The organism is Virgibacillus sp. MSJ-26 (assembly GCF_018918075.1).
Lineage (GTDB): Bacteria > Bacillota > Bacilli > Bacillales > Amphibacillaceae > MSJ-26.
In genome coordinates this window covers 173,015-230,005 of sequence record NZ_JAHLPW010000004.1, presented here as the reverse complement: position 1 = coordinate 230,005, position 56,991 = coordinate 173,015, and the positions used below count along the sequence as shown (strand labels likewise).

The 56,991-nt window shown below is 36.1% G+C and carries 68 protein-coding genes and 1 pseudogene (2 of these 69 only partly in view); 57 read left to right on the top strand and 12 right to left on the bottom strand.

Annotation, left to right across the window (positions count from 1 at the left end; translation table 11 throughout):
- A protein-coding gene (locus tag KQI49_RS05060) for a hypothetical protein (RefSeq protein ID WP_216487270.1) crosses the window boundary here: on the bottom strand, positions 1-328 show its 5' portion. 410 nt of this gene lie to the left of the window's left edge; the window shows 328 of its 738 coding nt (coding positions 1-328); the start codon lies at positions 326-328; its stop codon lies beyond the left edge, outside the window.
- Positions 329-967: 639 nt separating this feature from the next.
- Between KQI49_RS05060 and KQI49_RS05055 the strand changes: the two genes are divergently transcribed.
- The 10 genes from KQI49_RS05055 (at position 968) to KQI49_RS05010 (ending at position 8,501) form a co-directional block, all read left to right on the top strand.
- Complete coding sequence (locus KQI49_RS05055; protein WP_216487269.1) at positions 968-1,108, top strand: hypothetical protein; 141 nt, start codon at positions 968-970, stop codon at positions 1,106-1,108.
- Between the two features lie 139 nt (positions 1,109-1,247).
- Positions 1,248-1,688 (top strand): helix-turn-helix domain-containing protein, encoded by a 441-nt coding sequence (locus tag KQI49_RS05050; RefSeq protein WP_216487268.1) that lies wholly within the window; start codon positions 1,248-1,250, stop codon positions 1,686-1,688.
- On the top strand, positions 1,685-2,866 hold the full coding sequence (locus KQI49_RS05045) for a macrolide family glycosyltransferase (protein WP_216487267.1): 1,182 nt from the start codon (positions 1,685-1,687) through the stop codon (positions 2,864-2,866). Before KQI49_RS05050 ends, KQI49_RS05045 begins: the two co-directional genes overlap by 4 nt.
- A gap of 154 nt (positions 2,867-3,020) precedes the next feature.
- Positions 3,021-3,884, top strand: coding sequence for an aminoglycoside phosphotransferase family protein (locus KQI49_RS05040; RefSeq protein WP_216487266.1), 864 nt, complete (start codon positions 3,021-3,023; stop codon positions 3,882-3,884).
- A 483-nt stretch (positions 3,885-4,367) separates the two neighbouring features.
- A complete protein-coding gene (locus tag KQI49_RS05035) occupies positions 4,368-4,463 on the top strand; it encodes a putative holin-like toxin (RefSeq protein ID WP_216487265.1) in 96 nt (31 codons plus the stop codon).
- Positions 4,464-4,923: 460 nt separating this feature from the next.
- Positions 4,924-5,358: a MarR family winged helix-turn-helix transcriptional regulator gene (locus tag KQI49_RS05030; protein WP_216487264.1), complete on the top strand. Its 435-nt coding sequence runs from the start codon at positions 4,924-4,926 to the stop codon at positions 5,356-5,358.
- Between the two features lie 59 nt (positions 5,359-5,417).
- On the top strand, positions 5,418-6,362 hold the full coding sequence (locus tag KQI49_RS05025; protein ID WP_216487263.1) for a ring-cleaving dioxygenase: 945 nt from the start codon (positions 5,418-5,420) through the stop codon (positions 6,360-6,362).
- Positions 6,363-6,364: 2 nt separating this feature from the next.
- Positions 6,365-7,423: an LLM class flavin-dependent oxidoreductase gene (locus KQI49_RS05020; protein WP_216487262.1), complete on the top strand. Its 1,059-nt coding sequence runs from the start codon at positions 6,365-6,367 to the stop codon at positions 7,421-7,423.
- A gap of 14 nt (positions 7,424-7,437) precedes the next feature.
- Positions 7,438-8,004 carry an NADPH-dependent FMN reductase gene (locus KQI49_RS05015; protein WP_216487261.1) on the top strand — a complete coding sequence of 189 codons (567 nt, stop codon included), beginning with the start codon at positions 7,438-7,440 and terminating at the stop codon, positions 8,002-8,004.
- A 152-nt stretch (positions 8,005-8,156) separates the two neighbouring features.
- Positions 8,157-8,501: a DoxX family protein gene (locus KQI49_RS05010; protein WP_216487260.1), complete on the top strand. Its 345-nt coding sequence runs from the start codon at positions 8,157-8,159 to the stop codon at positions 8,499-8,501.
- A gap of 64 nt (positions 8,502-8,565) precedes the next feature.
- Here the strand turns inward: KQI49_RS05010 and pstB are convergent, their stop codons facing one another.
- Genes pstB through KQI49_RS04990 form a run of 4 tightly spaced genes read right to left on the bottom strand, consistent with a single transcriptional unit; the run spans position 8,566 to position 12,270 of the window.
- A complete protein-coding gene (gene pstB / locus KQI49_RS05005; protein WP_216487259.1) occupies positions 8,566-9,402 on the bottom strand; it encodes a phosphate ABC transporter ATP-binding protein PstB in 837 nt (278 codons plus the stop codon).
- An 11-nt stretch (positions 9,403-9,413) separates the two neighbouring features.
- Positions 9,414-10,298, bottom strand: coding sequence for a phosphate ABC transporter permease PstA (pstA, locus tag KQI49_RS05000; RefSeq protein ID WP_216487258.1), 885 nt, complete (start codon positions 10,296-10,298; stop codon positions 9,414-9,416).
- A 1-nt stretch (position 10,299) separates the two neighbouring features.
- Positions 10,300-11,256 carry a phosphate ABC transporter permease subunit PstC gene (gene pstC, locus KQI49_RS04995; protein WP_216487257.1) on the bottom strand — a complete coding sequence of 319 codons (957 nt, stop codon included), beginning with the start codon at positions 11,254-11,256 and terminating at the stop codon, positions 10,300-10,302.
- 39 nt (positions 11,257-11,295) lie between these two features.
- Complete coding sequence (locus KQI49_RS04990; RefSeq protein ID WP_216487256.1) at positions 11,296-12,270, bottom strand: PstS family phosphate ABC transporter substrate-binding protein; 975 nt, start codon at positions 12,268-12,270, stop codon at positions 11,296-11,298.
- Positions 12,271-12,476: 206 nt separating this feature from the next.
- Between KQI49_RS04990 and KQI49_RS04985 the strand changes: the two genes are divergently transcribed.
- The 12 genes and pseudogenes from KQI49_RS04985 (at position 12,477) to KQI49_RS04935 (ending at position 22,600) form a co-directional block, all read left to right on the top strand.
- The gene (locus KQI49_RS04985; protein ID WP_216487255.1) at positions 12,477-13,175 is read left to right on the top strand and encodes a response regulator transcription factor; all 699 of its coding nucleotides are present in this window, start codon (positions 12,477-12,479) and stop codon (positions 13,173-13,175) included.
- Positions 13,176-13,283: 108 nt separating this feature from the next.
- Complete coding sequence (locus KQI49_RS04980) at positions 13,284-13,793, top strand: GNAT family N-acetyltransferase (RefSeq protein ID WP_216487254.1); 510 nt, start codon at positions 13,284-13,286, stop codon at positions 13,791-13,793.
- 230 nt (positions 13,794-14,023) lie between these two features.
- A pseudogene (locus KQI49_RS18975) lies at positions 14,024-14,260 on the top strand (DUF6429 family protein).
- Between the two features lie 71 nt (positions 14,261-14,331).
- Positions 14,332-15,114, top strand: a complete 783-nt coding sequence (locus KQI49_RS04975) for an MBL fold metallo-hydrolase (protein ID WP_216487253.1) — start codon at positions 14,332-14,334, stop codon at positions 15,112-15,114.
- Between the two features lie 54 nt (positions 15,115-15,168).
- Positions 15,169-15,645 (top strand): YbaK/EbsC family protein, encoded by a 477-nt coding sequence (locus KQI49_RS04970; RefSeq protein ID WP_216487252.1) that lies wholly within the window; start codon positions 15,169-15,171, stop codon positions 15,643-15,645.
- Between the two features lie 132 nt (positions 15,646-15,777).
- Positions 15,778-16,695, top strand: a complete 918-nt coding sequence (locus KQI49_RS04965; protein WP_216487251.1) for a GNAT family N-acetyltransferase — start codon at positions 15,778-15,780, stop codon at positions 16,693-16,695.
- A 22-nt stretch (positions 16,696-16,717) separates the two neighbouring features.
- The gene (locus tag KQI49_RS04960; RefSeq protein ID WP_216487250.1) at positions 16,718-17,593 is read left to right on the top strand and encodes a GNAT family N-acetyltransferase; all 876 of its coding nucleotides are present in this window, start codon (positions 16,718-16,720) and stop codon (positions 17,591-17,593) included.
- A gap of 3 nt (positions 17,594-17,596) precedes the next feature.
- Positions 17,597-17,944, top strand: coding sequence for a DUF4260 domain-containing protein (locus KQI49_RS04955; protein ID WP_216487249.1), 348 nt, complete (start codon positions 17,597-17,599; stop codon positions 17,942-17,944).
- 639 nt (positions 17,945-18,583) lie between these two features.
- A complete protein-coding gene (locus KQI49_RS04950) occupies positions 18,584-19,378 on the top strand; it encodes a formate/nitrite transporter family protein (RefSeq protein WP_216487248.1) in 795 nt (264 codons plus the stop codon).
- Between the two features lie 127 nt (positions 19,379-19,505).
- Positions 19,506-20,114, top strand: a complete 609-nt coding sequence (locus KQI49_RS04945) for an NADPH-dependent FMN reductase (RefSeq protein ID WP_216487247.1) — start codon at positions 19,506-19,508, stop codon at positions 20,112-20,114.
- 19 nt (positions 20,115-20,133) lie between these two features.
- Positions 20,134-21,321: an NAD(P)H-dependent oxidoreductase gene (locus tag KQI49_RS04940; RefSeq protein WP_216487246.1), complete on the top strand. Its 1,188-nt coding sequence runs from the start codon at positions 20,134-20,136 to the stop codon at positions 21,319-21,321.
- 328 nt (positions 21,322-21,649) lie between these two features.
- On the top strand, positions 21,650-22,600 hold the full coding sequence (locus KQI49_RS04935) for an FAD:protein FMN transferase (protein ID WP_216487245.1): 951 nt from the start codon (positions 21,650-21,652) through the stop codon (positions 22,598-22,600).
- Positions 22,601-22,670: 70 nt separating this feature from the next.
- Here the strand turns inward: KQI49_RS04935 and KQI49_RS04930 are convergent, their stop codons facing one another.
- On the bottom strand, positions 22,671-24,710 hold the full coding sequence (locus KQI49_RS04930; protein ID WP_216487244.1) for a S9 family peptidase: 2,040 nt from the start codon (positions 24,708-24,710) through the stop codon (positions 22,671-22,673).
- A gap of 189 nt (positions 24,711-24,899) precedes the next feature.
- Here KQI49_RS04930 and KQI49_RS04925 point away from each other — a divergent pair, with 189 nt between their 5' ends.
- The 10 genes from KQI49_RS04925 (at position 24,900) to KQI49_RS04885 (ending at position 30,690) form a co-directional block, all read left to right on the top strand.
- Complete coding sequence (locus tag KQI49_RS04925; RefSeq protein WP_216487243.1) at positions 24,900-25,238, top strand: DnaJ family domain-containing protein; 339 nt, start codon at positions 24,900-24,902, stop codon at positions 25,236-25,238.
- Positions 25,239-25,369: 131 nt separating this feature from the next.
- Positions 25,370-25,588, top strand: coding sequence for a DUF3923 family protein (locus tag KQI49_RS04920; protein ID WP_216487242.1), 219 nt, complete (start codon positions 25,370-25,372; stop codon positions 25,586-25,588).
- Between the two features lie 86 nt (positions 25,589-25,674).
- Positions 25,675-26,187 carry an RDD family protein gene (locus KQI49_RS04915; protein ID WP_216487241.1) on the top strand — a complete coding sequence of 171 codons (513 nt, stop codon included), beginning with the start codon at positions 25,675-25,677 and terminating at the stop codon, positions 26,185-26,187.
- Positions 26,188-26,260: 73 nt separating this feature from the next.
- Positions 26,261-27,511 (top strand): MFS transporter, encoded by a 1,251-nt coding sequence (locus KQI49_RS04910; RefSeq protein WP_216487240.1) that lies wholly within the window; start codon positions 26,261-26,263, stop codon positions 27,509-27,511.
- A gap of 17 nt (positions 27,512-27,528) precedes the next feature.
- Positions 27,529-28,539 (top strand): C45 family autoproteolytic acyltransferase/hydrolase, encoded by a 1,011-nt coding sequence (locus KQI49_RS04905; protein WP_371817520.1) that lies wholly within the window; start codon positions 27,529-27,531, stop codon positions 28,537-28,539.
- A 92-nt stretch (positions 28,540-28,631) separates the two neighbouring features.
- Positions 28,632-29,390, top strand: a complete 759-nt coding sequence (locus KQI49_RS04900; protein WP_216487239.1) for a class I SAM-dependent methyltransferase — start codon at positions 28,632-28,634, stop codon at positions 29,388-29,390.
- Positions 29,391-29,410: 20 nt separating this feature from the next.
- Positions 29,411-29,767 (top strand): cupin domain-containing protein, encoded by a 357-nt coding sequence (locus KQI49_RS04895; RefSeq protein WP_216487238.1) that lies wholly within the window; start codon positions 29,411-29,413, stop codon positions 29,765-29,767.
- Between the two features lie 159 nt (positions 29,768-29,926).
- Positions 29,927-30,010 (top strand): putative holin-like toxin, encoded by an 84-nt coding sequence (locus KQI49_RS18880; RefSeq protein WP_371817522.1) that lies wholly within the window; start codon positions 29,927-29,929, stop codon positions 30,008-30,010.
- Positions 30,011-30,213: 203 nt separating this feature from the next.
- A complete protein-coding gene (locus KQI49_RS04890) occupies positions 30,214-30,474 on the top strand; it encodes a peptidoglycan-binding domain-containing protein (RefSeq protein ID WP_216487237.1) in 261 nt (86 codons plus the stop codon).
- 24 nt (positions 30,475-30,498) lie between these two features.
- Entirely contained in the window at positions 30,499-30,690 is a 192-nt protein-coding gene (locus KQI49_RS04885) for a hypothetical protein (RefSeq protein WP_216487236.1), read from the top strand.
- Positions 30,691-30,764: 74 nt separating this feature from the next.
- Here the strand turns inward: KQI49_RS04885 and KQI49_RS18510 are convergent, their stop codons facing one another.
- A complete protein-coding gene (locus tag KQI49_RS18510; RefSeq protein WP_253286673.1) occupies positions 30,765-31,058 on the bottom strand; it encodes a sigma factor-like helix-turn-helix DNA-binding protein in 294 nt (97 codons plus the stop codon).
- A gap of 69 nt (positions 31,059-31,127) precedes the next feature.
- Here KQI49_RS18510 and KQI49_RS04875 point away from each other — a divergent pair, with 69 nt between their 5' ends.
- Positions 31,128-31,661 carry a GrpB family protein gene (locus KQI49_RS04875; protein WP_216487235.1) on the top strand — a complete coding sequence of 178 codons (534 nt, stop codon included), beginning with the start codon at positions 31,128-31,130 and terminating at the stop codon, positions 31,659-31,661.
- A 422-nt stretch (positions 31,662-32,083) separates the two neighbouring features.
- Here the strand turns inward: KQI49_RS04875 and KQI49_RS04870 are convergent, their stop codons facing one another.
- Positions 32,084-32,767 (bottom strand): ABC transporter ATP-binding protein, encoded by a 684-nt coding sequence (locus KQI49_RS04870; RefSeq protein WP_216487234.1) that lies wholly within the window; start codon positions 32,765-32,767, stop codon positions 32,084-32,086.
- 1 nt (position 32,768) lies between these two features.
- On the bottom strand, positions 32,769-33,800 hold the full coding sequence (locus KQI49_RS04865) for an ABC transporter permease (RefSeq protein WP_216487233.1): 1,032 nt from the start codon (positions 33,798-33,800) through the stop codon (positions 32,769-32,771).
- Positions 33,801-34,028: 228 nt separating this feature from the next.
- On the opposite strand from KQI49_RS04865, the gene KQI49_RS04860 reads away from it, so the two are divergent.
- Both KQI49_RS04860 and KQI49_RS04855 read left to right on the top strand, forming a co-directional pair.
- On the top strand, positions 34,029-34,790 hold the full coding sequence (locus KQI49_RS04860) for an amidohydrolase family protein (RefSeq protein WP_216487232.1): 762 nt from the start codon (positions 34,029-34,031) through the stop codon (positions 34,788-34,790).
- Between the two features lie 68 nt (positions 34,791-34,858).
- Entirely contained in the window at positions 34,859-35,476 is a 618-nt protein-coding gene (locus tag KQI49_RS04855; protein WP_216487231.1) for an NUDIX hydrolase, read from the top strand.
- Between the two features lie 215 nt (positions 35,477-35,691).
- Here the strand turns inward: KQI49_RS04855 and KQI49_RS04850 are convergent, their stop codons facing one another.
- Complete coding sequence (locus KQI49_RS04850; protein WP_216487230.1) at positions 35,692-39,168, bottom strand: S8 family serine peptidase; 3,477 nt, start codon at positions 39,166-39,168, stop codon at positions 35,692-35,694.
- Positions 39,169-39,633: 465 nt separating this feature from the next.
- Between KQI49_RS04850 and KQI49_RS04845 the strand changes: the two genes are divergently transcribed.
- The 14 genes from KQI49_RS04845 to KQI49_RS04780 all read left to right on the top strand — a co-directional run bounded on the left by KQI49_RS04845 (position 39,634) and on the right by KQI49_RS04780 (position 48,778).
- Positions 39,634-40,317, top strand: coding sequence for a TasA family protein (locus KQI49_RS04845; protein ID WP_216487229.1), 684 nt, complete (start codon positions 39,634-39,636; stop codon positions 40,315-40,317).
- A gap of 400 nt (positions 40,318-40,717) precedes the next feature.
- Positions 40,718-41,110, top strand: coding sequence for a nucleoside 2-deoxyribosyltransferase (locus KQI49_RS04840; protein WP_216487228.1), 393 nt, complete (start codon positions 40,718-40,720; stop codon positions 41,108-41,110).
- Between the two features lie 87 nt (positions 41,111-41,197).
- Complete coding sequence (locus KQI49_RS04835) at positions 41,198-41,737, top strand: GNAT family N-acetyltransferase (RefSeq protein WP_216487227.1); 540 nt, start codon at positions 41,198-41,200, stop codon at positions 41,735-41,737.
- A gap of 25 nt (positions 41,738-41,762) precedes the next feature.
- Positions 41,763-42,542: an alpha/beta fold hydrolase gene (locus tag KQI49_RS04830; RefSeq protein ID WP_216487226.1), complete on the top strand. Its 780-nt coding sequence runs from the start codon at positions 41,763-41,765 to the stop codon at positions 42,540-42,542.
- Between the two features lie 47 nt (positions 42,543-42,589).
- Positions 42,590-43,216, top strand: coding sequence for a class I SAM-dependent methyltransferase (locus KQI49_RS04825; RefSeq protein ID WP_216487225.1), 627 nt, complete (start codon positions 42,590-42,592; stop codon positions 43,214-43,216).
- A gap of 59 nt (positions 43,217-43,275) precedes the next feature.
- Complete coding sequence (locus KQI49_RS04820) at positions 43,276-44,049, top strand: alpha/beta hydrolase (protein ID WP_253286688.1); 774 nt, start codon at positions 43,276-43,278, stop codon at positions 44,047-44,049.
- 130 nt (positions 44,050-44,179) lie between these two features.
- The gene (locus KQI49_RS04815) at positions 44,180-44,578 is read left to right on the top strand and encodes an NUDIX hydrolase (protein WP_216487223.1); all 399 of its coding nucleotides are present in this window, start codon (positions 44,180-44,182) and stop codon (positions 44,576-44,578) included.
- 50 nt (positions 44,579-44,628) lie between these two features.
- A complete protein-coding gene (locus KQI49_RS04810) occupies positions 44,629-45,027 on the top strand; it encodes an HIT family protein (protein WP_216487222.1) in 399 nt (132 codons plus the stop codon).
- A gap of 60 nt (positions 45,028-45,087) precedes the next feature.
- Complete coding sequence (locus KQI49_RS04805) at positions 45,088-45,675, top strand: GNAT family N-acetyltransferase (RefSeq protein ID WP_216487221.1); 588 nt, start codon at positions 45,088-45,090, stop codon at positions 45,673-45,675.
- A gap of 28 nt (positions 45,676-45,703) precedes the next feature.
- On the top strand, positions 45,704-46,162 hold the full coding sequence (locus KQI49_RS04800; protein WP_216487220.1) for an ASCH domain-containing protein: 459 nt from the start codon (positions 45,704-45,706) through the stop codon (positions 46,160-46,162).
- Between the two features lie 68 nt (positions 46,163-46,230).
- Entirely contained in the window at positions 46,231-46,629 is a 399-nt protein-coding gene (locus KQI49_RS04795) for a VOC family protein (protein WP_216487219.1), read from the top strand.
- A 72-nt stretch (positions 46,630-46,701) separates the two neighbouring features.
- On the top strand, positions 46,702-47,205 hold the full coding sequence (locus KQI49_RS04790; RefSeq protein WP_216487218.1) for a GNAT family N-acetyltransferase: 504 nt from the start codon (positions 46,702-46,704) through the stop codon (positions 47,203-47,205).
- Between the two features lie 44 nt (positions 47,206-47,249).
- Complete coding sequence (locus KQI49_RS04785; RefSeq protein WP_216487217.1) at positions 47,250-47,825, top strand: nucleotidyltransferase family protein; 576 nt, start codon at positions 47,250-47,252, stop codon at positions 47,823-47,825.
- A gap of 50 nt (positions 47,826-47,875) precedes the next feature.
- On the top strand, positions 47,876-48,778 hold the full coding sequence (locus KQI49_RS04780) for a nuclease-related domain-containing protein (protein WP_216487216.1): 903 nt from the start codon (positions 47,876-47,878) through the stop codon (positions 48,776-48,778).
- Between the two features lie 319 nt (positions 48,779-49,097).
- Here KQI49_RS04780 and KQI49_RS04775 read toward each other — a convergent pair whose 3' ends face one another.
- Both KQI49_RS04775 and KQI49_RS04770 read right to left on the bottom strand, forming a co-directional pair.
- Positions 49,098-49,358, bottom strand: a complete 261-nt coding sequence (locus KQI49_RS04775) for a hypothetical protein (RefSeq protein WP_216487215.1) — start codon at positions 49,356-49,358, stop codon at positions 49,098-49,100.
- Positions 49,359-49,440: 82 nt separating this feature from the next.
- Entirely contained in the window at positions 49,441-50,325 is an 885-nt protein-coding gene (locus KQI49_RS04770) for a fructose bisphosphate aldolase (protein WP_216487214.1), read from the bottom strand.
- A 390-nt stretch (positions 50,326-50,715) separates the two neighbouring features.
- Between KQI49_RS04770 and KQI49_RS04765 the strand changes: the two genes are divergently transcribed.
- The 8 genes from KQI49_RS04765 to KQI49_RS04730 form a co-directional block, all read left to right on the top strand.
- Entirely contained in the window at positions 50,716-51,168 is a 453-nt protein-coding gene (locus KQI49_RS04765) for a hypothetical protein (protein WP_216487213.1), read from the top strand.
- Positions 51,169-51,255: 87 nt separating this feature from the next.
- Entirely contained in the window at positions 51,256-51,528 is a 273-nt protein-coding gene (locus KQI49_RS04760; protein WP_216487212.1) for a DUF4190 domain-containing protein, read from the top strand.
- Positions 51,529-51,667: 139 nt separating this feature from the next.
- Positions 51,668-52,564, top strand: a complete 897-nt coding sequence (locus KQI49_RS04755; protein WP_216487211.1) for a hypothetical protein — start codon at positions 51,668-51,670, stop codon at positions 52,562-52,564.
- On the top strand, positions 52,545-53,225 hold the full coding sequence (locus KQI49_RS04750; protein ID WP_216487210.1) for a DUF4129 domain-containing protein: 681 nt from the start codon (positions 52,545-52,547) through the stop codon (positions 53,223-53,225). Before KQI49_RS04755 ends, KQI49_RS04750 begins: the two co-directional genes overlap by 20 nt.
- Positions 53,226-53,243: 18 nt before the next feature.
- Positions 53,244-54,380 (top strand): DUF4350 domain-containing protein, encoded by a 1,137-nt coding sequence (locus tag KQI49_RS04745; protein WP_216487209.1) that lies wholly within the window; start codon positions 53,244-53,246, stop codon positions 54,378-54,380.
- Positions 54,377-55,306: an AAA family ATPase gene (locus tag KQI49_RS04740; protein WP_216487208.1), complete on the top strand. Its 930-nt coding sequence runs from the start codon at positions 54,377-54,379 to the stop codon at positions 55,304-55,306. The genes KQI49_RS04745 and KQI49_RS04740 overlap by 4 nt, the downstream gene beginning before the upstream one ends.
- Positions 55,257-56,615, top strand: coding sequence for a DUF58 domain-containing protein (locus KQI49_RS04735; protein WP_253286672.1), 1,359 nt, complete (start codon positions 55,257-55,259; stop codon positions 56,613-56,615). The genes KQI49_RS04740 and KQI49_RS04735 overlap by 50 nt, the downstream gene beginning before the upstream one ends.
- 27 nt (positions 56,616-56,642) lie before the next feature.
- A protein-coding gene (locus KQI49_RS04730; RefSeq protein ID WP_216487207.1) for a stage II sporulation protein M crosses the window boundary here: on the top strand, positions 56,643-56,991 show its 5' portion. The gene runs 623 nt beyond the window's last position; 349 of the gene's 972 nt are visible here — the first part of the coding sequence; its start codon is at positions 56,643-56,645; the stop codon falls past the right edge of the window.

Genomic DNA, 56,991 nt, shown 5'->3' with positions numbered 1-56,991 from the left:
TTAAGTTAAAGGGTTCATTATTTTCACTATTTCGTACATAATTGATTTCTTTAACTAAACGTAAAACAGATATAATGCCACTGATAACAAGTGTTATTATTAGAATTGAAAATGACAAATTGGAATATGTTTTATATTCCTTACTTATGTGGTTTTCAAAATACATTGATATGAAGGCAAGTATAATAATAGAAACAGCGATGAACAAAATCTTCTTAATACCATTCCAACGAATAGAATTAATTCTTTTGTTTATTCCACTTTTTAACTGAACACGAGAAAATAATTTAGTGAAATAGTAGTCTTCTCCAGTACAATAAAATTTCATTTAATCATACCTCCTTTTGATAGCATGTTGTCTATGTAATTGGTAGCATCCATTTTATAATTATTCAATAGACTATTTAACTGTTAAAGGATGTTTAGGATGAAATTAAGATTTTACTGTATGCTATTATATATTTAAATTTTTAGTATGCTTTTTGTCATCAACCTCAAGTAGGCGTAATAATACAACTTTGCTTTTGTGCTTGTATCTATTTATATTCTATACCGTACAATAAATCTCCTGCATTGCCCAGATAATAATTATTTAAGAGAGGGTATGTGAAGCATTATTTTTAAATGAAAGTGTTAAAAGCACCATCGTGCCATTCCTTTTTTGATCAATTGAATATGATTGCTGAAACCTCCCTACTGATTGAAGTTTGTTTTATAAAAAACAGGTTGTGTTTATGTATTTAATTATACATTAGTCTTGAATCTCCAGTAACGTCATCTTTTATAATCAAATCCAGTTGTTCGATCAAAAGTAACAACAATAAGATTACGCTATTGGGGGTTAATTTTGTGAAAAAAGAAAGTTTGTTAAACAGGATATTGGCAAGTTTAATGCACTTTTTCTCGTTATTTCTTACTTTTATTTTGCCTATATTGTGTACTTAGGGGCAAAGGGGGGAAAGGGCATTTGGATTTAATTGTGGAAAAACTACCATCTTCAGAATCCTTTTCATTCCCTATTCCTTTCATGGAATATGAAGAAGAGTTTTTAAAAGAGGCTATGGAGATCTATCGGAGAGATAATTCTGGATTCAAGAAAAGGGAGTAAATTGTTCTGGATATAAGAGCCAAGTATAACTATTGATGTACTTCGTGTTGCCACAATCCTTAACATAAAGTGTTACGAATTGTTGGTAGAATTTGCTCTAGATCTTCTATATATTTAACTATATAAGGAGATGAACGATATGATTGGTATGAATATACGTGTATTACGCAAGAAGAATAAACTAAGTCAAGAGCAATTAGCGGAAAAGGTCGAAGTGTCACGGCAAACGATAGCAAAGTGGGAAAATGGAGAAGCGTTACCTGACATTTATAAATGCAAGCTGCTCGGAGATATTTTTCAAGTAACATTGGATCAATTGTCTCGTAATATGAGTGAAGAAGAGGTTCATCATCTCGCTCCCAAAGGGAAACAGTTTTTTGGTGTTGTCAAGGTTGGAGAACGTGGCCAGGTTGTGATTCCAAAACAGGCACGAGAAATGTATCGAATTCATGCAGGTGATAAGCTAGTTGTTTTAGGAGAAGATGAGACAAAAGGGATAGCTGTTTTAAAAAGTGAACACTTTTTAGAAATGGCAGATTTAATCCGAGAAACAGAAGTAGCGGAAGATGATGTTGAATGAGTAAAATCGCATTTTTTTCGATACCTGCTCATGGTCATACCAATCCAACCATTCCAGTGGTAGAGGAATTAGTAAAGAGAGGTCATCAGGTTTGGTATTATTCTTTCCTGGAATTCCAAGAAAAAATAAAAGCAGCTGGTGCTAGATTTATTGCTTGTGATGAATATTTGCCTCAAATATCACAAAAAGAATTGGACCGTAAGGCTGGTAAAGATTTTGCTGCATTAATTGAAATGGTCGCTGATACAACCATTGCTTTGGATAAAAAGGTGTGTAAGGAACTAAGGGAAATTAAGCCAGATTGTATTGTATCTGACTCTTTATGTTTTTGGGGAAAATTATTTGCCGAGAAATTAGAAATCCCATATATTTGTTCAACAACAACTTTTGCTTTTAATCAACATACGGCGAAACTGATGAAGCGGAGTGTGAAGGAAATATGGAAAATGATTGTAGGTATGCCTCGAATCAATAAAAGGATTAAAATGCTAAGGAATTATGGCTATGAGATAAAAAATTTCGTATCAATTGTTCAAAATGATAATGAAACGGACACCATTGTTTATACATCAAAAAAGTTCCAGCCAATGGCGGATACATTTTCTGAGCGATATGCTTTTGTTGGACCATCCATCAGAAAGCCCGCTTCCGCTCAAACTGATAAGAATGATAGAAACACAGTCTATATTTCCCTTGGTACTGTACTAAATCAAAACCGTCATTTCTACCAATACTGTATTAAAGCATTTGAAAATACAGATTATGATGTTCTGATGGCAGTTGGTAAAAAAACTGATATTCCCTACCTTGGAAACGTACCAGAAAATTTTACAGTGAAAAAGTTCGTGGACCAGATATCAGTATTACAGGCAGCAGATGTATTTATTACTCATAGTGGCATGAACAGTGTAAGTGAAAGCCTTTATTTTGGTGTTCCAATGGTTTTATTTCCACAACATAGTGAACAAAGAATGGTCGCTAATCGGGTTGACGAACTGGGTGCAGGATTAAAACTGAAAGGGAGTAAGCCAAAATATTTAAGAGTAGCAGTAGCGGAAGTGCTAAAGAATCGAACCTATAAGAAAAACGCACAGAAATTATCAAAAACCCTTCAGAATGCTGGTGGGGCGGTAAAAGCAGCTAATGTGATTTTAGCTAAAGTTGAAGGGAAAACTTAATGGGTTTATTATATGTTTTATCTTCCAATAAAAGAGCAGAATACTTAGGAATGGAATTAGAATACACTAAGAAATATTTGGTGGAATTGAAACATTAATTTTTATAAGAAAATCCAGGCAACAGAACAAACTTTTAAAAGAACGGAGGCTATTTATGTTAAGTCGTATCCTTCACCAATTTAAATTGAGTGTATTATCCATTAATGAAGTGGAAGATTCTCACAGTTCCACAGTCTATAAATGTGCTTTATCGAACGGTGAAAAAATATATTTAAAAATCCCATACACAAAATTGAAATATCAGCGAGAATTAGAGGCTTATGAAATTTTAGAGGGAAGAGTTTCTATACCGAGAATGTTGGATTATTGGTCTGGTGATGAGGACTGTCCTGGTGCCTTTTTATTATCTGAATTAAAAGGAACGCCACTAACACCTAAAGCTTCACCAAAGATTGCATTTCAAGTTGGTGTTCTCCATGCTTCAATGCATCAAATTCAGCCATCTGCTATGACAGAATTAACGGGGATAAAGAACGAGTTTCCGAATTGGTTTAAATTCATTGAACGCCAATTTTATAGTTTTGCTGAAGACGCTAGGGAAGTTTTGGATGAACGATTATACAAATTAGCCATTGAAAAATTTGAAATGATGAAACGACAGCTTCCACCTCCAGATGGTTCAAGTTTTGTCCATATGGATTTTCGTCCAGCAAATATTATTGTTGATGATAATGAAGTTGCAGGTGTGATTGACTTTGAAAGTGTACGATTCGGTTCAACAGATATAGATTTCACCAAATTGTATCGTGACTTTTTAAGATTTGATTTTAACTTGTATCATTCCTATCAAGAAGGATACAAAGGTATAAGACCATTGATTGACTTGGAAGTTGTATTGCCTTTTTATCTATTCACAGATGCTTTTAATAGTATTGGATGGTGCAAGCGTCGTGGGGTTGAAAAGCATGCTTTGTTTCTCGAAGAAAATATAATTAGGCTAAAAAACATATTGCTATAACACCCACTATCGACTGCTTTAAATCTTAAATATATCTCAAACTAAACACTTTACAAAATTGACAGCAAATTAAACAGTAATATACTTATAATAAGAAAAGGTACTAAGTAGCGCTAACTACTCAGTACCTGCAACAACAGACCGCATAAAGAGCAGATGACCAATTTGATGTTTTTTTGTGAAGTAACCGTAATCCCCATTAGTCCATGGGCGGTTACCTTTTCTTATTCAGAAAAACGACAACAGATACAATTAGAGAAAGTTTTTGTATAAAGAGCCTCACCAACAAAATAAAATGAACTTATTTTAGATACAAAAAACAAGAAAAAACTTATCAATGTACTAGAGTCTAGGTTTGAATAGTGAACAAAACCACTCCATTGATAGTGTTTTTTTAGTATTCAAAATTATATGCTATAATGTCAGATACAGCGTACAAGCGGGTGGCGGTTGAATCCCCTGTGGAGATTGGGGGGGTTGCCGATGACTGATTTTCAAATAGCACTATCAACTGGTATATTCATCTTAGCTTTTATCAACCTCGTGATCGTACTAATCGAAAAAATCAGTAAAAAATAAAAATCCACCCGTCTAACTTTGTGTCGAAGTAGAGGTGGATTTTCATTTGCCTTTTACTCCACAGAGACCGCTATACTTGCGGAAACGCAGTGTATGTTGAGAGTCGAATGTGTTGGTAGCACTTCGGCTCTTTTTATTATATGCCTTTTCATGTATATTATAACTTACACCATTAATAATGTAAATTATAACATAGCTATTACTAATATACCCCGTATCGTTAATTACTACACCACAAATCCATTTAATTCTGAACAATGCTAGAAGCCATTGAAAAACATGCTTTGTTTTTTGAAGAAAATTTAATAAGGCTGAAAGACATATTGCTATAGCCCCCACTTGATCATTACTCATATCGACTTCTTTAAATCTTAAATATATCTCTAATTCGAAATATATTTCTTGCATTTCCGTCATTTGAGTGGTAAAGTGATAATAACGAAATGAGGTGATAAACAATATGAAAAATAATACTCGCGGATCATTAATTTGGTTGAGAATCACCCGCTTTACACATCAAAGTAACTTGCTATCTAATGAATTTTTAAAACAATATGATTTAACAACTGCACAATTTGACGTTTTAATGCAAATTTCGAATTTCGAACCATTGACTCAAGGAGAACTTGCAAAAAAAGTCACCGTTACCCAAGGTGGCATTTCAAGAATGCTTGCTCGATTGGAGAAAGAAGGGCTAATTAAGCGCCAACAGGAATGGAAAACAAAAACCATTTCTTTAACGAATAAAGGGAGACAAAAGTTAGACAATGCATTTGATGCACAACTTGCATTTCAATCGTCTTTTTTTGAGGATTGTTTATCCAAGGAGGAACAAAAAACATTATTATCACTTATGTCACGAGTACAAAAACATAGTGAAAAGAAACATTTGTGAGATGATTATTTTTTTGCCTAGTCACTTGACTAGTAAAATGATTAAAAGGAGGATGAAAGATGTATACTATTTCAGGACATCATCATATTTCAATGATTACTAAAAATGCCAATCATAATAATTTCTTTTATCGTTCCATTCTAGGTTTACGTCGAGTTAAAATGACCGTAAATCAAGATGATCCATCGATGTATCATTTGTTTTATGGGGATCTGACTGGCAGTCCAGGAACTGAATTATCATTTTTTGAAATGCCAGCAGTTGGTCGAACACACCATGGCACCAATGCAATTACCCAGATTGGTTTACTTGTACCATCTGAAGAAAGTTTAAGGTATTGGAAAAATAGATTTGAACACTATGAAGTTAAACATGGAGAAGTCACGACATATGCCAATCGTCCAGCTTTACACTTTGAAGATGAAGACGGACTACGTATGGTACTTCTTGTTTCACATGGTGAAAAGGTAACTCATTGGGAATCTTGGGACCAGTCGCCAGTTCCAGTTGAACATCAAATACAAGGAATGGGCTCTGTAGAAATAACCGTGCGCCGTTTAGACAAGCTCTCACGCACATTAACAGAGATGTTTGGCTATAAAGAAGTGTCACGGACAGACAAAGAAGCTATTTTTCAATCAATAAAAGGGGAAGTGTTTGGTGAAATTATTGTGAAATCACAGGATGGTTCTAGAGAGAGACCTGGCCGTGGGAGCATTCATCACTTGGCTATTCGAGCGAAAGATGCAGATGAGCTAGCCTATTGGGATGAACAAGTACGTCAAAGAGGTTTTCGTTCTTCAGGTATAATAGATCGCTTTTATTTCAAAAGTTTATATTTCCGTGAATCCAATGGTATTTTATTTGAAATTGCGACAGATGGCCCGGGATTCACAATCGATGGCGATATAGAAACTCTTGGAGAAGAGTTGAATTTACCACCATTTCTAGAAGAACGTCGTGAAGAAATTAAAGCAAATTTACAACCTATAGAGGAGGTTTAATTATGGAACAATATCGTATCAATCCAGCAGAAGGAATGGAATTTGGTCTGTATTCTTTAGGGGACCATATCATGAATCCATTAACAGGAAAACGTATTTCAGCACAAGAAAGAATCGGAGAGTTTATTGAAATGAGTAAGCTAGCTGAACAAGCTGGTATTGATGTTTTCAGTGTTGGTGAAAGTCATCAAACATATTTTACGTCACAAGCCCACTCTGTTATTCTCGGAGCCATTGCTCAAGCGACAAAGAAAATAAAAATTTCAAGTTCAGCGACAGTACTAAGTGTTTTAGACCCTGTACGTGTTTATGAAGATTTTGCCACCATTGATTTAATTTCAAATGGACGTGCAGAAATAGTTGCTGGTCGTGGTTCACGTGTTGGAGCTCATCAATTATTTGGTGTTGATCTACAGGACTACGAAGAAATTTATGAAGAAAAATTAGAGCTGCTTAAACAGATTAATGAAAATGACCGTGTTACATGGCAAGGTAACTTCCGTGCCCCATTAGAAAATGCAGAAATTTTACCACGACCCCTAAATGGCTCGCTTCCAATATGGCGTGCTGTTGGAGGGCCACCTGCAAGTGCAATTAAAGCTGGAGCTATGGGAATTCCAATGATGCTAACTACATTAGGTGGCCCTGCTATGAACTTCAAACCTTCTGTACTTGCATATCGTAGAATGGCAGAACAAAATGGATTCGATCCAAACAGTTTACCGATTGCAACAACAAGTTTGTTTTATGTAGCCGATACAGAAAAAGAAGCATTAAAAGGCATGTATCCCCATATCAATACTGGATTTCAAGCAATTCGCGGGGGAGGATATCCAAAACAACAATTTGCACAAGCAACAGATTATCGTGACGCACTTATGGTAGGCGATAAAGAACAAATTATTGAAAAGATATTATATCAACATGAACTTTTTGGAATGCAACGATTTATCGCGCAGATTGATTTTGGTGGCGTTCCTTTTGATAAAATTATGAAAAACATTGAAATAATTGGGAACGATATTATACCAGCTGTCAAAAAACATACAGCTGTGAAGTAGGAGGAAAGGCTAATATGAAAATCGTAGCATTATCTGGTTCTATCGTTGGTTCAAAGACAAAAACAGCAATGCTTAAAACGGTAGAAATTTTTTCACAGAAATATCCGCAACATGAAGTGACATTATTAGACTTAGCTGATTATACATTGGAATTCAGTGACGGTCGCAACTACTTTGAATATGAAGGGGATACGAAATATGTTACAGAGACCATAATGGCTGCAGATGCTATTATTATTGGAACCCCAACATTTCAAGCATCGATTCCGGCAACCTTGAAAAATATATTTGACTTACTGCCAGTCAATGCTTTTCGTGATAAAGTTGTTAGTACTGTGGCAACTGCAGGTACTTCGAAGCATTATTTAATGGTGGAACAACAATTAAACCCAATTTTGGCGTATATGAAAGCACACATCGTTCCAACATATGTATTTATTGAAGAAAAAGACTTCTTACGTCAGGAAATTGTGAATGATGATATTCTATTTCGCTTGGAACGCTTAGCAGAAGATACAGTATTAACCGTTGAGGCTTTTGAAGCTATTCGTCAGAAGCGAGATGAGGCATATGATTTTTAAAAAGAAAAAATTGTAGATGTTAAAGTTCCTATGTAGGTTAATGGTTAAAACTGGATAAATATCTCGAGCTCGAAATATTTATCTAGATTTTTGGATTAATATCTCTAATTAGAGAATTACTATTTAATTATATGTGAAGGAGAGTAAGATTAATGATATTATCAATTATTTTACAGGTTATCTTGGGTTTAGGGTTTCTGATGTTCGGTTATCAAAAGTTCACATCAGAAGATATGAAAAAAGGGTTTGAATACTTTGGTTATGGTGATGGTTTCCGTTTGTTTACGGGTTCTGTTGAAATACTTTCAGCAATCATCATTATTATAGGGATTTGGATTCAGCCCTTAGCAATAATCGGTAGTATCATGATCGTTGTAACAATGCTTGGTGCTATTATGACACATGTGAAAATTAAAGATGAATTTAAGAATATGTTAATGCCAATTATTTTATTAATACTGGCAGCAATTGTTTTAGTAATAAGATTGTCTATGTAATTTGACTATTAAGTAAGGGAGCGCCTTTCCGGAAGTGGGATGGCGCTCTTTTTGTTGTGTAGACTTATCCGAAGTCACCATTAATATAGTCACTCGTTCGTTTATCCACTGGGTTGGAAAAAATTAAGTTAGTTTGATCATATTCGATAACTTCGCCGTGTAAGAAAAAGGCTGTTTTATCGGAAATTCGTGCAGCCTGCTGCATATTGTGTGTCACGATAACAATCGAATACTCTTTCTTAAGGTCTTTAATTAATTCTTCAATTTGCAAGGTGGAATTTGGATCAAGGGCTGAAGTTGGTTCATCCATTAATATGACATCTGGATTTATAGCTAAACAGCGGGCAATACATAAACGTTGTTGCTGGCCACCAGAAAGATCGTAGGCATTCTGTTTAAGACGATCTTTTACGTCATCCCATAAATAAGCACGTCGTAAACTATGTTCGACAATCTCATTTAATATTTTCTTGTTACGAATCCCGTGGATTTTTGGCCCATAGGCAATGTTTTCATAAATTGATTTTGGAAATGGGTTAGGTTTCTGGAAAACCATTCCTACCTGCGTTCTTAATTCCTCAACACTAAATGACTTACTTAATATATTCTTTCCACTGTAGGTGATGTCTCCTGTTATGCGAACACCTGGGACAAGTTCAACCATGCGATTTAGTGTCTTCAAAAAACTTGATTTACCACAACCTGACGGACCAATAATAGCTGTTACTTCTTGGTGTCCTATTGAAAGATTAATGTTTTTTAAGGCATGCACGTCATCATACCAAAGATTTAAATTGTTCGTTTGATAGACAATCTTTTGTTTTGGTTTAAATTTGGCTAAAGTAAGTTTTTGATGGTGGTTGCTTACATTCTTATCTTTATTCATTATGACAGTACTCATGACATTCACTCCTAATATTTTTTTTGAAACTTATTTCGAATAAAGATCGCTGTTGCGTTCAGAAAAAATAGAAAGAATAATAATGTGATAATTGTTGCCGCAGCTAGATTCGCATATTCAGCGGTGAGCGATGAATCTAGTGTCCAATAATAAATTTGCATGGGCAGGACAGTGAATTTATCTAAAATACCTCCCGGAAAGGGTAGGAGTAAAGCAGGAATACCAAGGACGACAAGTGGTGCTGTTTCTCCAATAGCTCGAGATAATGCTAAAATAGCACCTGTTAAAATTCCGGGGAGAGCAGCAGGTAGAATAACGTTACGAATCGTTTGCCACTTGGTTGCGCCTAGTCCATAAGATGCCTCGCTTAAATGAGTTGGCACTGCACGTATTGCTTCTTGACTTGCAATGACGACAATGGGTAAGACGAGGAGAGACATTGTCAAGCCACCAGCCAACACAACATTTCCTAATTGAAGTAACCGAACAAAAATCGTTAAACCTAAAATGCCATATACAATTGAGGGCACTCCAGCTAAGTTGGAGATATTTGTTTGAATAATAGATTTAAACTTTCCTTTTTTCATATAAAGCTCTATATATATAGCAGTACAGACACCAATAAACATTGTAATTGGGGCAACCACAACCATTAGCCAAAATGTGCCGAGAACTGCTCCGAATATACCTGCCTTATCGACTTGAGTTGATAACTTCCCGGTGAGGAAATCCATGTTAATCCAACCAATTCCCTGACTTATTATCCGAGCAATCAAAATTAATAAAACAACTAAACCGAATGAAGTGGCTAGGAAAAACAGACCCCTGGCAAAGCCATTCATCCATCGGCGAGTGTTTATTTTTTTCATAATGATTGATTTGTCAATATAGTCCATTTTAATATTCCTCCCTAAAACGTTTAGAGATGTATCTTGCAAATAGATTCATGAGTAGGGTGAATATAAATAGCGTCATCGCTACAGCATATAAGCTATAATAGATTGTTGATCCGGCCGCTGCATCTCCACTAGTAACTTCGACAATATAAGCGGTCATTGTTTGCATTGACTGTGTGATATCAAAAGTTAATTGTTTCGAACTTCCACTTGCAATCGTTACTATCATGGTTTCACCAATGGCACGAGAAATAGCTAAAACGAAAGAAGAAATAATACCGGACAAAGCAGCTGGAATAACAACACGTAATGTAACTTCCAATTTGGTTGCACCTAGCGCTAATGCCCCTTCACGGATAGAATTCGGTACGGAATGCATGGCATCTTCAGATAAGGATGCGATCATAGGAATAATCATAATACCCATTACGATGCCAGGGCTAAGAATGTTTGTTGTCTCTAGTCCTGGGACAAACATTTTTAATAACGGTGTAACGAATGTAAAGGCAAAAAATCCATATACAATCGTTGGAATTCCTGCGAGTATTTCCAGCAATGGTTTCATTATTTTTCTTAAGTTATCAGATGCGTACTCACTTAGAAATATTGCTGACATTAAACCGATTGGAGCTGCTACAATCATTGCTATGAGACTAGAATACAAGGTGCCAATGACTAACGGTAAGATTCCAAATTCAGGATTTTGACTTAATGGTTTTAATTTCGTTCCCGAAAAGAAATCTAGTAGAGGCACTTGTTTGAAAAACGATACTGTTTCAGTTAGCAAGGTAAAGACGATAAAGCATGTAGTTAAAATTGAAATGGCTGTAACTATTTTTAGAAAGTGGGGAACCATCTTTTCTATATACTGTGATATAGTTTTTGACTTTTTTCGTTCATTGATTAAATCGCGAACATTAAGGGTTTTATCCTTTTTTATGTTGTTATTTAACTCCATGACAGCACACTCCTTTGAATGAGTTTTGAATAATTAAGTCTAATTTTCTTGTTTCAACTCATCCAAAAATTGTACATACTCAGTAATCTCATCTTCCGGTAATGGCGCAAATCCTGTTTCGCTGGCAAAATTGTTGATGTTATTTACGACAAATTTTGCATAGTCCAATACTTGTGGCTTTTCTTTTGCATGTTGAATATTTAAATAAGTAAATACTGGTCTTGTAAATGGTGCATAATCTCCATCTTCTGCAATCGTATCAAGTGATGGTTCAACTGGCCCATCACCAAAATCAACATTGACAGCTTTTAACGTATCTTGGTTACTTGCGTAATATCCGTAACCGAAAAAGGCTATACCATTAATATCTTCTGAAATGAGATTAACGAGTGTAGAATACTCTTGTTGCAAATTCGTCGTGCTTACTAAATCCTTTTCTTCAAGAATGTTTTCCCAAAAGAATTCATAGGTTCCATGGTTTTCATTTGGACCATAGGGTTGGATTTTTTCATCTGGAAAATCTGGATCAAGATCTGACCATTTTGATATATCGCTGTCCGCTTTAAAAATGCTAATAATTTGATCCTTGGTTAATTCAGTGGCCCAATCATTATCTGGGTGAATAACAAATGTTAAACCATCTAATGCAACTTTGAATTCTTTTGTTTCAATATTAAGTGTATCTGCATTCTCGATTTCTTCTTCTTTGATTTCACGTGAAGCATTATTAAAATCAGATCCGTTTTCTGTTAAGAATTTTTTAAATCCAGCACTTGTTCCCGCTCTACTCACTTCAATTGATACATTTTCTTGTTCGGTTAACATGTATTCTTCAGCTAATTGAGCCATTAAGGGATAAACTGTTCCAGATCCATCAATCACAATACTTCCGTCTAATTCAGCTGCTTGACTACTATCACTTTTGCTCGCCTCTTCTGAATTCGAGTTACACGCAACACTTACAACCACAGTTAGAATTAACATAAAGAAAGCTAGATACTTTTTGGTGTTCATTAATTTTCCCCCTTAAAATAATTTGCCTTTCAATTCCTATAATAAATAGAAGTTGTTACTCCAATGTGAAAACGATGTAAAATAGTTGTAAATTCTCAGTTTACTTTGTAAATTTTCGTTTACAATCGGCTAATGGCATTCACATATACATACTATTGCGGTAGAATTATGGTAAAAAGGAATCGTCAATTAAAGGAGATGGAAATATGAGTACGAAAATACTTATCGTTGAAGATGAAAAGTCCATTGTCACTTTATTAGCGTATAATTTGAAGCAAGCAGGCTTTATGACAGATGTGGCCTATGATGGAATTGAAGCCATACAAAAGGCCGAGGGAAATGACTATGATTTAATTCTTTTAGATATAATGATTCCTGAAATTGACGGTTTAGAAGTTTGTAAGCACCTGCGCAGTAACAAAATTGATACACCAATATTGATATTGACTGCAAGAGATGATGAAACTGATAAAGTTTTAGGTCTAGAATTGGGTGCAGATGATTATATAACAAAGCCATTCAGTATAAGGGAAATCCAAGCAAGGATTAAAGCAATATTAAGGAGAGCAAATAAAGCGGATGAGAAAGTGTATGAAACTATTAAAATTGGAGATCTAATTATTTATATAGATAAACATGAGGCGATGCTTGAGGCCAAGAAACTCACCTTTACTCGAATGGAGTTTGAGTTATTAGTCTATCTTGCAAAACATAAAGGGATGGTATTATCAAGGGATCAACTTTTGGATCATGTGTGGAATTATGAGTTTTCAGGAGAAACAAGAATTGTCGATGTCCACATTAGCCGTTTGCGAGAAAAAATCGAACCGGATACCAAAAAACCTATTTACATTAAGACCATTCACGGGCTTGGCTACAAGTTGGAGGAACCAAGGGGGACATAGGGACAGGCACGCTGTCCCAGTAAAACTGGGACGCAGTGCCTGTCCCCTTGTCCCGTTAGGAAGGTTGTCATTTTAACAAATGAATTATAATTAGAAAGGTGATAAAGCGTGATTGAAATTAAAAGGGGATTGCCGAAGCATGTGGAAGGTATTTCAAGGGTTTGTTCTGAAGGTTGCTTAGATACATATAAAGGCATTAGAAGTTACGAAAATATACTAAGGAATAATAAAGTCTTTTATAATCATGACCGTATATTAGCTGAACTGGAAGAAAAGGATGGTTGGGACGGTTATTTTGTTGCACTGGATGAGGGAATAGTTGTTGGAGCAATTGGTGGAGGAATGACTGGCCAACATAGAAGTGAGGTTTTTGTACTATACTTAGATCCTGCACGCCGTGGTGAAGGAATAGGTACCCAGCTTCTTAATTACCTAACAGATGTCCAAAAGGAAAAAGGATCAACAGAACAATGGGTGTCTGTCCAAAAAGGAAATAATAAAGGGATTCCATTTTATGAAGCCAGAGGTTTTGTAAAAGACACTGAAAGCTTGGCCTATTCAAACGCACCTGGTGAAGAATATATATCATTACGGTATGTACGGAAGGTCGGGACATAGGGACAGGTGCACTGTCCCAGTTTTATTGGGACGCAGTGCCCGTCCCCATGTCCCCATGGAGAGAATCAAGGTATAGAAAATTTAAATGTTAAACAGAATTGAGTGCGATTCAATAATAAGAATCAGCACTCTTTTTTAAAAGGAAAGTATGGGGTTTCTTATCCAGTCTATCAATATTTAGAATTTTCATTTATAATAGATTATAAAAATAAAAAGAAGGAAGTTTTATTTTGAAAGATCAAATTGACGAGCTTACATTACTACTATTATATTTAACTTCATTTTCAGATGATTATGGTTTAGGAGAAGCCCCAAGAAGTTGGAAGGGATATCCTTTCGAGTAGTTAGATGAATTAAGAGACAAGCAATATATTACTGGAAGCAACCGGGCGAAGTCAGTCTTTTTTACCAAGGAAGGAATTGAGAAAGCACAAGAACTTGTGAAGAAATATCGGATTGAAGACTAGATGTGAAACATTCCTTGATATCTGATAAAAAGTAGGGATTGCTGAATTTCTTTTGGATAAGGTGGTCGAATATGCTCAAGGACTCATGGTTTACAGTGCAAAAAATAGACGATAGTACTTTTGCTATCAGTGAGTTCGGACACTGGGAGAAAGTGCATTCTTTTTTGTTACTGGGTAAAGACAAAGCGATTTTAATTGATACAGGGTTAGGAATCGATAATATCAAAAGAATGACAGATCAATTAACGCAACTACCAATTGATGTTATAACAACTCATGTTCATGTTGATCACATAGGATGTCATGGAGAATTTGAGAGGATTTATGTACATGAAAAAGATAAGGATTGGTTGGTAAATGGGATTCAAGGTTTGTCCATCAAACAAATATGTAAAGACATAGGCAGGGATATAACATTGCCTATTCCAGATACATTTAATCCTAATACATATCGGCCGTTTCAAGGAAAGCCAGCAGGAATACTAAACGATGGGGATGTAATCGACTTAGGAAACAGGCGGTTAATTATCTATCATACGCCAGGGCATTCTCCTGGCCATATCTCTGTTTTTGACGAAACAAACGGTTATTTATTTACGGGAGATTTACTTTATGATGAAACGTCCATCTATGCTTTTTATCCTTCAACAAGTCCAGTTGATTTAGTGAATTCCTTGGAAAAAATCTCTGAAATAGAAGATGTCTCAATGGTTTTCGGTTCACATAATACTCTCGGACTAAAACCAATAATTTTGAAAGAAGTTAAAGTAGCGGTCGAGTATTTAAGAGAAAATAACCTTACTCAATTTGGAACGGGTGTTCATGATTTTAATGGATTTAGTGTACAGTTTTAGAAGTGTTTAGCTATCTAGTAAACTTCTCCAAAATTAGATTGAAAGGGTGTTCTTATGAGAAATTTAACTAAACATGCAAAGAAAGTGCAAGAGATAATTTACGATAAAGGTTACACGAATAAAGTGGTCGAGTTGCCTGACAGTACTCGTACGGCTAAAGAAGCGGCTAGCGCGATAGGATGTGATGTGGCGCAAATTGCCAAATCCATTGTTTTTCGATTGATGGAATCGAATAAACCGTTACTTGTCATAGCCAGTGGAGCAAACCGAATTGATGAAAAACAAATTAAGAAACATTTAGATGATAAGTTAGGAAAGGCCAACGCAGACTTTGTGCGTGAACATACAGGGTACGTCATTGGAGGGGTTCCACCTTTAGGACATACTGAGCCAATTCAAACCTATATTGATGAGGATATTTTTCAATTCAAAGATATATGGGCTGCGGCTGGTCATCCAAAAGCAGTCGTTCAGCTAACACCTGATGAGTTAATCGAAATGACTGAAGGTACGGTGGTTGCTGTTAAATAAGAATTTATTTCTAAAAATATATTATTTTATTGGATTTGAACCATACTTATGGATATAGCCAATTTTTCACATTTTAAATATCAGAGTCGACATCAATAATCTATGGGATGGGAGCTATCTGGAGGGTTAACGATGCAATTTACCATTCAAAAGTATAAAAATAAAGACGAGGAGCAATTAAAACACTTACTTCATTTGTGTTTTGAGGATGAAACTTTGTTGAGTGTTTTAAATAGTACTCATTTAAAGTTTGCCTACGTTGCTATTTTTGGAAATAAATTGGTAGGATCAACGTTTGCTTGGACAAGTCGTATGCATCCTTATTGTAAGTATTTGCGGGTCTTGGTTCATCCACTTTATCGTAGGTTAGATATTGCAGAGAAGTTGTTATCAATGGTTGAAAAATCGAGAAATTCAACTTTGCAAACTTCAACATGGGAAACATCGAATCGTTTAAAGAGACTTTATATGTCTAATAACTTCAAAGAAATCAGAAGAACGTACATGCCACATTTAAAATTGGTTGATGTTCAAAATGATTTACCATATAAAAATGAAAAACAGGAAATAAAGTCTTTAACAGAAATTCTATCAAATGTCACTTTACTGGAAAAACTAATATTTTTGGTGAAAAGAAATTATGAACAAACACACGCGGTAAATCCCGTTAAAGAGCTGACTGTAGAAAAATGGAAAGCTTTGATTCTATGTGATGATCTCCTAATAGATGGAAGTTTCGTTTATTTGGATAAGGGTGAAAGGAATATTATAGCTTATTCATTTCTACATAAATCCAATACAAAAAACACTTTAGAATTAGGCTGGTGTGGAGCAATTGATATGGAAACCAAGGATCTAATTCCTAGATTAATAGTCTATCAGATAAATTATGCGAGGAAACGTAATATTCAAGTGATAAGCGGCGAGTTTGATACAACGGATGACTATGCTATGGAGGTTCTGAATAGTTTTCCATTTGCTCCTTGTCCTAGTTGGATTACTTATCAAAAGGTGGGCGAAGAAGAGATAAATATTAGAGCAAAAGATTAAAAGAACAGTAGGGTGACTTTAAATGAATCCAATAATTGAAAAGGCTAAAGACTTGGAGGAATTATCACTATTTTTATCCAATATGAACCAACGAAAGGAATCACATATCGGTTTTTGTGGCGAAATAGCTCATGATATTAAACGAACATTAACGGAAGAGTTTGTTAATGAGGGCGGTGATGTTAATTTCTTAATTGCCCGAAATGAACTTGGAGAAGTTATATCTGCTATGGGCCTTGATGTGGATGAATCCGTTGCTGAAGTTTGGGGACCATTCAGTCAATTTTCATCAAATGAATTGCAGTTAAAAATATGGGAACAGTTGATCAAGGAGAATCCAGACGTAGAAGATTATTATTTTTTTATTAATAATGAAAATACACAACAGCAACAATTCATGGATGAAATAATGGCAGAAAAGACTGGTGAGCATCTAATCATCGTTATGAAGAAGAAAAGCTTTAATCAAGTAACTGACAGGAGAAGTACTGCTTTTGTACCAAGTGATTTTAAAGACTTTGAGATATTGCACAACGAAACTTTTCCGAACACGTACTATAATGCAAAAACGATTATAGAGCGGTTGGGTAATGGAAACACGTTAAAAGTATTAAAAAATGAATCAAATAAATTACAAGGATACGCTTACTTTGAAGTTGATACAGAATTTGGAGAGGCATCGTTGGAATACCTTAGTGTTTCAAAAGGGGCTCAAAATCAAGGCTTAGGAACAAAACTTTTAAAAGAAGTATTAGCAGAAATGTTTACGTATCCCCAAATTAATGAAATAAGACTAACGGTTGAGAATACTAATAGTCGAGCCAATCATATGTATAGAAAAGCGGGATTTAAACCACAGGATAGCTTATTCAGTTATCATTTTAAAGTTGGGGGATAAAAAATGAATAAAATTCTGTTGCATATAGAAGGATTCTCCATTCTAGCTTTAAGTGTATATTGGTATGGTTATCATCAATTCAGCTGGGTATTGTTTTTTGTGTTTTTATTAGCACCAGACTTATCAGCACTTGGTTATTTAATAAATAATAGGGTTGGGGCGATTATTTATAACGTCTTTCACACTTATAGTATACCTATTGGTGTAATTGTCCTTGGAGAAGTACAATCTAATTCAGTCGTGTTAATCATTGGTCTAATCTGGCTAGCACATATAGGCATGGACAGGATGGTTGGCTATGGATTAAAATATCCATCAGCCTTCAAAGACAACCACTTGAGTCGCGTTTAGTTTAGTGTAAATGTTGATTACAGAAGAACTAAATGTCAGATATACATGGAAACTGCTCTGCCCTTAACGCTGTGTTTTTTGACATCGATGAAAGAAGTTAATAAAAAAGACAACAAATTTTTTCAAGACATCTTTGTGAAAATTGAATAAATTAATGTGTTTTTTGTTATATCACACCCTTTGTTATAATTTATTTATTTGGTGAACTTAACTTGTATAGGTTTTTCTAACATTTCAATATCCTCATCTGTTAAAGGTTGCGCTTGGAAGACTTCTAACAGATTAGAGGATATTATTTTTGCTGTTTTTTGGCACCTTATATTTACAACAATGCAGTATTTTTCCAAATCTTGTTTTTCTAGCAGTTCCTTGATCATGTAAGTCCTGATTTCCTGTAGTTCTTCCGGAGCCAATCTGGAAAGTAAATAATTGATTGTATCGCAATGAGGCAAATGAGGCATTTCTTTTAGGATCTTTTTGTGTCAATTATCTCGAAAAACTGAAGAATATTTTACTGCAATTAAAAAACTTAAAATAAAGTAATATTAATTGTAGCCTTTAAAATATGTATGTGTTAAAATCTGTAATAATTTGTATAAGAATGTACTTCCAAAATATGAATAATAAAGGAGATTGCAAATGGACTATGTAAAACCATATGAAGCAGTAAACTCAATTGCTGTAGCAGGAAAAAGTAAAACTGGTCTTTCAGTAAAAGTTATTTTAATAGGTGCTATTTTATCAGGAGCAATATTAGGATTCGCGACCACATTAGCTTTATCAGCGGCATCACAAACAGGTTTAGATATAGTTGGAGCTGTTGTCTTTCCGGCGGGTTTTGTAATGATATTGTTATTAAATCTTGAACTTGTCACTGGATCTTTTGCGATTATTCCAATTGCTTACTTTAGAAGTAAAACAACAATGAGATTAATGATTCGAAATCTATCTCTAGCTTTTATTGGAAATCTACTTGGAGGATTACTATACGCTGTTTTATTCAGTATTTCTGTGACTCACTTTGGAAATATCTCTCAATCACTATTAATCGATAAAATTATCTCAGTAGCTGAAAGTAAAACAATAGCTTATCAAGCAATAGGAACAGGTGGAATGATTACAGTCATTGTAAAGGCGGTGCTTTGTAACTGGATGGTAGCAATGGGGGCGGTTATGTCGTTTATGTCTCAATCAACTATTGGAAAAATTGCTGGCATGTGGCTTCCTGTGCTTATCTTTTTTGCTCAAGGCTTTGAACACGCCGTTGTCAATATGTCTATTATTCCATTAGGAATGCTCATTGGTGCAGATATTAGCTTTGCTGATTGGTGGGTATGGAATCAGTTACCAGTGACGATTGGTAATTTTATAGGAGCTATCCTATTTGTCGCAATAGCTTTGCATTTAATAACAAAAAAATCAAGTGAAGTTTAATTTTGCTCAACCTTGTTCAACGTTTCACAAATTTGTCATTTAATCTTCTTACCACCTTTAATTTAATATGTTATTCTAAAGGTAGTTCACAATCTTGTAATTATTGGAAGGGGAGAGGAGTAGCATTATGAAACGTTTTATAGGTATTGTAGGGACAAATTCAGATAATTCCACTAATCGGATGTTATTAAAGTTTATACAAAAACATTTTAAGGAAAAAGTAGCGATTGAAATCTGTGAAATAAAGGATTTACCTATTTTTAATAAACCAAAAGATCAGAAAGCACCTGAAGAAGTACAAAGAATCGCAAATAAAATTGTTGAAGCGGATGGGGTGATTATAAGCACCCCAGAATATAACCACTCTATACCAGCAATCTTAAAATGTGCCTTCGAGTGGTTTACCTTTACAACAAGACCGTTTGTGGATAAACCGGTTATGATAACAGGTGCTTCGTACGGGACATTAGGGTCATCACGTGCACAAATACATTTACGACAAATACTAGATTCACCTGAAGTCAAAGCACGAATTATGCCTAGCTCCGAATTTTTATTAGGTCATTCACTACAAGCTTTTGACGAGAATGGCAACTTAAAGGATGAAAATAAAATAAACGAGCTTAATGAAATAATGGATGAATTTGTACAATTTGTAGATATTACGAATCAATTAGTTGGTAGTACATATTCCCGTAATAAAGATATAAATTATTTTTCATGGAGAGATAAGTGATTAAATAGGAGGTCATAATATGAAGTTTGTTGGAATTGTCGGAACGAATACTGAAGATTCATATAACAGGGTATTATTAAATTTTATGGCTAGACATTTTAAAAAAACTATTGATATTGAAGTGTTAGATATAAATGACATACCTATGTTTAATCAATCAAATGATCAAACAAATAGTGAACCTATTCAATACTTAAATAAAAAAATTACAAGTGCAGATGGTGTTATTATTGCGACACCTGAATATAATCACTCTATACCAGCTGCACTTCAAAGTGTGATTGAGTGGCTATCATTTAGAATTCATCCTTTTGACGGAAAGCCAGTTACGATTGTAGGTGCATCTTATGATGTTCAAGGTTCTTCACGAGCACAGTTACATTTAAGACAAGTACTAGATGCCCCTGGTGTTAATGCAACGGTGATGCCGGGTAATGAGTTCTTGTTAGGTGAAGTGCATAAAGCGTTTGATGAAAAAGAAAACATTAAGGATTCTAAAACAGTCGAATTTTTAGAGAGTAATGTCAAAAAATTTGTGCGTTTTGTGAATGTGATAAACCGTACAGAATCATCTAAAGATCTCGAGGATATGTCTGATAGTGAAGACTTATATGCTACTGGTGCGATTGATACAACAATTAAAGATGTTGATATGTCTGCAGATGATTGGGTAGAACAAGCAGCAGAAAAAGTGGGTGCTGTAGAAGGAGATGCCTACGTTAAATTAGATCGGGGTGTACTAACAGTCAATCAATTAAACCACTTCTTAAAATCAATGCCGATGGAATTAACTTATGCTGACAGTAATAATCAATTTTTATATTATAATCGCATGTATGAAGCTGAGGATATGCTAGCTTCTCGGTCACCTAATCAAGTGGGTAGTCCACTTGCAAACTGTCACCCGGAAAGAACTTATACAGGTGTTGCTTGGGTCATTCAGCAACTACGTACTGGCAAGCAAGATAGGGTAACCGTGAGAGTACCAACACATGGTCCTGATAAATTCGTCGTCCATAACTATCAAGCAATTCGAGATGAAGATGGAAACTATCTTGGAATTAATGAATATGTACAAGATATTCAGCCAATTATTGATTGGTATTTAAAACAAACTGGACAAGAATTAACGGGTGGTAACGTAGATGCTGGGTCAGGGGCGACTGATAATGTTGATGCTGGCTCAGGAGCAACGACACAAGGTTAAATTGTTTACCCAAAAATGAAAAAGGAAGCCATGTTCTTGGCTTCTTTTTTCATTTGATAATTTTATACTGAAATTGGCACGTCCAGCTTCAGCGCCTAGCTCGTCTGAGGTCTTAAGCATTAAACCTACGTGGCAAAGAACGCCTCTGCGGTTTTCTGCTTAAGTTTGTCGGAGCTGACCAGGAGCTTCAGCTTTTAATCGTCCAGTTGGGGGCGCCCAGCAACTAGCGAGACTTCCTTCGCCTCAGTACGTTGCTAGACGAACGTCCGCGCTTTTGTTTTTTTAATCCAAATATATTAAACTTTTATAAGGTGAATGGGTGATAATAATGTCAGTAGAAAATCGCGAAGTACACATGATGGGAACTGTCATTCAACTTCTAGTTCAGCATCCCCATGCAAATTTAATTCTCAATGAAATGGTTATGAAGTTGGAAGAATATGAGAAACGATTTAGCGCCCATGACCCTCAATCAGAATTAATGCAAGTTAACAAAAATGCAGGCATTAGGCCTGTAAAAGTTAATCCAAGTCTGTATAAATTAATAAAAATAGGTAAAAAACACAGCATCCCTAAAGATAGTTCACTAAATATTACAATCGGTCCACTTGTACAAGCGTGGCATATTGGATTTGACGATGCTAAGGTACCATCAGAAAAAAAGATACAAACATTACTTAATAAGACTCAGCCCAATGATATTATTCTTGATGATGAGACGCAATCTGTTTTTTTAAAACATACAGGTATGTTTATAGATTTAGGTGCTCTAGCAAAAGGGTTTATTGCTGATTTAATTATTGACGATTTTAAAACATTGAAAGTTACAGCAGGTTTAGTTAATTTAGGCGGGAATGTGATGACATATGGTTTCGCACCAAAACATGACGACGGATATTGGAGAATTGGGATTGAACATCCTTTTCTTTCACGTGGCAATTATATTGCTATTTTAAAGGCTTTCAATCAATCCATCGTTACGTCAGGCATTTATGAAAGGAAGTTTACATTTAATAATAAAACATACCATCATATTTTAGATCGACATACAGGGTATCCGATTGAAACTAACATTGCTAGTTTAACCATCGTCTCAAAAAAATCAGTCGACGGTGAAATATGGACTGGGCGCTTATTTGGCCAATCCACACAACAAATAATGAATACTTTAGATCAATTACAAGATCAAGGTATTTCGGGTATTGTGGTAACCAAAAATGGTGACCTTTATTATTCGAAGTCACTTCAACCATATTTAATTGAAACAAATTTTTATTGAGGTAGGGGACATAGGGACAGGTGCACTGTCCCAGTTTTACTGGGACACAGTGCCTGTCCCCTTGTCCCATTCAACAGATTTTATCAAGAACAAATGCGTAACGTTCAGCTGCTTCTTTCAAGGCATTGAACCGGCCTGAGCTACCGAAGTGACCAGCTCCCATATTTGTTTTAAGTACAATGTCGTGATTGTCTGTTTTCAGACTGCGTAAACGTGCGACCCATTTGGCGGGTTCCTGATATCCGACCCGGGGATCATTTAATCCGGTCGTCACGTATAAGTGCGGATACTCTTTAGCCTCCACGTTATCGTATGGACTATAAGATTTCATGTAAAAGTACTCTTCCTTATTATTCGGATTGCCCCATTCATTCCATTCCAACGTTGTTAATGGTAAGGAAGTATCTAACATTGTCGTTACAATGTCTACGAAAGGCACTTCAGGTACCATGACTTCAAATAAGTCCCCAGCCATATTCGCGACTGCCCCGATTAATAGTCCACCGGCACTTCCACCTTGTGCAGCTAATTTGTGTGGTGCTGTGTAGCCTATGTCGATTAAATGGTTAGCAATGGCTATGAAATCGGTAAATGTATGTCTTTTGTTATGCATTTTCCCATCTTCATACCAATGTCTTCCCATTTCAGAGCCACCTCGAACTTGAGCAGTTACTAGGACGACGCCCTTATCTAGGATAGGTAAGATGTACGGACTGAAATAGGGATCATTATTTGCTCCATATGAACCGTATCCAGATAATATTAATGGTGCAGGCCCCTTATCAAGAGCGTCTTTTCTATACAGAACTGTGAGAGGCACCTTAACTCCATCTTCTGCTGTCGCCCAGAGTTGTTCCTGTCGATAGTTGGATGAATTATACTCTCCACTGACAGGAGCAACTTGTAAACGTGTCATGGTGGATGACGTGATGTCTAAAGCATAGGTCGTCTCTGGGGTAAGAGAAGACTCATAATGAATGAGTACTTCTTCTGCTTTGTATGATTGATTTGATAAAACAGACACTGTATAAACGGGTTCCTCCCAGGTAAGTTGTTCTAATTCTCCGTTTTGCAGTATCCATATTTGTGTTAATCCGTCTTTTCTTCCAGTGATGAGGAGACAGTCGTGAAATGGATATACACCATTAAGGTACCGTTCCTCATCATAAGGGACAACATATTTTCTCTCATGGATTTGATCAATCGGACAAGAAAGAAGCTTGAAATTAAGTGCATTTTCATTTGTTAAGATAAGTAATTCGTCTCCCCAATGTTCACTGTAGTATAAAATGCCATCTCTTCGTTCATCAATGACTTGTGGTGTAGATAAAGGTGTTTCTGTGCTTAACATGCGAACTTCACTAGTCGTCGTTGAAACAGATTGAATAAAGATATACTTTTCACTTTGTGACTTTTGGATAAATAAAGTAAATGTTTCGTCTGTTTCTTCATAAATTAATTCATCATTCTTTGTATCTGTTCCTAACTGATGTCTCCATAATTGAAACGGGCGTTCATTCTCGTCAACTGTTATATAAAAGATGTAATTTCCACAATGACTCCATTCCATACTTCCATAAATATACACATCAGAAATCGTGTCACGTAAAAGCAATCCTGAATTCAAGTCTTTGATTAATAATGTATAACGATCTGTTCCGTCTCTATTTTCTAGATAGGCAAGACGCTTATGGTTCGAGCTTAGGCGCAAGGCAGCTACACTTAAATATTCATCTTCAACAGCTAACTCATTTAAATCAAGAATGATTTCTTCAGTTGTGTTTGGGAGTTGAGTCCGTTTTTCTGCTCGTTTTCGTGCATGGATAGGGTATTGCATTTCTTTTTCATATCGAGTGTAGTAATAATAGGGACCGTGCTTAACAGGTACATTTTCTTCCGAGATTGGAACACGATCAATCATACGCTTATACAATTCATTCGTTAGTGCTTCAAGCGGTTTCATGACTGTTTCGTAATATTTGTTTTCTTCTTCTAAATAATGAATGACTTCTGGATTGTTCTTGTCCTTTAACCAATAAAAATCATCTTCACGCACATCACCGTGTAACGTGTGTTGGTATTGGATACATTTTGCTATAGGTGGTTTCATCTTTACCCCTCATTTCCGTTTAGTTACAAATATTCAAATAACTCTAGCTTCAGTGTCATTACTAGTGTACAATGAAATCAACTTATTGATAAGTACCTATTTTTTGAAAATGGGACGTAGGGACAGGTGCACTGTCCCAGTTTTACTGGGACGCAGTGCCTGTCCCCTTGTCCCTGAAGGAGCGATGAAATGGATAGAAAATATAATGACTTGATTGGTGACATTCTGGAAAACTCAGGTGAGAAGGATAACTATACAGGTAAAGGAAAAGGGAAACCACTTAATAAAAACTACATGGAAAGAAACATCCTCCAAAATTTTCAAGAAAAGGCAAAAGAGGCGGGATTTTTGCCACCATGGTTAAAACTACAAAAAGAAATTTCCTCATTGGTTCATTTAGCAGAAACCGAAAGTGATATAGAAACCATTAATCAAAAGATAAAGAAATATAATACTATGTGTCCTCCACCAATGCAAAAGTCTCCTGTCGGCTTGGATAATTTAGAAAAGGCAAAAAATATTTGGTAGGGTGTGTAATGACCTTGCTTAGACGAAGAATTGGAACAGAAAATATTGTTATTGCAAACAGATTCAAAATTAATAATTAACAATGAGAATAAAGCTTATTTAGACTAGTATTATGAGATGGGAGTGGTAATGTGAAACAAAGATGGATTTTTTGGTGGCTTGCTAACATGCTTTGGGTTGTCCTTTTTGGAGCAGGAACGTTTGTTGTTTGGACAAGAGAGGTGGACGGTGCAGGTGTTACTCAAACACCTGAACTTAAATTAGTGGCATTCATTGTCTTATTGGTCGCATTTGTAATCCCGCTAATTATCCAAATTGCCTGGTTAATTATTAATTTGAAAAAGGATTGAGTAAATTAAACCATCAGACGCGATTGAGAGTACAATGATATTTAAGAAAAGGCATAATTGAAAAGTATTGGTCAGGGGGCAATACTATGTCCTATGCAGCATTTAGAGTCCGTATTTATGCTTTCCTATTAGATTATCTTGTTATTGTTGTATACGGTGTGTTTGTTGTAGGTACTATCTCATTTGTATTTCAACCATATTTAAAAACCTTATTTTCAAGTTCCCCACTAACGGCTGAACTGACAGGTTTTTTAATGATGACATTGCCAGTTTCACTTTACTTTATTATATGTGAATGTTCTAAATGGCAAGGGACACTTGGAAAGAGAAAGATGCGAATCCGAGTTGTTGATGATTTGGGGAGGCGTATAGGAGTCGGTCGTTCTGCTTTTCGAACAGCTGTCAAATTTCTTCCTTGGGAAATCGCGCATTTTGCGATATGGCGAATAGTGCTCCCATCTGATCTTTCTGAAGTTACCGTTTATGTAATTTTAAATGCTGTTAATCTTGCCATATTAATGTATCTAGTCATTCCCCTCACAAATAAAAAAAGGAAAAACGTTTATGATTGGATGGCTGGTACGGGAGTAGTTCAATGAAATTGGGATATGTTATCGGAAAAATATCTGGGTAAGTCATTGAATTATCACTACATAGGATAGGAGCTTATGGATGCAGAATCTAAAAGATTGGAAAAATCCTATCATATTATTATTTTCAATCGGAATGTCGAGTGTCGGTGACTTTATTTATCTGGTTGCGGTTAATATTATTGTCTACCAATTGACAGGTTCGGCGGTCGCTGTTGCTGGTCTTTGGATTGTAAGTCCTTTAACAAATATCGTAACTAAGTTTTGGACGGGAAGTTTTATTGATTATAGAAGCAAGAGAAAAGTTATGATTACGACGTATATCATTAGAGCATTGTTCATCTGCCTTATTCCACTTGCTCCTAATATGATCGTCATTTACGGTATTCTCGTTGTTTTAAGTATCGCTAAAGCTTTTTTTAATCCTTCATCGATGACTTATGCGACTATGCTTGTCCTGAAAGAAAAAAGAAAGCGATTTAATTCCTTACGGTCATTTGCTAGTTCAGGTGCCTTTATTATCGGACCGTCCATTGGCGGGTCGCTCATCTTATTAACATCAGTTCAGATGACATTATTGATTAATGCGCTATTCTTTTTAGTGTCAGCCATATTATTAACCCTACTTCCTGAAAAGGAACAGATTGATAAAGAATCAATTCCACCTTTAACCATATCTCAAGTTGTACGGGATTTTACGGTTGTCCAGAAGTTCATGATGAATAATAAATATGTGTCATTTATCTATCTCGGTTTTATCATCGTTATGATTTTTTCATTTGCTATGGATGCTCAAGAAGTCGTGTTCACTCAACAAGTGATTGGGCTCTCGGAAATGGAATATAGTTTGCTGATTAGTATTACTGGGATTGGGTCTGTGATGGGTGCCATTCTACTATCCTTGTTTTCGAATTATTTTTCACTTAGATACATGATTATCATTGGTATAATGATGGCGGCAACGGGGTATGTGATTTATGCCTTTTCATGGTCTTTTGCTTCAATTGTTGTCGGATTTATCATTTTGGGATTTTTCCTTGTATTTTTGAATGCTGGAATGACCACTTTCTATCAAAATAATGTTCCCGTTGACGTCATGGGTAGGGTGACGAGTATTTATCAATTAATTCAAAGTGCAGTACAAGTCGTATTTATTTTAGTTATTGGGTTTATAGCTGATTTTATTTCATTGCGGATCACCATTGTTACCTTGGCAATAGTCATGTTAGGTTCTGCGTTTATATTTTCCTTTTCAGTTTTGAAATTTGATAGAAAGCTATATTATGAGGAAGACAGAAGCAATCATAATGCGTTGTCTGGTAAAACTTATTAATGGCTAAGGGGGGGAGAATGCGCGTGTCAAATTTTATCGTAAATATTGTTCAAATGAGAGAGAGTTCTTTTAATATTGGGGTTAAAATGGGAAAACTTATTAAAAACAGCTCACTTATCAAGACTTTTGAATCAATAACAAAACCGGAAATCGACTATAAAAACATGGAGTTCATCTATTCAACTTTTGCTCCTTATTTACTTGAAGAATTAGAGGGACTATCTCAAGGGTTAGAGATGCCGTTAAACAGGACAGCCGCATTGTTCGGTGGTTATGATTTGCCTAGAACGGAAGCTTTAGGATGCTCGGCCATCATGACGAGGGATTATTATGTTAGGAATTATGACTTTTCCCCTGATTTATATGACGGTTTGTTTTCTTTAGTTCAACCGGATTCGCGATTTGCTACGGCAGGTTATAATCTTCAGTTACTAGGAAGACATGATGGTGTGAATCAAGAAGGGCTTGTAGCGGGATTACACTTTGTTAGTAATCAGGGTTTTACCAAAGGTGTGTCGGCCTGGATGGCAGTAAGAATGATGTTGGATAGTTGCTCGACGACTGAAGAGGCGATTGCTATGCTCAAAGAAATACCTCATGCCGCTTGTTATAATTTTTCTCTTGGAGATAAAAAAAGAGATATAGCTGTCGTTGAAGCGAGTCCTGATCAAGTCGTTGTTAGGCGTGGATTGTCTGTACTATCGTGTGTTAATCATTTCCAAGATGATACGATTAAAGATAAAAATAGACCGTCCATCACTCATTCGGTTAAACGTTCTAACTATTTGTCAGAGTTAAGCGAGAAACATTATAGACACACGGAAATGTTTGAGGAATTTAATAGTGTGGGTTCACCCCTTTTCTTCACGGATTATGATGACCTTTTTGGAACGCTGCATACTTTTTCATATTCTTATCAGGATACCAGAATTTTAACTGCTGTCGCTCGTGGTAAGATGACTTTAGATATTAATTTTCAAAAATGGATTGATGGGAAAACGTCAATAGAACTATATTGGAAGGCTTAATAGATGAACAGAAATAAAAAGAAGATAATTTAATGAAAGAGGATTCTAAATCAAATTTTAAAGATTAAATAAAATAATAGGGAGATTAACATATGCTAAGTTATTACAGTAAACTATCATCAGAAGTCTATGATATAGATAAATATATTGGTCTTTCATTTGGAGATGTGGAATTTTATAGTGAGAGATTAGCCGATTGTCAGGGTAAAATTCTTGAACCAGGTGTCGGCACGGGCAGGATACTCATTCCATTATTAGAAAGAGGATTGGATGTGGATGGATTCGATGTATCAACTGAGATGTTAGATATTTGTCAGACTAACTGTGATCAAAGAGGGTTACAGCCAAATATATTTGAAGGAAAAATGGAGTCCTTTTCTTTAGATGAAAAATATGAAGCGATTATTGTACCAACTGGATCATTTCTACTTTTACATAGCAGAGAAGAGTCCATTAAAGCATTGCATAACTTTCGCGATCATCTTACTAATGGGGGAAGGCTTATCATTGATACGTTTCTACAGACTGACTTATCGACCAATAATGTCTCGACACGAACATGGCAACCTAAGGATGATGAGATGATTACCTTAGAGACTAAAATTGTCGAGGTCGACCATATTAATCAACACACCGTTTCTCATCATCGGTATGAAAAATGGCGGGGTGGTGAACTAATTCAGACTGAGTTGGAACAATTCCCGCTTCGGTGGTATGGTGTTGAAGAATTTAAAACAATCCTTGAACAGGTTGGATTTGAAGATATTGTGATCTCAGCAGATTATAAGTATGGACAATATCCGACTCATCCAGAGCAGACAATCACATTTGAAGCAGTTGTGAAAAAATAAAAAGTATCTGGAGGAGCTCTATGGAGTTTTATAAGTTTTCAAAGGAAGTTGGTACGAACGTCTCTAAATTTAATTCAAACTTTATTATGTCTCGTCTTATTCAAACAAATCAGCCTACCAATATAGGTTGCGTGCATTTAGAAGAACATGGCAATGTTGGCTACCACCAAGCAGAGACACCACAATTATTGCTTGTTGTAGATGGAGAAGGGTGTGTGCGGCGAGAAAAAGGAGAGTATTTTAAAATCCACCCCGGTGAAGCTGTATTTTGGGAAAAAGATGAGTGGCATGAAACAAAATCAGATAAAGGATTGACTGCTATCGTAATTGAAGGCGTGGAGTTAGACCCGTCGGAATTTATGAGTAAGATACTATAGTACGTAGTGAAATCTTAGTTGGTAATGTATTGTTATTGGATTAATGGAAAAGTCTAATTTTTAAAATGAGCTACATACCTTAATGTGCTATACTATGATTAGTGTAACAAGGCTTTCATAGTGGTGGCTCACCCCTTTTTAAGAAAGGGGGTGATATAAATGACGGTTTTTCAAAGTTTGATTCTCATGCTTTCTTTTGGGAGTCTCATTGTAGCCATACTGTCATTTACAGACAAAAAATAACCACCCTATCTAAGCCTTAGCAAGCATTTAGGGTAGTTACTTTTAAAACTATTCAATGTGAGCCGTCCCTTTGAAGGGCTGTTACACGTTAGACCGTTCATGTTAGAGCATGGGCGGTCTTTTATATATTATGCATTTCTATTTATATTATACCTCATTCTTCATACAATTCAAACTAAAAATCACATGTTATATTTTTAAATATGATCATGAGACAGTTTATATTAATAAAATCTATATTCGCAACTGGTTCTGTAGACGGATCTTTCGGTTCGGGAACAGCGACTGGGCTTAGACATTTTCAGAACCTAGAGAGTATCACTGCGGATGGAATTGTTGGTTCAACCACATGGGGAACTTTTGATAAATACGCTTCAAAGGGGTTTTCTACAAGAATTCACACTTTGGAAATATTAAATGAGTTAAAGTGTAACTTTTATGTTGTTCAAACGTCTATCAGTTAATTAATAATGAAAGGGGACTCTTTAATGAAAAAGAAAGTTGTAGCATCAATATCAGCTATTGTGCTAGGAACAGGATTGTTATTTGGGGTAAATGCTTTAGCAAGTGAAACTGAAGAATCGAAAGGTAACGAGGTAAAAAAACAAAACGTTGGGGTAAGTGCTCTTCATCGATTGAGTTTGAATAAATTATTACTACAGGATGATAGTTGGCGCTAGCCAACGTCATCCTGTTTTATTAGTTGGAAGAAGAAAAACATTAAATTGATTTATCAATTTCAAAATAATCTATATTAATTATAGACCTTAATAAACGTTTCTTGCGTTAAGTCCTCCGCTTGCTGATAATCGTTGATCATATTTAAAATATATTTAAAAATGGAGTAATTATAGTTATTATACCAATCAATACAATTTAGTATAGCGGCTGTTTCCTTAACAGATAGCTCTTCCATTTTTCGTAAAGTAATCACTTGTCGATAAGATCTTTTTAAGGATAAAACTTCTTTATAAAGCTTACTGTATTGTTCGTTATACAATACTTGACTTTCAATAAGAGGTTCTCTAGATTTCTTGTTACGAAACACAAAATCTTTCACAATATTTATTGGGGACTGGCTGGTTAATCTGTAAAAAAACATAAGGGGTGTGATTAGATGAGATTAGGATTAAAGCGAAATGAAGTCAAACTAGTTCCTTATACTGACCAGTGGCATAATGAATTTCTTAAGGTGAAAAAAGATATTCAGAGTTACACAGATATTAACAAAGAACGAATTGAGCATATTGGCAGTACATCGATAAAAAATATGGACGCCAAGCCAATCATAGATATTGTAGTCGGTGTTAACGATATCACTAAAATTGATAGCTCACTTATCAGCGCTCTTAATGAGATAGGTTTCTTAAGGCTACGAGTGGAAAAACCTAACGACATTGTTTTTGCAAGGTTCACTGATAAAACATACGAAGAAAAAACGCATTATATCCATCTTGTGAACTATAGAGAAGCGCTATGGAATGATTTAATCTTTTTTAGGGATTATTTAAATGACAATGAATCAGAGCGTCGAAAGTACATAGAATTAAAAAAGAACTTTATTGAGAATGAAAAGGGTGGAATAAAGGAATACACAGATTATAAGGAAGCATTCGTCAGAGGAATTTATAATAAAAGATTTGAAAAATAAACGATCCAGCGTCAAATTAAGTAATGGATTATGGAGGATGCAATGAATTTAGCTAAATTTAAGGGAAAACTCAACACAACAAGCACTAGACTTTTTATCGGAGGAAGGATAATTGGGTAGATGATTTGAACGATGGTAATGAAACTTAATCATTTCTTTTCCGTATAATAAGACAAAGAGGGATTGAAAAGAGGTAGAACTATGGGTAATAAAAAGAACAATCGAACCAAATATAATACATTGGATGCGATATTGGACTTGGGTCTTGATGCAGTGATATACGTACCACGTTTAGTGGCACGGCTTTTTAAAAGTATATTTTAGTATACAACAGAACAATTCGTCTTTTGTCCAACTGCCAAACAGTCAAATAGAATAAGAAAAAACCAGACAACCGATAAGTTGATTGCCTGGCTTACTAGTTACGCACCTTTTTGAATAAGACCGTCCTTCATAGTGATAATCTTATCTACATATTGAAGCATTTCTTCTTCGTGTGTTACAAGTAATGTTGTAATATTTAATGATCTTGTTAAGTCTTGAATGAGTTGCATGACTTCGATTGACCTTTTTGAATCGAGACTAGCTGTTGGCTCATCCGCAAAAACGATGGTTGGTTTATGAATGATTGCACGAGAGATAGCGATACGCTGTTTCTCACCGCCTGATAAAGAAGACGGATAGGCATCTTTTCTGTGATCCATACCAACAAGTTTTAAAATACGTTCAACTTCTTGCTTTTTCTCCTGTTTTTTCATTTTTGAACCGGCCACGTCAAGCATTAACATGAGCTGCTCCTCAACATTTAAGAAGGGAACAAGATGTGATGCTTGAAAGATAAAGCCGAACTGTTCGGCGCGGATTTTTCTCACTTGATCTTGTTTCATTGTTGTAAGGTTTTTTCCTTTGAAAACAACTTCTCCATTTGAGGCTGGTTGTAGACCTGCAGCGATGGTCAATAACGTACTTTTCCCTGATCCCGATGCACCAACTAATGCTGTGACTTCACCTTCATTTAATGTTAAATCAATTCCTCTTAATACTTGTTCTTCGACTTCACCGTTTTGAAAGCTTTTAGTGAGATTATCGATTTTAAATAAATTCATATTACATCTCTCCTTGTTGAATCGCTTGTAGAGGCTGTATTTTTTTAATTTGAATGCCGGATAGAGTTGCACCGATGAAACCAATGATGACAAACACAACTGCTAATTGTCCTGTGGTTGCTAACGGTAAATGAAACGGCATTCCTTCAGGAGCAACGGCTGCAAATAATTGGCTCAAACCCACAGATAATGCAAGAGCGACTGCTGTGATGACAACCATTTGTGTCCACATCATTTGGAACAATTTGCTCGTTTTTACACCGATAGCTTTTAAAATACCGTAAAGACCAATTTTTTGGACATTCATCATGTAAAAGAAAATACCAAATAGCATACCACTAATAACAACTAGGAACCAGACAATCATATTTAATGAAAGTTGTTCCGCACTGTAGCTTGGGATGGTATTTAGAAAGTCTTTGTTGGAAAAAGCCTGGAGTCCGTTAACTGCCGACTCATCTTTGCCAGGGACAAAGACCATCTGCATGTCCTCTACACGGTACATTTCCTGATAATTAGTCGGGTTAATAAAAGCAACCGGTGAGTGACTGAACTTCTGTTGCTCGACAAAACCTTTCACTGTAAAGTCTTTGCTAAGTTGATTGTTTGTTAACTTATCACCGACTTCAACACCTTTATCTTTTAAAGACTCGTCCAATAAAATTTCTCCATCGGCTACCTCAGGGAAGAGACCTGGGTTTGTAGCTGTGACAAAAGCGACACCAAGTTGTTTGTCGTTTGCATCATCCACAAATCCCATTTGAATTGATAAAGCCGTAGCGTCATCATGATCTTTGATGAGCTTGTCTTCAGTGTCTTGATCTATTTTTGATAGATTATACGTTTCATCTGCATCCTCATTCATATAAAAAGTGCCCTCAGGCATATCTTTGATTAAAGCGGCGTTATCCTGTGATAAACCATTGGATAAACCTGAAATAATCAATGTTAAAAAACTAACGAGAAACACAATTGATCCTAATATGATAAACCGTGATTTATTTTTAATAATTTCTTTCCACGCCATCTTCATAGTTGTAACCTCCTATTTATTTGACCTCATCAGTATACCGCGTATAAATGAATTCATTATGAACGTAGTGTTAACGCAGTGTGAACAGGTTTATAAGGGCTAAAGAGTCTTATTTGAGTTGTTTGGTTTTTGTGTCATAATTGAAGCAATAAGTCATTATTTTAGGACGTGGGTTAAAGTTCTTAAAGGAGTGCGAAAAAAACATAGATTTAAAAAAGGATGGATTAAATGAAAATCTTCGATGCACACTTACATATTATTGATGAAACATTCCCGTTAATCGCAAACCAAGGATATCTCCCAGATTATTTTTCTTATGAAGATTATTTTTCTTATGAAGATTATTTAGAGCGTGTTAAAAGTTTAAATGTTGTTGGGGGAGCGATTGTGTCAGGCTCTTTCCAAGGCTATGATCAAACATATTTAATTGATTCTATTGAGAAATTGGGAAAAGAATTTGTAGGCGTTACACAGTTACCGTTTGATACATCTGATGAAGAAATATTGAGATTGAATAAGTTGGGTGTTCGTGCTCTTCGTTTTAATGTAAATCGTGGGGGTTCTGAAGATATTTCACGTTTAGACTATTTTGCAAGAAGAGTATATGAATTGGCTCATTGGCATACCGAATTATATATCGACTCTACCAAATTGCCAGAAATTGCACCAATTGTAGAAAAGCTACCTGCCGTTTCAGTCGACCATCTTGGCTTGTCAAAGGATGGCTTTACACATCTCCTATCATTAGTAGATAGGGGTGTTAAAGTGAAAGCGACAGGCTTTGGTAGAATCGATTTTGATCCATCTGAAGCAATAAAAAAGATTTGTTCTATTAATCCAGATGCGCTTATGTTTGGAACGGACTTACCGTCTACTAGGGCGAAAAGACCTTTTGAATTGTCTGATATAGATATAATTAGGAACGCCCTTGATGATAAACAAGCTGAAAAAGTACTTTATAAAAATGCACAGGCGTGGTACTTAAAGTAATGTCATGCTTATTGAACTGGGATGAATTTGGATAGTTAAAAAATCATATGAACGGACGGTGATGAAAGATGGATTCTAAATGGCTGGACTGGGCAAAACAGTTACAATCCATTGCACAAGCAGGATTAACCTATTCAAAAGATGATTATGACCTAGAAAGATTCGAACTAATTCGGGAGTTAAGTGTTGACATGATGTCACAACAAACGGACGTGCCTCAAGAAAAGATAAGAAATTTATTTGCAAATGAGACAGGGTATGCCACACCCAAAGTGGATGTCAGAGCTGTAGTGTTTAAAGATGAAAAGATATTAATGGTTAAAGAAAAAGCAGGTGGTGTTTGGTCACTTCCTGGTGGTTGGGGTGATATCGGGCTCACGCCAAGTGAGGTGGCAGTGAATGAAGTCAAGGAAGAGTCTGGGTTTGACGTGAAAGCAGTCAAATTGTTAGGCGTGCTTGACAAGAAGTGTCATCCACACCCGCCTTCTCCATATCATGTTTATAAAATATTTATCTTATGTGAAATAGTTGGTGGAGAGGCTCAGACTGGGATTGAAACAAATGCCGTGGAATTTTTTGCGGAAGATGATTTGCCTCCATTGTCCATCGGGAGAAATACAGAGTCACAAATTAAACTGGCATTTGAATATTTGCATCATCCTGAGAAACCTGTTTATTTTGATTAAATGAAAGCTGATTTGTTTTAAATGAATGACAGGAACTTTTAAAATGAATGGAAATAGAAAAGTATATGCTACGCAAAATACTGTTCATGGTTTTAGAAAAGGTTAAAATATATTTTCGTACAAGAATGGTCAAATATGGTAATCACTCGTCGTTATATCATGAAAAAAGCAGTCAGATGTTTTAATACCTGACTGCTTATTGAAGATCTTTACTTTTAGTTATCAATAATTTCAAATCGTATTTTCTCGGTTGTTACTTTAAACCCTTCTGTATTTTCGGCGATTGCATAAACTTTGTATTGACCATCTTCTACATTCGATTTAGGGGTCCAGGTTGATCGTAATGAATGTTGTCTATCCTCAACGAAACTATCGATTTGGTTCCCCTCGCTATCTTCAATGACTACTGTCCATTTCAGTCGATTGTTTGCATAGCCAACAATTTCAAGTGGGTTATCTTCGTTTACTGCTTCTGTTCCGTAGGCGGTAAACCAGGATACAAGCATGGAATCATCGACATATGAAGGATCTCCCCAAACTTCAAAGCTTGTGTTATAGGCATAATCTTGTGCCATAACAATCACGCTATGGGGCTCATTCTCAACCATAACAGACCGTTTTCCTGGATCGAGCGGTGTATATTCCCCGTCAATATAGAGTAAGGCGCCATAATAACCACTTCCGTTTTTATTATCCTCTGCCTTGAAGCTTATTTCGTACTTTCCATCCTTTGGTTTTACTTGAATGTCACTTATAGATGGCGCAACTGAGTCTACCTTAATGGGCATTTTAAGAGTCTGTGGTTGTGCTCCTTCGTAATCCAATGTAGACTTGATGACATATTGATAATCTTCATCGGGTACAAAGTTACCTTCATCGTCTGCAACTTCCCATAGGTAGCCCCCATAGAAATTATCTCCAAATGGCAGGATGTTTTTTGAAAACTTCCATGGAGTACCTGTATCTTCACTAAAATCACCGAGTTCTAAAAGCTTTTTATCATTTTTGTCTTCAATATACATTTCTGTTTTTTCAAGATTCCTTAACGCTGTAAAGGTGGAATAGACACCTGGTGCAGCAGAAAGCGTTGATATAGCAATTTTATCTAGATCGAATTCTCCTGTTTCTAAATCGTAACCTAGTGGGAGATCTGTCATATCATCCCATAAAACGGTAAAACCTAAAAAGCGGTCCTCTTCCCATGGTGAGGGATCGATATTAGGTTGCGCATCCCAATTTCCATGAAAACCCATATACGGAATGGTCAATTCAGGACTTTGCTCTGGATCTTTCGGTACAAGACGGACATATCCTTCAACAAAGCTGTTTTTCTTCATGTTGTTTGGTAAAAAGATGTTGACGTATAGTTTTACATTATTTTCAGGTGTTACTAGAACCTTAGTGCCTTTATCATGGCTAGTTATGCTACCGTTCACCATGGTTGTTGCTCCCTTTACTCTTTTCGAATCAAGGGTTAGATACTCACGGGATTCATCTATTTTTCCATCGTCATTTAAATCGAATTCGATGGTTTCTGTTTCATCTGTTAGTACATCAACATAAACATCATACTCTACTTTTTCGTCGGTAAGTGCCTCTATATCTAATAAAAATTGTGCTGTATTACCCTTTATTTCCTTTAAAGCTACAGATCCACCTTCCTCCAGTGGAGCATCTTGGTTTGTTACAAGAATTGGAGTTTGAATGGCATCATTGATTTGCATTAGACCTGCACCTTGTTTCCTTGGTGAATAAGGTATAGTTGTTCCTGGTTGATTTATAATCTTGCTTGTATTCATTAAAGCTATTTTTGCTTGTAAAGCTGCGTCTTCTGTTTGATCTAATCCCTTTTCATACAGTGATTGGAGAACGAGTGCCGATCCACCAGCAACATTAGGAGATGCCATGGACGTTCCGCTCATCAGCTCATAATCATTCTCTAGAGAAGTAGAATAAATATTTCCACCAGGTGCAGAAATTTCAGGTTTAAAGTCGAGTGTATGTGGTGCTCCAATAGAAGAGAAGTCAGACATGTCATTTTTATCTGGGTTCTCAAGCCATTTACCATCAGCTAATTGAAACGATATTTGTTGTCCTTTTTCAAGTTCTTCGATGATTTCTTTTCCTACTTTTTCACTTGTTGATGCAGCTGGGATAGAATAATCACTTAGATTCAATGTTGGGAAATCTTCCATGGATTCATGAGGAACAATAATAATTGCTTCTGCTCCTTTTCTTTCTGCTGCAAACTGTGCATAGCTAAAGCTAGAATATGGTTCTTCTGGATGTATAATTACTATTTTTCCATCCACGTCAAAATCTTTCAAATCCGAGTCTTTTCCTTCCCCACCATAGACAAAATCATAGGATATGTTTGCATCGAGTGTCTCATGAAGCTTAAAATTTAAATGAGTTTGATCTGCGTATGGAAGCTGATTACCATTTGATAGATTTAAAGTTCCATAGCGAATTTTGTCATTTTCATAGGAGGCAACCGATAAGGCGTATGGACTTACTCCAGGTGCACCAACGATACCAATATCAGGATTGCTTGCATATGGCTTCTGCGCTGTCTCCATCAAGCTATTTTTTGTGCTGTAATATGCATTTCCAGCTGCCGCAACGACTAAAGCGCCTTTTTCAGTTGCTTGACGAATTGTCTTTTGTATAGGGTCGTCTTCTTCACCAACAAAACCAGCATCTGAACCGAGACTTAGATTGATTACATCAGCTTTAAGTTCCACGGCATGCTCAATTCCTGCAATAATATCATCTTCATATGCGCTACCATCGTTATCCGAAAACACTTTTTCGGCCAATAACTGCACATCAGGAGCGACACCAATGACACCACCGTCTCCCTCGTCACCGTTTGCTCCAACAATTCCAGCGACATGCATTCCATGTGAATCACCTTTTGGTATGACATCATCATTCATATCAGCCCAGTCATAGCCTGAAGGTACCTTATCTGAGTACCATGTGTCATTTACCTCTGTCTCATCTAGTACAGGTTGGATGGAAGATTCTGTCCATTTAGCATTTACTTTTCCATTTTCGGATAAAGTCATATCTTGATGGGTATAATCAAGTCCCGAATCAACAACCGCTACCAACAAGCCTTCCCCTTTGAGTCCATATTCTTCCCACGTTTCTTTCGCTTGAACAAGGTCTTTGCTCGAATTCAACGTATGTTCAAAGGTTTTGGCAATATGAACATCGACAACGTCACTCTGTGTCTCAATTTGTTTTAGGTTTTTATATTCAGTTTCCATACTAAAACCATTAACACCTTCAAAAAAACGATGACGCAAATCGCTCTTTGACTTCGTTTTTTCAATTTCTTGGATGACTTGATCTTGAGTTTTTTTCATTTGTAGCTTTTGATCCTTTTTGCTGATCTTTTGAGGTGTTTTAGGATCGGCTACTTCTACAATAACTCTTACTTTCTCATTCGGTTTATACGCTTTTGATTGATCACCATCGATTTCTCCATAGCCAAGTTCTTCTTTTAAATCGTCAGCTACTTGTTGTCTTTCGTTGATTAATAGTTCTTCCCCTTGTTGGATCGTGGTGTCTGATAACTTAAGACTTCCACTGTCATCACCAAAAGCGGATGATGATAAAAATGGAGATAAAAGCAACATCAATACTGTTAATACATTTAATGGAATCAATTTCTTCCAATTCATAATCTACCACCCTTTCTATAATAAAGTACAGTGGTGGTAATTCGATAAGATGGAGTGGTTATCCTGCTATTATTTCATAACCCCAAATTCAGAGGTGCTTCAGTCATGTGAGATAAGTCTCGAATGTTATCATAAAATGTATTTTTGTGTTTAAAACTATTTAAACGTTTAGGTATCCCCTACCAATGACTCATTATTTTTATCTATTAAAACCCCAATAGTCGAATCATCAAAACATTATTATAATAGGGAGCAAGCAAGTTTTGTTTAATCGTGCTTTAAAATAGAAATTTGTTAAGGAATCTATTACAGATGTTCTAGCAGGAAAGATATAGTAGAAAGGTTAGACGTGCAGGTTAATTACTAACGAACTAAACAATGAATAACGGAGAGGAGCTGAAGATGACTATAAAGAAGGATAATATCAAAATTTATTTAAAAATTAAAAATGGGGAGGAAAATTAAATGAAAAAGTTAAAAAAGACTTTTTTAGGAACAGCATTAGTAGGAGCTTTGATTATTGGTGGAGGACTCGGTACATATTCCTGGTTTACAGCTGAAAGCACAGCAGCTGGGGCACTTGTAAATGGCTCCCTCTCATTAGGAGAAATGGAGCAATTATTCGATCATCAGCAATTTGCACCATCTCAATTATTATATAGCGAATGGCAAACTATTAATAATACTGGTGATTTAGATCAAATATTAAGGGCGACTTATACTCATGAAATTAATAAGAATGATGTAAATATTGATAAATACAAAGTGGGCTACACTGCACTTAAATATAAAGAAAAGCCTGATGAGGATGTATTAGATGATCAAAAATATGAATTGGAGAAATTATTAGATGGGACAACCAATCCAATTAACCCTATGTCGGTCGATTCAGCCGACGTTGAGGTGGTAACGGGCTTGCTGATAGATGAAGAGGGAACTGCGTTAAGTAATGATAATTCCAGCAAAACAATAACCTTAGGTGATGGCGATGAGTTCTGGACGTTGGATTCTGATGAGTATATTGAGATCGTCTTTGGTGTTAAACTAACTGAAGAGGCTGGAAATAATTATCAAGGGGTTCAATACGATGCCGAATTTAAAGTAGAAGCCAAGCAAACAGATGATGGTGCTGAGTACGGATCCGATTAATCAAGATTATTAAAATATAGAAATAATATAAAGTGGTTGGGACATAAGTATTTTAGTTAATGTAAAAGCGAACGTATTAAAGTATATTTCTTTTAATATACACTTTTAAAATCAGCGTAGGAAAAATACGTAGACTCCAGCAGGATGAAAAGCTTAGATGAGACCCCGCAGAGCGTAGCTCGAGGAGGCTCATCAGCGCCTGCGGAAAGCGAAGTGTTTTTCCGAAGCGAATAACGCTCGCTTAAAATTGTTCGTCTTTTAATTACTTATACTTAGTTTTGTCCCAGCCTCTTTATTGGTTTATCGGTGAATTATCATATAGTCAAAATATTTGAATACCTACGGAGGATATTATGGTAACATTAAATATATAAATTTAAAAGTAAGATGGTGAGCTAATATGAGAAAATTTTATATTGCATCAAGTTTTAAGAATAAACATATAGTTCGTAACGTTAGTAAGCACTTAAAGAGCAGAGGATTCATTCAAACTTATGATTGGACTAACAATGAAAGGGCTTCAACATATGAAGAATTAAAAGAAATAGGGCAATACGAAAAAAATGCAGTTATAGAAGCTGATTTCATTATAGTATTGTTACCGGCAGGAAAAGGAAGTCATATTGAACTTGGTATTGCTCTTGGAAGAGGTAAGAAAGTGTATCTACATTCATCAAGTGCGGGAATGGATAACTTTGAAACAACCAGTACTTTTTATTTCTTGCCTGAAGTTAGGAAGTTAAATGGAACGACTAAAGAATTAGTTGAGGTTGTTACAAAGGAGATAGTTTAGTGAGGTAACAGATACTAATCTTGAGTAGGAAGTTCTAAATTTTAAATAATAGATATTTATCACTTATGCGGAAAGAAGCTGATATTCTTGCTCTTTAAAACAGATAACTTAAGTGTCCGGTATTTACAACAGAAAGATCAGCATTTACTGGTTAAATGGCTATCCATTCCTTCTGTCCTTGAATTTTATGAAGGACGTGATTCTCCGTTTAATTTAGCGAAAGTGACGAGGAAGTTTTATAACCAGGAAGATGGTGTCGATCGATGTATTGTCAATTTTGATGGTTTGGATATCGGCTATATACAATTTTACCTTGTAAATGACAAAACCAGTGTGATTGATGATTATAATGAAGGAAAAGTAACCTATGGCATGGATCAATTTATCGGGGAAACTAAATATTGGAATAAGGGGATCGGAACCTTAATGATTAGCGTAATGGTGAACTACTTAATTCAGGAAAAGAAAGTGGATAGGGTTGTGATGGATCCCCAAATAACGAATGAAAGAGCGTTGAAATGTTACGAAAAATGTGGATTTAAAAAGGTTCGATTACTTCCAAAGCATGAATTTCATGAAGGGACGTATCGTGATTGCTGGTTAATGGAATATAAAAAGATTGTGTAAGAATCATGAAAACGAGGCGGGATTTATGGAGATACATTACCAAGAACATGGAGATAAGAACGCTTCCTTAGTGGTGTTTTTGCACGGTGGCGGTGTGAGTAGTTGGATGTGGGATAAGCAAATTCGCTACTTTGCACATTATCACTGTTTGACAATAGATCTACCTGAGCATGGGAAAAGCAACGAGTTAAAGCCCTTTTCAATTAAATCGAGTGCAGAACGCATCATTGAGATAATAGAAGAAACTGCCGCCGGGAAGGAGATCATTGTTGTAGGGTTTTCTTTAGGCGCGCAAGTAATCATTCAAATGTTAAGCATGAAACCCAATTTAATTGATTACGCAATCATCAATAGTGCATTAGTTAGACCTAGCCCGTTTACTTTAAAGTTAATCCGTCCCTCTATCAAACTATCACATCCATTAGTTAAAAATAAATTATTTTCAAAGCTCCAAGCAAAAACACTTTACATTGGAAAGGAATATTTTAATTCATATTATGAAGAAAGCTCTGCAATGAAGTCAGATTCATTGATTAGAATTTTAGAAGAAAATATGTCGTTTAAGATACCTGTGGGTTTTAATAGAGCAAAGGCCAAAATATTGGTTACTGTCGGTGAGAAGGAAAAAGGAATGATGAAAAAGTCAGCTGAAGATATTACTCTAAGTCATTCAAATTGTACAGGAATAATCCTCCCTAATGTGGGTCACGGACTATCTTTGGCACGTCCAGAGTTTTTTAACCATTTGGTAGAGAGCTGGTTGGAGGGAGGTACTTTGCCAGAAGATGCAAAAGTAATAAGTTAAAAGATATTGTTCGTGAGACAAGAGTTTAAAAGTAGGAGGAATTTAAATTGTTAGATCAACAAGGCTTTAATTTATGGGCAGACAACTATGATAAAACAGTTCAAATAAGTGAAGAAAATAATGAATATCCTTTTGCAGGATACAAAGAAATTCTGAATACGATATATAAAACTATTATGGAAGAAGCTCATTCTAATGTATTGGATATAGGATTTGGAACAGGGATTCTAGCTACAAAATTATATGAAGCTGGGCACCAGATAGACGGTATAGATTTTTCAACAAGAATGATTTCTATCGCCCAGGCTAAAATGTCAAAAGCTAATCTATTGGAATGGGATATTTCAAAAGGGATACATCCTGATATCAGAGGGAATCAATATGATTTTATAGTAAGTACTTATGCGTTACACCATCTTACGGACAAGGAAAAAGTACCCTTTATTCGAGAGTTATTATCTTTAATTAAAGATGATGGGAAAATATTAATTGGTGACGTGGCTTTTGAAACACGAGAGCAACTTAATGCTTGTAGACATAATAATATTGATCATTGGGATCATGATGAGTTTTATTTCGTTTATGAGGAAATAAAGCTTGCTTTGGAACATATCTGTCATTGTGAATTTCATAAGGTTTCTCATTGTGGCGGTATTATAGTTATTACAAAATAAACGGATGAATATTTTTTTAACATAAGTCCGGAAAAAATAACAGAGGGGTCTTTAGATTGATGGAAAAATTTCGTATCTCATACGGCAGTCATCCTTCTCAGTTTGGTGTATTACGGATACCAAAAGAATCTGGCAAGTTCCCAGTCATTGTCACTATCCATGGGGGATTTTGGCAATCGAAATATAATCTTGAAGAAAATAATCCAATGGTTGAAGACCTAACTCGTCGAGGTTTCGCTACGTGGAATATAGAATATCGGAGAGTAGGAGAAAATGGAGGCGGATGGCCGGGGACCTTTAATGATGTGATTGATGCGATTAATCATTTGGCTTACCTACATGAATATAATCAATTAGACACTTCTCAAGTAACTATTATTGGTCATTCGGCAGGAGGACATTTAGCGCTTTGGCTTGCTTCCAGAAACCAAAGGAATGATAAATATGCTATTTTTAAAAGGTTACTTATTCCAATTAAAAAAGTCATTAGCTTAGCAGGCGTTACAGATTTGAAAAAGATGCGGGACATTCATGAAGAGCAGGGGATAGATAGTCCTGTTACGTCATTTATGGGTGGCGCCCCCACTGAAGTAATTGAACGTTACGACACGGCATCACCAATAGAACTGTTACCATTAGGCCTAAATCAGGTTTTAATCCACGGAGAGCTAGATCATCATGTTCCAGTAGAGTTGAGCAAGGATTATTATCACAAAGCTATGGAAAAGGGGGACAGGGTTCAGCTAATTACGCTGCCAGAAATAGAACATTTTAAACTAATTGATCCGGAATCTGAGGCTTGGGAATCTGTTATTACTGCAATAATCACCTAGTGCAAATGTGAACAAAAGAAAAGTTCTCGGCTAAGCATAGGGATATGTTGGTGAATAAGTTGAGATTAGTTGTGTTAGTTAAAGAGGATACGTTATTTAAGTTCAGATGTTTCCGCAAAGGGGCAAGGGTATGAAGAAACGTGATAGAGGCTCAGCTATACTAATAGAAAATAATAATGTTGCACTGATTAAAAGGGTTAGGGATGATTCTGTTTATTATGTGTTTCCTGGTGGTGGAATTAAAGACGGAGAAACACCAGAAGAAGCAACAAAGAGAGAGGTTTTAGAGGAATTAGGTGTAGACATAAAGGTGAATGATTGCTTTACAACAGTAAATTTTAACGGTACACAGTATTTCTTCCTGTCTGAAATGATTGGTGGTGAATTTGGCACAGGTCAGGGGGAGGAATATGATGACAAGAGAAATAGTGGATTGTACATACCAATGTGGATCGATATTGAAAGTTTATCTTCTGTTGATGTTAAACCCAGAGAGGTTGCTACAAAGATACAAATGTATTTCAAGTAACGGATTGGCGCAAAAGAAAAATTATATAATAACCTCGAGGAGAATTTATGATGATTAAAAAATGTGTCTTCTGTCATCTAGAACTTGAACCTAATCAAAAAATCATCTTGAGTAATGAATACTGCATGTTTTTGCAATTAGAACAGGCCCAAGTAAAAGGCGGGCAGCTAGAAGGAGCTGGACTCATAGTTCCTAAGATACATAGAAAAACTGCTTTTGACCTTACTTATGATGAGTGGAATGCTACATATAAACTTCTTCAAAAGGTAAAAGAATATGTAGATGAAAAGCATCAACCACAAGGTTATAATCTTGGCTGGAATTGTGGTGGAGTTGGGGGACAGCATATACTTCATGCGCATTTTCATGTTATACCAAGGTATGACGATGAGCCATTAGCAGGCAAAGGGATTAGGTATATGTTTAAAAGTGGGGAAAACCAAAGGTGAAAACTCACTATAAATTATACATATACATTAAAAGAGTTTTATTATTAGGGGGGTTAGCGCATGAAAATCAGATTTTACCGTAAAGAGGATGAGAAAGGATGGGTTCGTTGCAGGGTTTTATCATTTTTAGATACAGCCTATTTTGATAATGTTTTAAAAGAAAAAGAGCGATATGAAAATCCATCAATAGAATTAGTTGCGGTAGAGGAAGGCCAAATCGTGGGTTTGCTAGATATAGAATATGAAGTCGAAGAAAGAACAGTGTGTACAAAAGGGGCGGGTTTTGGCGGCATGATATGGCATATTGCAGTACATCCTGATTTTCGTAGGCAAGGTATCGCCACACAACTTCTAAAAGAGGCTGAAGTTATAGCCAAAATTAAAGGCCTTAGTCGCCTTGAGGCATGGACACGGGACGATGATTGGGTGAATAAGTGGTATGTAAAAAATGGATTTAAAAATGTTGACTCCTATTTACAAGTGTTTATGGACAGTGATGAATTAGTAGGAACAATGAAGAGTAACTTGACTCATTTCCAACCTATTCACGCATTTGCCCATTATTTAGGAGACGAAACAGAGAAAATAAAGAAGCAATTTAAAAGAACACATGAATGTGTATGTTTTGAAAAAATGTTAAATAATTAACTTCATAATATAGAAAGTTGGTAAACATATGGAGAAGGACTCTGTTATTCAAATGTGGGAAAACTACCGGGAAATTAATCCTGATGCACCAAATGATTATGATGTATGGGCATTTGGCAATTCAAAAGAGGTTGCCGATAAGTTGTTGGGATTAGTGTTAGAGGGGAAGAAAACAGCAACATCGTCCAATTATAATTTATATGAATTAGGAAAAGAGGAAGTCCCGTTTGTTGGTCTGTATAATATTATTCTTGATGGAAATGGGAGAGCAGCCGCTATTCTCGTAACGACATCAATAGAAATTATTCCCTTTGAAGAGGTCTCTAAAGAACACGCCTATTTAGAAGGTGAAGGTGATCGTTCTTTAAAATATTGGCGCGATGTTCATGAGGAGTTCTTTAAAGAAGAGTTAAAAGGAACAAATCAAGAGTTTAATTATCAAATACCAATAGTTTGTGAAAGATTTAAGCTTGTTTATAAAGAATAGTTTTTGAAACTGATTAGGCAATGCGAAGAGAACTAAAAAGTAGCTATTAGCAATGAAAGGAATTTTTTATGAAAAAGGGATTGCTTCATCATATTGAGCTATATGTTTCAAATCTTAATAAAACCACTGAATTTTGGGGATGGTTGCTTGAAGAATTAGGCTACACGATGTTTCAAGAGTGGGAAAGCGGACGTAGTTGGAGACTGGGTGATACATATATTGTTTTTGTTCAGGCAGAGGATAGATTCTTAGATGTTCCCTTTCATAGATGTCGAGTGGGACTTAATCATTTGGCGTTTTATGCTTCGTCGCGTGACCATGTTGATGAAATTACCCGCAAATTAAAAATAAAAGATGTTAACATTCTTTACTTAGATAGGCATCCATATGCTGGAGGAGCGAATCATTATGCTGTTTATTTTGAAGACCCAGATAGAATAAAAGTTGAACTCGTCGCATCAGAATAATCAATGTCTAAACATTTTTAGACCTAAATTATTATTTTAGAATGTTATTTCTATCTGAAGGGAAGTATTTAATTGCTCAAAACAAAAAGATGCATGATTGATACCATACGTAAAACAGACTTTAATGACGTGAGAAATTTATATACGAATCCGGAAGTAAGAAAGTATCTCGGTGGTATACGCGGGGAAAATTCAATTAAATCCGCCATGGGAAAAATGCTTAAACCTCCTCAGAACTCTTTTTATTGGATAGTGAGGGAAAGAGAAACAGGTTGTTTTATCGGATTGGTATCGCTTGATCCCCATCATGAAGGTGATTACCAAGAAATTTCCTATCAATTTATACCTGATTATTGGGGACAAGGCTATGCCACAGAAGTTGTTGGGCATATTATCGACTATTCATTAAGTGAGCTAGCCCTTTCTAAAATAGTCGCTGAAACGCAAACAGCCAATACAGCCTCCTGTAAGCTCTTAGAAAAGTTAGGTATGACATTAGAGCGAATCGTTTATCGATTTAATGCCGAACAAGCTATATATTCTGCTGAAAACCCGTCGAGTGAAAAAAACGAGTAGCACTATTATATTCAGTACACTTATTGAAAAGGAGATTTTAAACAATGGAAATTCAAAATGAGAATGACATAGTTAAAGCTATAAAAGAAGATGAGTGGATGATGAATATACTTTTTGCTGTAAAATCATTGGATTTGCCTGATTGGTGGATTTGTGCGGGTTTCATTCGTTCAAAAATATGGGACATGATTCATGATAAGAATGAAAGAACACCTCTGCCTGATATCGATGTTATTTATTTTGACTCAGAAAATACAAATGAATTCGAGGAGAAAGCGATGGAAACGACATTAACCACACTCCTTTCAAATGTCCCTTGGTCTGTTAAAAATCAGGCTCGAATGCATATAAAAAGTAACTTCCCACCATACTCTTCTTCGGTTGATGGTATCTCTAAATTTCCCGAAACAGCAACGGCTTTAGGAGTTAAACTCGATGATAAAAATGATATTGCTTTAGCAGCCCCATGGGGAGTTCATGATGTTATAAATCTAGTGGTAAAGCCCACACCTCTCTATAACACAGACGAAAAAATAAGAATTTATTACAACCGAGTGGGTAAAAAGAATTGGGATAAAACTTGGGATGGACTGAAGGTTTACAATATTCCTATAACTTAAGTGAATAAACTGATATAATAAATTTAAAATAAAACGAAAGGCTGTGAACAATGGAATACAAACCACGAACCAAACCAAAAGAATTAGCTATCCTAGAAATTTTGAATAAGCGTATGAATTTAAAAACTGAGGACAAGCAACGTTATTACAGTTTGAAAAAAGGATATGAAGGAGAGGTTCACTTCGATTCATTAACGAAAAAGTTGCAATGTGAATGCCTCATTCTAAATGATCTTTTACTAACACAAAACCACACCACCTTTCAGCTCGACACGACAATCATCGGTCACGGAAAAATTCACCTATTCGAGATAAAAAATAATGAAGGAGACCACTACTACGAATCAGATAGTTTGTACAACAAATCTGGAGTGAAATTGAATAATCCAATTCATCAATTAGTAAGAAGTGAATCTCTCTTCCAACAATTAACTTACACCCTTGGTCATAAATATCCGCTTGAAGTCTCAGTCGTCTACATTAATTCATCCTTCACCATGTATCAAGCCCCACTTCATCTGCCGATTATTTATCCAACTCAAATTAAAACCCACCTAGGTCAACTCAATAACACACCATCTAAAATTACGGAACAGCATTATAATTTAGCAGATAAATTAATCACCCTCCACCAAACTGATTCACGATTCGAGCAAGTACCTGATTATGAGTATGCTCAATTAAAAAAGGGGATAACCTGTTTCAAGTGCAATTCCTTTCTGGTGCCAACCCAGAAAATGACCATTACTTGCCTAACGTGTGGGTATAGCGAGGACTTTACAAAAGCAGTTCTTAGAAGTATTAGCGAGTTCAAAAAGCTTTATCCGAATGAAAAGATTACCTCATCGATTGTTTATGATTGGTGTAAAATTGTAGCAGAGCAGCGTATTAGGCGTATTCTTTTAGAACACTTTAACAGAGTAGGCTCACATCGATGGACATATTACGAATAATAAATACAATAAATGGGCTTTGGTAAAATAACTAGCTCTCTCGATTAAAACTCTCACTTTGTCCTGACATTTGAACGAGAGAAGCTTCCTCTCGATTAAAACTCTCACTTTATCCTTACATTTGAACGAGAGAAGCTTCCTCTCGATTAAAACTCTCACCTTGTCCTGTCTTTTGATCGAGAGAAGCTTCCTCTCGATTAAAACTCTCACTTTATCCTGACATTTGAACGAGAGAAGCTTCCTCTAGATTAAAACTCTCACTTTATCCTGACATTTGAACGAGAGAAGCTTCCTCTCGATTAAAACTCTCACTTTATCCTTACATTTGAACGAGAGAAGCTTCCTCTCGATTAAAAACCTCACCTTGTCCTGTCTTTTGAACGAGAGAAGTTTCCTCTCGATTAAAATTCCCACTTTGTCTTGACATTTGAACGAGAAAAGCTTCCTCTCGATTAAAATTCCCACTTTGTCCTGATATTTGAACGAGAGAAGCTCCCTCTCGATTAAAGCTCCCACTTTGTCCTGATATTTGAACGAGAGAAGCTCCCTCTCGATTAAAGCTCCCACTTTGTCCTGACATTTGAACGAGAGAGTCCTACTCTCATAAAAAAACGAGCAGTCTCACTGGCTGCTCGTTTTACTATTTAAATTTTAACTCACTCTCACACAGAAGCTTCATATATCGACATAACTGCTTTTTCAAGTTCTGCGTTAAATTCTTCTTCTGTTTGATCCGCATTTAAGTCTTGGCTTAATGCTCTTGAGAAACTGGCAATAAGGCCGTTGTTTTCTTTGAGTTTTTCGTTAGCTACGTCTGTGGAGTAACCGCCAGAAAGTGCTACAACGCGCACGACCATTGGATGATCGATGAGTTCTTTATATAGGTTAGCTTTTGTTGGGATTGAAAGTTTCAACATGACATAATCGTTTTCGCCTAATTTGTTTAGGTGCTCTAGTATCTCTGCTTTTAACAGGTCCTCACATTTTTCTTTTTCCGCACTGTTAATATCAACTTCTGGTTCGATAATCGGAACAAGGCCTGCATCGATAATTTGTTTACCAACTTCAAACTGTTGGTCAACGACAGCTTTGATACCTTCTTGATTTGCTTCCTTAATTACGGAACGCATTTTCGTACCGAAGATGTGGCGCTCGTTCGCGCGCTTCAGTAGTTCGTCCAATTCAGGCATCGGCTTCATGAGCTGCACACCATTTGATTCGTCAGCAAGTCCTTTGTCTACTTTTAAGAAAGGAACAATTCCTTTCTCATCAGCAAGATAGTCACCTGTGTATTTACCTTCAATTTCACGATCCATCGTTTGCTCAAAAAGAATGGCGCCCAAAATATGTTCTGCGTCGAATGCAGGTGATGTAATAATTCGAGTGCGCATTTCATGTACTAAATCAAACATTTCATCTTCGCCTGAGTAGGCATCTTCAGGGATACCATATAAAGCTAAAGCTTTTGGTGTACTCCCCCCACTTTGGTCAAGGGCTGCAATAAAGCCTTTCCCATTTTTTATTTTGTCAAATTGTTTTTGATTCATTAAGACCACTCCTCACTGTAATAGTATGGATTTCGTCAATATAAAAATGCAACATGATATTCACTCTTTTATTGTACCACTTCTGGCAAAAAGGTAATAGTGTTGCGCATATTTCTAAGGAAAAGTTTATTCTACGCAACATTAAATCTTATCTAGTTTTTGTAGACATATATATCCTATACCCGAAATAACATTATTTATTTACTTAAAATCGTGCTTGAGGTCACAAGGTACATTTATTTGACCATTATACTATTTGCTTTCCATCCATCGCGGCCTTAGTTCCACTTTGTTCACTTGCTCATTTTTTGATTTTTTGAAATCAATGAAACCTTTGAAGCCAATAAACGTATAATAAGTAGGTATCATTTTGAGTGGGAGCGATTGAAAATGAGAAAAGCCGTCATGTTTTGCTTGGTCGTGCTGTCAGTAACAACCCTATTATTCGGGTGCCTGGCGGGCGAGAGAAAATCCAAAGCACAAAGTTTCGAAATAGGACTTGAAAAGATTCAAAAAATTGAGGTGTTATCCCCTGTAACCAATCATTCAACAATAACCATCACGGATACTCATGAAATAAAAGAATTCGTAGAGATGATTAAAGTAGATGATTGGAATTTAGAGGCTGTGCCTTCAGAAGCGATTAAAGGTAAAAAGTTTAAATTGTATCAGGAGGAAACTATACATTTTGACGAGTCTAGTGAAGAACAGAAAAGATTAGTTGAGATGGCCACAATTATTTTGTACGAGGACGAGCCATACATAGATTTCTCAATTAAAAACAATACATTCAGCTTTAAACTGCCTAAAGATGTGGCAGAGTTTTTATCTGAATATGATTAAATCGTCTAAAACAATGAGTTCTAAGCTCAGCGGATTGGCATTAAGGATAAGTAATAGGACACGATTTAGCGGGAGGGGTAAAAGGAAGTGTCAGATCAAAAAATATTAAATAGTAAATCAGTGGTGTCATTGACACTGGGAATTTTATCGCTTTTAATACCATTTATAGGAATTATAACTGCCATTATTGGCATTGTTATTTCAATCATAAGTTTTAAAGAAATTGAGCGTAAGGCTGAGACGGGTAAAGGGCTGGCTATCTCTGGGTTAATATGCAGTATCATAGGAATCATACTCCAACTTTTTATTATTTTTGCTCTAATTGTTTTTCTTAATTTTGTTTCCTATTCGGCGATTTAATCTGGATCGGCAAAAATGTCACGCAAGAAAATAGGTATTAAGAACCAATAATCCCATAATACAAAAAAGACTAAAAAATCACTTTAAAGAGTGTTAGAATAATGGTTATATGTTTAATATCAGAGGGGGACATACTTTTATGGATGAGCAGTTTAATAGAACAAAAGGATTTAGTGAAATTTTAGATCATACTTTTCAACTAATAAAAAATTATTTTTCGCCTTTCTTTTTAATATTCTTATTTATACTTGGACCGGTTTTCTTATTAGAAGCGATTCTGCTGTTAGTGACAGGGACTGGATTTTTTAGACAGTTAGGTATTGGTTCCAACACGTTTGAGCAAATTATAATGGGTTTTGATGAAGATGTTTTTGTCCAAGCCACTGCAATAACTAACCTTGCTACATTTGCCACACTTGTTTTAATCCCTTTATCGACCATTTCAATTATTCTTGCCATACAAAAGATAAAAGATGGGGAAAGTTTCACAGCTGGAAGCATTATTAAACAAGCTGCTAAAAGGTTTGGTGCCGTGCTTGGTAGTAGTATTATTGTCGGAATCATATTCTTTGCGGTACTTGTGGCATCGATTATGATTATTGTCATTCCAAGTGTCGTTATTGCTAATGATTCACCAGTCTTTGGTGTTCTTTTTGGAATTGGCTTGTTTCTAATCATTGGACTGTTAACAGCATTATGGTTTTCACGTTGGGGATTTTATATAGCGGCAGTATTTTATAAAAAATCATTCCCGGGGATTGGCTATAGTTGGAGTTTGACTAAAAAACATACTTGGAGAATATTTGGCCTATTCCTCATTATTGGCTTGATTACATCAATTATTAGTGGAGCTATTAGCGGGCTATTTGGTGCTATTCTAGGAAATAGCGTGCTGTTCTCCATCATTACCAGTTTGGTCACCATTCTCACATACATGATATCTGCTGTAGCTTATGCAGTGATTTACTTTGATTTGGAGTTGAGGCATGGCGGGGATGAACTTCAGGATATGATTGATGACTATCAAAATAACTAATTGGGTGATAGGAATGCAGAGCCCTGATAAGGCACGAGAAGAATTAGAGAAAATTTTAAATCAGAAAGAATATCAAGCCTACTATGAAGATCAACGAAATTTTATTCAAGTAGGGTGGGATAAGCTCAAACAATGGTTTGGCGAATTGTTATCTGATTTATTTTCAGGTATCAATCCATCAAGTGATTTTGCTGATACTGTGCTCGTTATCATCATTGGTGTCGCTGTGTTGCTCGCTTGTTTAGTTGGATTCTTAATTTTCCGTTCGGTTAAAAGAAAGCGTACATTCAATACACATCAGCCGCTTCAATCAGTTGATGAGATGGAGTGGTCGGTGACTGAACATTTGAAAGAGGCAAAAAGACAAGAGCGAGAAGAAAATTATTCGCTTGCAACGCGTCATCAATTCTTGGCATTATTGCTCTATTTTCATGAAAGAAAATGGCTTGAGGCACATGTCTGGAAAACAAATTGGGATTACGTTAATGAACTAAAGCGGGAAGATAAACAAAAAGCGGAGGCCTTCTATGAACTTGCCCGTATCTTTGATGAAGCATTTTACGGCAAGCGTATGATCAAGCATGAAGAATATTTAAGTTATGAAAAAAAGGTGCAGAAGTGGCTAGAAGTCCCAACGAATCGTAGTATACAAGAAGTATAAAGGAGGCTTGGAAACAAATTGCAAACATCACAGTCAAATAAAAAATCATGGTTATGGCTAGGTGGCGCCTTACTCATATTTATTGTATTGAGTTATTTATTGTCGTCAAATCAACCCAAAGACTATCCTGGCTATGTTTCCGAGTCGCCTGCGCCTACAGGGACGAAGGCATTCTATACATATATGGACAATAATAGTGACTCAATCGAGCGATGGGAAAATGACCCTGACTTTCTTCCAGATAAAAAAGAAAATCATCTCTTACTGATGATTGAGCCTTTTTTTGTTCCGGATAGTAAGCAGATGAATGAGTATATTAGCTATATGGAAGCTGGAAATACTATTTTACTTTTTAAAAATAATCCTGATGGGATGTTTCATCTAAAGGCCGATCCAGTTTTACCAGGTGAAGAAGCGATCACTGTTAGTAATAATTTAAATGAAGAATTTAAGGCGTTTGTTCCATCAGACACAAGAATATTGGAAGATGATGATGACGACGTTTTGCTGGAAGATGATATGGGTGTTATTGCTTTAAAACGTTCCTTTGGTGACGGAGAGTTAATTGTGGTCAACTCACCAGATTGGTTAGCGAATGAGTACATAACTGATCATAATCATATTGATCTTGTATTTAGTCTTATGGAATCAGATAATGCTTACAGTCAAATTCTCGTTGATGAATTCATTCATGGTTCTGGTGAAGCCCCCACTGTAGTGAACCTGTATCCTAAATGGCTACTTGTACTTACATTACAACTTATGTTATTAACCATTCTTTGGCTTTGGCATCAGGGAAAACGATTTGGACCGTTACGTCAGCCAAGAGAAGCAGCCGTGCGCTTTAGTAATGAACGGACATCCGCTTTAGCAGCCTGGTATCAACGTGGCCGTCTGTATCAGGATTCACTTGTGATCCAAGCAGATTATTTAAAGTTACTCATGCAAGAAAAATGGGGAATCTCTTATCAAAGACGTTGGCAGGAATGTGGGGACCTCATTATCGGAAAAGATATCCAGATACCAAAAGAAGATGTCCAATCCTTTACTAAGGAGTTACCAAATCTATTAAATAAACAATCTGTCAATAAACAGGAATACTTAGCTTGGTCTAAAAAGATTGATCGGCTAAAGCGAGAGGTGGAAGAAGAATGAATCATCAGTTACAACCTTTAATTAATGCCTATGAAGAGCGGATTCTCGGGCAGTCCAAAAATTTAAGATTACTTTTATCAGCCATTTTATCAGGTGGTCATGTTCTAATTGAGGGAGTTCCAGGAACTGGGAAAACTCAAATGGTGCGCACGCTCTCCAATTTAATTGGTGGAGACTTTAAAAGAATCCAGTTCACCCCAGATTTGCTGCCATCTGATATTACTGGGAGTGCTATTTTTAATATGAGTGAAAACACGTTTCAAACAATAAAAGGGCCGATATTCTCTAATATTGTGCTGGCTGATGAAATTAACCGGACACCGGCAAAGACGCAGGCAGCATTGTTAGAGGCGATGGAGGAGAAGCAAGTTACGATTCAGGGGGAAACTTATCCCCTTCCAGATGTATTTTTCGTTGTGGCAACTCAAAATCCGATTGAGTTTGAAGGAACCTATCCCCTTCCAGAAGCGCAACAGGATCGTTTTCTATTTAAATTAACCATTGATTTTCCGGAACTTGAGGAAGAAACAAAAGTATTAAAGCAGGTCATTGACCATCGTTATGAAGATGAGGCGATTGACGCTATTCTTGACGTTGAATCGTTCAAGGCAATTCAAAAAGAAGTGGAAGCTGTCACAGTTAATGAAGATGTTCTTGCGTATATCATGCAAATGGTGAGACGAACACGGGAAACAGAGTCGATTCGATTTGGAGCAAGTACGAGAGCAGCAATTTCTATTGCTAAAGCGTCTAAAGCTTGGGCGTATTTATCAGATCGAGATTACGTGACACCAGATGATGTGAAAATAGTCGCTAAACCAGCGCTCAGACATCGTATTCAAATTTCTCCTCAAATGGAACTGGAGGGAGTCAGCCTTGACCAAATCATTGAAGAACTTGTGGGCGCGATTCCTGTTCCTAGATAGGGGGATTTTGCCGTCTCGTAAACTGCTAATTATTTATTCACTTTTATCGTTAGGTTTAATAGCTTTGTCATTCACAGACATATCGTGGGTCTATCTTATTTCAGTGAATGTGCTATTTATTTTAGCGAGCTTCTTAGATTTATTATTTACACCAAAGCGAAAAGATATCAATGTTTCACGACATATTGATGATGAACTGGAACGTGGTCTTGAGTACGAGGTAACTATTAAATTGAATAATCGCTCGGTCTACCCTTGTACATTCCGGGTGATTGATGACTTGCCGCAAACCTTTACAAATACATTTCCAGTATACGGAGCAGCAGAAGCAGAGTCGACAAGCAAGGTTATTTATCATACCACTGCCCCGATTAGAGGAAAATACGACCTTAAAAAAATTTATATTCGCTATGCAAGTAAATTAGGTCTTTGGGAAAGACAAATGGCTACACATACGAATGAGACGATTAAAGTGATTCCCGACTTAACAGAGACACGGCAGTATTTGAAGGATGCGCAAGCTTTTTTACTAGATGAAGGAATGAAAATTCGTAAACATCAAAGCGGCACGGGTGAATTTGCCCAGATTAGAAATTACGTCGTCGGGGATGACCCACGAATGATCAACTGGCGCCAAACAGCAAAACTTCAAGAAGTGATGACGAACCAATATGAGCCTGAACACGGAAAACATATCACGATACTGATTGATTGCGGACGCATGATGGGAGTCGAGCTTGATGAAGGTAGTCGCCTTGAAAAAACAATCGAAGCATCAATTACAGTGGCTGCAGCAGCACTTAAAAATGGTGATTATGTCGGTGTCTTAGCATTTTCAAGTGATATTAAAGTCTATGTTCCACCAGAAAAAGGGATGGATCATTTGCAAAGGATTCTCCAGTCTGTTTATCACTTACAGGCTGATGCAAAGGAATCAAATTATGCAGGTGTGATGGGATATTTACAGACCGTCCAGAAAAAGAGAAGTCTTATTTTATTGTTTAGTGATATTCAAACCTTTCTACATGAAGAAAGCACACTGCATTATATAAAACGCTTGAGACAAAAACATTTATTTCTAATGATTGGCATTGAAGATGAGGAACTGATTAAAGAAACGAACGTCAAACCGGAGAATGTTCAATTGGCAATGAGTAAATCAATTGCCCAACAACAGATTCAAATCAAAAAGCGTAGGAAAGCCAAGTGGCAAGCGCAAGGATTAATTATGATTGAAGCAAAAGAAGACAAGTTAGCAACCATAGCAGTGTCCCGAGTTATCCATTGGATGAATCAAGGATTACTGTAAGGCTCTTTAAGTAGGATGGGTGAGAAAATGAACATCAGGCAATTTGTGAGGCGTCATAGGGATGAATGGAAACAATTAGAACAATATACAGTGCATCTAGAGAAGAAAGGAAGAAAGGTAACTGGGGCAGATGTGACTACTTTTCAACAGCTCTATCAGAGAGCGGCGCAGCATTTATCCTATAGCCAGACCTATTACCCAGGTGAAGAGGTCACTGAATATTTAAATGGGCTCGTATCAAAATCGCATAATTTATTATATAAAAGTCAGGTCTCTAGCTTTCAGCAAATTCGCTACTTTTTCAGTACAAAATTTATCGGCCTGTTACTTGAACAATGGAAATTTATCGTTATCGCTATGCTGTTATTTTTACTCG

Excerpts from the sequence above, each read along its gene's own strand:
- KQI49_RS05045 (WP_216487267.1), top strand. The coding sequence starts at position 1,685 with ATGAGTAAAATCGCATTTTTTTCGATACCTGCTCATGGTCATACCAAT.
- KQI49_RS05015 (WP_216487261.1), top strand. The coding sequence starts at position 7,438 with ATGAAAATCGTAGCATTATCTGGTTCTATCGTTGGTTCAAAGACAAAA.
- KQI49_RS04770 (WP_216487214.1), bottom strand. The coding sequence starts at position 50,325 with ATGAATCAAAAACAATTTGACAAAATAAAAAATGGGAAAGGCTTTATT.
- KQI49_RS04965 (WP_216487251.1), top strand. The coding sequence starts at position 15,778 with ATGCAATTTACCATTCAAAAGTATAAAAATAAAGACGAGGAGCAATTA.
- KQI49_RS04885 (WP_216487236.1), top strand. The coding sequence starts at position 30,499 with ATGAAAAAGAAAGTTGTAGCATCAATATCAGCTATTGTGCTAGGAACA.
- KQI49_RS04975 (WP_216487253.1), top strand. The coding sequence starts at position 14,332 with ATGCTCAAGGACTCATGGTTTACAGTGCAAAAAATAGACGATAGTACT.
- KQI49_RS04830 (WP_216487226.1), top strand. The coding sequence starts at position 41,763 with ATGGAGATACATTACCAAGAACATGGAGATAAGAACGCTTCCTTAGTG.
- KQI49_RS05030 (WP_216487264.1), top strand. The coding sequence starts at position 4,924 with ATGAAAAATAATACTCGCGGATCATTAATTTGGTTGAGAATCACCCGC.
- KQI49_RS04750 (WP_216487210.1), top strand. The coding sequence starts at position 52,545 with ATGACTATCAAAATAACTAATTGGGTGATAGGAATGCAGAGCCCTGAT.
- KQI49_RS05040 (WP_216487266.1), top strand. The coding sequence starts at position 3,021 with ATGTTAAGTCGTATCCTTCACCAATTTAAATTGAGTGTATTATCCATT.
- KQI49_RS04915 (WP_216487241.1), top strand. The coding sequence starts at position 25,675 with ATGTCCTATGCAGCATTTAGAGTCCGTATTTATGCTTTCCTATTAGAT.
- KQI49_RS04900 (WP_216487239.1), top strand. The coding sequence starts at position 28,632 with ATGCTAAGTTATTACAGTAAACTATCATCAGAAGTCTATGATATAGAT.
- KQI49_RS04870 (WP_216487234.1), bottom strand. The coding sequence starts at position 32,767 with ATGAATTTATTTAAAATCGATAATCTCACTAAAAGCTTTCAAAACGGT.
- KQI49_RS05010 (WP_216487260.1), top strand. The coding sequence starts at position 8,157 with ATGATATTATCAATTATTTTACAGGTTATCTTGGGTTTAGGGTTTCTG.
- KQI49_RS04755 (WP_216487211.1), top strand. The coding sequence starts at position 51,668 with ATGGATGAGCAGTTTAATAGAACAAAAGGATTTAGTGAAATTTTAGAT.
- KQI49_RS04890 (WP_216487237.1), top strand. The coding sequence starts at position 30,214 with ATGATCATGAGACAGTTTATATTAATAAAATCTATATTCGCAACTGGT.
- KQI49_RS04940 (WP_216487246.1), top strand. The coding sequence starts at position 20,134 with ATGAAGTTTGTTGGAATTGTCGGAACGAATACTGAAGATTCATATAAC.
- KQI49_RS04865 (WP_216487233.1), bottom strand. The coding sequence starts at position 33,800 with ATGAAGATGGCGTGGAAAGAAATTATTAAAAATAAATCACGGTTTATC.
- KQI49_RS04990 (WP_216487256.1), bottom strand. The coding sequence starts at position 12,270 with ATGAACACCAAAAAGTATCTAGCTTTCTTTATGTTAATTCTAACTGTG.
- KQI49_RS04945 (WP_216487247.1), top strand. The coding sequence starts at position 19,506 with ATGAAACGTTTTATAGGTATTGTAGGGACAAATTCAGATAATTCCACT.
- KQI49_RS04910 (WP_216487240.1), top strand. The coding sequence starts at position 26,261 with ATGCAGAATCTAAAAGATTGGAAAAATCCTATCATATTATTATTTTCA.
- KQI49_RS04895 (WP_216487238.1), top strand. The coding sequence starts at position 29,411 with ATGGAGTTTTATAAGTTTTCAAAGGAAGTTGGTACGAACGTCTCTAAA.
- KQI49_RS04935 (WP_216487245.1), top strand. The coding sequence starts at position 21,650 with ATGTCAGTAGAAAATCGCGAAGTACACATGATGGGAACTGTCATTCAA.
- pstC (WP_216487257.1), bottom strand. The coding sequence starts at position 11,256 with ATGGAGTTAAATAACAACATAAAAAAGGATAAAACCCTTAATGTTCGC.
- KQI49_RS04815 (WP_216487223.1), top strand. The coding sequence starts at position 44,180 with ATGAAGAAACGTGATAGAGGCTCAGCTATACTAATAGAAAATAATAAT.
- KQI49_RS04820 (WP_253286688.1), top strand. The coding sequence starts at position 43,276 with ATGGAAAAATTTCGTATCTCATACGGCAGTCATCCTTCTCAGTTTGGT.
- KQI49_RS04805 (WP_216487221.1), top strand. The coding sequence starts at position 45,088 with ATGAAAATCAGATTTTACCGTAAAGAGGATGAGAAAGGATGGGTTCGT.
- KQI49_RS04850 (WP_216487230.1), bottom strand. The coding sequence starts at position 39,168 with ATGAATTGGAAGAAATTGATTCCATTAAATGTATTAACAGTATTGATG.
- KQI49_RS05020 (WP_216487262.1), top strand. The coding sequence starts at position 6,365 with ATGGAACAATATCGTATCAATCCAGCAGAAGGAATGGAATTTGGTCTG.
- KQI49_RS04875 (WP_216487235.1), top strand. The coding sequence starts at position 31,128 with ATGAGATTAGGATTAAAGCGAAATGAAGTCAAACTAGTTCCTTATACT.
- KQI49_RS04765 (WP_216487213.1), top strand. The coding sequence starts at position 50,716 with ATGAGAAAAGCCGTCATGTTTTGCTTGGTCGTGCTGTCAGTAACAACC.
- KQI49_RS05050 (WP_216487268.1), top strand. The coding sequence starts at position 1,248 with ATGATTGGTATGAATATACGTGTATTACGCAAGAAGAATAAACTAAGT.
- KQI49_RS04905 (WP_371817520.1), top strand. The coding sequence starts at position 27,529 with ATGCGCGTGTCAAATTTTATCGTAAATATTGTTCAAATGAGAGAGAGT.
- KQI49_RS05025 (WP_216487263.1), top strand. The coding sequence starts at position 5,418 with ATGTATACTATTTCAGGACATCATCATATTTCAATGATTACTAAAAAT.
- KQI49_RS04780 (WP_216487216.1), top strand. The coding sequence starts at position 47,876 with ATGGAATACAAACCACGAACCAAACCAAAAGAATTAGCTATCCTAGAA.
- KQI49_RS04775 (WP_216487215.1), bottom strand. The coding sequence starts at position 49,358 with ATGTCAGGACAAAGTGGGAGCTTTAATCGAGAGGGAGCTTCTCTCGTT.
- KQI49_RS04925 (WP_216487243.1), top strand. The coding sequence starts at position 24,900 with ATGGATAGAAAATATAATGACTTGATTGGTGACATTCTGGAAAACTCA.
- KQI49_RS18880 (WP_371817522.1), top strand. The coding sequence starts at position 29,927 with ATGACGGTTTTTCAAAGTTTGATTCTCATGCTTTCTTTTGGGAGTCTC.
- pstA (WP_216487258.1), bottom strand. The coding sequence starts at position 10,298 with ATGGACTATATTGACAAATCAATCATTATGAAAAAAATAAACACTCGC.
- KQI49_RS04845 (WP_216487229.1), top strand. The coding sequence starts at position 39,634 with ATGAAAAAGTTAAAAAAGACTTTTTTAGGAACAGCATTAGTAGGAGCT.
- KQI49_RS04785 (WP_216487217.1), top strand. The coding sequence starts at position 47,250 with ATGGAAATTCAAAATGAGAATGACATAGTTAAAGCTATAAAAGAAGAT.
- KQI49_RS04740 (WP_216487208.1), top strand. The coding sequence starts at position 54,377 with ATGAATCATCAGTTACAACCTTTAATTAATGCCTATGAAGAGCGGATT.
- KQI49_RS04795 (WP_216487219.1), top strand. The coding sequence starts at position 46,231 with ATGAAAAAGGGATTGCTTCATCATATTGAGCTATATGTTTCAAATCTT.
- KQI49_RS04970 (WP_216487252.1), top strand. The coding sequence starts at position 15,169 with ATGAGAAATTTAACTAAACATGCAAAGAAAGTGCAAGAGATAATTTAC.
- KQI49_RS04930 (WP_216487244.1), bottom strand. The coding sequence starts at position 24,710 with ATGAAACCACCTATAGCAAAATGTATCCAATACCAACACACGTTACAC.
- KQI49_RS04855 (WP_216487231.1), top strand. The coding sequence starts at position 34,859 with ATGGATTCTAAATGGCTGGACTGGGCAAAACAGTTACAATCCATTGCA.
- KQI49_RS04950 (WP_216487248.1), top strand. The coding sequence starts at position 18,584 with ATGGACTATGTAAAACCATATGAAGCAGTAAACTCAATTGCTGTAGCA.
- KQI49_RS04840 (WP_216487228.1), top strand. The coding sequence starts at position 40,718 with ATGAGAAAATTTTATATTGCATCAAGTTTTAAGAATAAACATATAGTT.
- KQI49_RS04985 (WP_216487255.1), top strand. The coding sequence starts at position 12,477 with ATGAGTACGAAAATACTTATCGTTGAAGATGAAAAGTCCATTGTCACT.
- KQI49_RS04860 (WP_216487232.1), top strand. The coding sequence starts at position 34,029 with ATGAAAATCTTCGATGCACACTTACATATTATTGATGAAACATTCCCG.
- KQI49_RS04955 (WP_216487249.1), top strand. The coding sequence starts at position 17,597 with ATGAATAAAATTCTGTTGCATATAGAAGGATTCTCCATTCTAGCTTTA.
- pstB (WP_216487259.1), bottom strand. The coding sequence starts at position 9,402 with ATGAGTACTGTCATAATGAATAAAGATAAGAATGTAAGCAACCACCAT.
- KQI49_RS04810 (WP_216487222.1), top strand. The coding sequence starts at position 44,629 with ATGATTAAAAAATGTGTCTTCTGTCATCTAGAACTTGAACCTAATCAA.
- KQI49_RS05035 (WP_216487265.1), top strand. The coding sequence starts at position 4,368 with ATGACTGATTTTCAAATAGCACTATCAACTGGTATATTCATCTTAGCT.
- KQI49_RS04800 (WP_216487220.1), top strand. The coding sequence starts at position 45,704 with ATGGAGAAGGACTCTGTTATTCAAATGTGGGAAAACTACCGGGAAATT.
- KQI49_RS04960 (WP_216487250.1), top strand. The coding sequence starts at position 16,718 with ATGAATCCAATAATTGAAAAGGCTAAAGACTTGGAGGAATTATCACTA.